The organism is Chlorobaculum sp. MV4-Y (genome assembly GCF_025244685.1).
Lineage (GTDB): Bacteria > Bacteroidota > Chlorobiia > Chlorobiales > Chlorobiaceae > Chlorobaculum.
Window position 1 is genome coordinate 2,073,168 of the sequence record NZ_CP104202.1, and the last position, 56,152, is coordinate 2,129,319.

A 56,152-nucleotide genomic window follows, 5' to 3' on the forward strand; every position below is an offset into this window, starting at 1 on the left:
CCGCATCCGGTGGGCCGGGTCCGCGCTCCACGCGCCATCAACGACCGTCCGAAACTCCTGGCCGCCCGTCATACCTCTTCCCGCTCTTGCGATGACTTCCGCCTGAAGAGCAGGAAGCGCAGCAAACCGAGCACCGCGCGGAAGGGCAGAAGCAGCGGATAGAGCACGAGACCACCGATCATGCCGTGCTTGGCGAAGAGCGTCATCGCCGCGACGCTTTTGCGGAGCTGCTTGCCGAGGTTCATCTCGCCGCTGGAGGAGGCCGAGACGCGATGCCAGATACGCGACGCGGGCTGGTACATGACGATGAGGCCTCGCTTGCGCACCTTGATCGACAGATCGACGTCCTCGCCATACATGCGGAAACGCTCGTCGAAACCGCCCACCGCCTCGAAGTCGTAAGACCGCATTCCGAGGCAGCACCCGGTGGCGTACCAGACCGGCTCCGGCGTATCGAAGCGCGGCCCGTCAGGCTGGCGAATGCCGGTGTGTTCGATCAGCCCGGTCGCTGAGTCGAGCACGCCACCCGCGTACCAGATGCGCTCCGGATTGTCCATGTAGAGAATTTTCGGCGCGGCGATACCCACCCACGGCTTTTGCAGTTCATCGAGCAGAGGCTGGAGAAAACCGGGATCGACGACGGTGTCGTTGTTCAGGAACACCACGCGGTCAAAGCCGCGCCTGCACAGCGAACGGAATGCCGCGTTGTTGCCAGCCGCGAAGCCGAGGTTGCGCCCAAGCTCGAGAATCTCGACCTTCGGAAACGCCTGGCGGACGAGAGCCACCGTGCCATCGGTAGAACCGTTGTCCGCCAGAATGACCGTGAACTCCGGCTGCCGCACCTTCACCAGAGAGGCGAGGCAGGCGAGGGTATCGGCTGCGCCGTTCCAGCTCAGCACGATGACCGCTGTTTTTTCACCATTCATGCCGATCTCCGACTGCACGTTTCCAGAAAAGCCGCAGCTTGCGAAGCGAATTCGCACCACGAATTGCGGCGGCGGAAGTCGTCGATGCCCTCCTTCAGCGGAAGGCACTCGCGTTCGCGGATAAAGTCGATAATCCCCTGAGCCAGTGCCTCGGCGCTCTCCTCGCGGACGAGCCAGCCGGTACGTCCGTGCTCGACCTGATCGCCGAGGCCACCGGTGTCGCAGGCGATCACCGGCACGGCGTGGCCGAGCGCGAGTGGCACGATGCCCGACTGCGTAGCTGAGCGGTAGGGCAGCACCACCGCATCGGCGGCGGCCATCAGCGTGGCGACCTCACCGGCGGGCACGTACCCTTCGCGGAATTCGACCGCGCCGCTGATTCCGAGCCGTCGGGCCTCTTCCCGAAAACACGACGAGCCGAGAATGAACTCCCCGGCCACGACAAGCCGCGCCGCCGAATCGCGTTGAAGCACAAGCGCCATCGCTTCCAGTAGTGTATCGAGTCCTTTGTATTCCCGGACGTAGCCGAAAAAGAGCAGCACCGGCGCATCCTCAGGCAATCCGATCGAACGCCGCGCGTCGGCTTTCGATGGCGCGGAGGTTTGCCGTTCGTAGAGCGGATGGAACAGGCGTAGCGTTTTCACCGCCGGAGCGAACGCCCGCAACTCCGACTCGACCGTTTGGGAGAGGGTAATGAATCCGTCGGATGACGAGACAAGCAAGCGCTTCAGCATCGATTCTCCCGGAATGGGTTCATGAGAGGTGAAGTTGTGGAGCAGCACGAAGGTTGGCAGTCCACTTACCCGGCGCATTAGCGCACAAAGCGGGGCGAGAACGCCACTCCAGTAAGCGATAAGCAGCACATCTGGCTTGGTATTGCGAAGTTTTCGAGCCGAAGAGAGCCAGCTCAGCGGATTCATGAGATCGAAGGTGAATGGTGAAGCGGGCACGTCAGATTCTCCAGGCTCTGTCGCCGTGCGACCTTTCATGACCCATCGCGGATACAGCCGCCGGAAAGGCACCGGCACCACCTCGCATCCCGCCGCTTCGAAGGTCCGGCACAACTCATCGCTGAATCGGGCGATTCCACCCTTGACCGGCGGAAACGGACTGAGCAACGCTATCTGCAAGGGCGTCAAGTGATCAGCTTCCGGATTGCTTTGGCTTTGATGCTACGCTTCGCCGAACCCCTGTTCGAAAAATTCGATAAGGTGCCTGGCCGCCTCTGCTTCGTCCTCGCCCTCCAGCTTGAGCACCATGCGCGACCCTTTGGGCGCGGCCAGGCTCATGACGCCGATGATCGACTTGGCGTTGATTTCCGAGCCATCCATCTCGATGAAAAAGTCCGACTTGAATCTGGAGGCGAGCTTGACAACCGCCGCCGCTGGCCGGGTGTGCAGACCCGCGCTGTTTCTGATAATCACTTCCTGGACAATCACTGGTACTAGCCGGTTAAATGGTTATGACTGGATTAGAGCTTGCTGGGCCTGGTTGGCCCCTTACAACATTTTGACCATGGCGATTTCGTCACATGCCATGAGTTTCGGGCAATTGGTGCAATCACGCCAGATTTTCTGGGGAAAATACTCCTTTTCGATCTCTTTGTACCCCATTCTCTTGAAAAATCCGGGATTCAGGGTCAGCACGAGCACCTCTTTGACTCCCTCTTCGCTCAGCACGGCCTCTGCCTTTTCTACCAGAAGACGCCCGATCCCCTTGCTCCGGAACTCTTCGAGCACGGCGAGCGAGCGGATTTCAGCAAGTTTCACCGTGTAAAACGCGATGGCGCAACATCCGATGACTTGGCCTTTGTAGTCGGCCACAAAAAAATCACGGATATGCTCGATAATATTCTCGACCGGGCGCTTGAGCATAATCCCCTCGCCCGCATAGCCCTCGGTGATTCGCGAAATGGCCGAAGCGTCGGCAAGACGCGCATTTCTAACGCAGGTATCAGTTACCGGCATGTTCAGAAGGCGACTGATTCTGGAGAGAGACCTGCCGCCACAGCTCATCCTTGAGCGCCTTGAGTCCCTGTCCCGCCACACTCGATATGGCGAGCACCTTAACCCCTTTTTCAAGCTCCGGCATGGCGAAACCCTCAGGCGCAATGTCCATCTTGGTGATCACCGCGAGTCTCGGCTTGGAGAGCAGCGAAGGGTCGAACTTTTCCAGCTCCTTCAGGAGCGTTGCGTACTCGGCGGCAATATCCTCCGTATTGGACGGAACCATGATGAGCAGCGTCTTGGTGCGCTCGATGTGTCGCAGGAACTGGATGCCCAGGCCGCGCCCCTCCGCCGCGCCTTCGATGATGCCTGGAATGTCGGCCATGACGAAGGATTTGTAATCCTCGTAGCGTACGATGCCGAGGTTCGGCACCAGCGTCGTGAACGGGTAGTCGGCGATTTTCGGTCGCGCCGCGCTGAGCACCGAAATCAGGGTCGATTTGCCTGCGTTGGGGAAACCAACGAGGCCGACGTCGGCCATCAGCTTCAGCTCCATTTCAAGCTCGAACTCCTCACCCGGCTCGCCGGGCTGTGCGAATCGTGGAGCCTGCCGGGTCGCCGTGGCGAAGTGCTGGTTGCCCCAACCGCCGCGTCCGCCTTTGGCGATCATCATCTCCTGACCGTCTTCGACCATGTCGCACATCACTTCGCCGGTCTCGGCGTTGCGCACCACCGTGCCGCACGGCACGCCGATGACGACATCCTTGCCATCCTTGCCGCTCTTGCGCGCGCCAAGTCCGTGGCCGCCGCGATCGGCGATATAGGATTTGCGGTACTTGAAGTCAAGCAGCGTGGCAAGCTGCTTGTTGGCGCGCAGATAGACGTGGCCGCCACGGCCGCCGTCACCGCCATCAGGCCCGCCCTTTGGCACGAACTTCTCTCTTCTGAAACTCACGCAACCCCGGCCGCCGTCGCCAGCTTTCACCGAGATTTTCGCACGATCGACAAACTTCACGCTTCCGTCCTTTTTGTAATAATCGCTATCGTTACCTATGTTACTCTCAATTTTAAACCAGACCGACCGATGCCCGCTTCAAGCAAATCCCGCAAGAGTGCCGCCCCGACCATCGAAGAGCTGATCCAGCGCCTCGAAGAGGTCACCCGGAACATCGAAAACCCGGACACCGGGCTTGAAAACTCCATCGCGCTTTACGAGGAGGGAATGTCGGTCGCCGAGGAGTGCCGCAAGCGCTTGCAGGAGACCCGCAAAAAGCTTGAAACGATCAACCCTGCCGAGCCCGCCGCCCAGCCGGAAAAGCCGACCAAGCCAGCCAAACCCGAGCAACCCAAACCCGCCGATCTGTTCGGCATGGAGAGCTGAGAGGTTCGGCTGTTGGCCTCTGTCATTCTGAACGAAGTGAAGAATCCAGTCTTTTCCGATGGCGCATAATCGACTGATCAGCGATACTTTCCGCGGCTTTTCTGGATTCTTCGCCCGACGTTGTCGGACTCAGAATGACAAACGAAAAACAACCTCAGAAAACTAAATTCACCCCTCCAGCATCGACTTGAGCATGTCGTTCACCACCTTCGGGTTTGCCTTGCCCTTCATCTTCTGCATGCACTGACCGACGAAGAAACCGAATAGCTGCGCTTTGCCGCTGCGGTACTGTTCGAGCTGCTTCTGGTTCGCGTCGAGAATCTCCCTGATAGCTGCCTCGATGGCTCCCTTGTCCGAAACCTGCGCCAGCCCCTCGCGCTCGACAATCGCTTCCGCCGTCGCTTCGTCCTCTTGCATGATCTCGAACACCTGCTTGGCGATGGTGTTGCTGATCGCGCCCGCATTGATGAGCTTGATCAGGCCGCCAAGACGCTCTGGCGAAATGGCGAACTCGTGAATATCGAGATACTTCTCCTTCAGCGTGCGCATCACCTCGCCCATCACCCAGTTCGATGAAGCCTTGGCGTCGCCCGACACGTTCACGGTCGCCTCGAAATAATCGGCGACTTCACGCTCCACGGTCAGCACGCCAGCGTCGTAGGCCGGAATGCCGAACTCGAAGACGAAACGCGCTGCGCGATCTTCCGGAAACTCCGGCAGCTCCTTGCGCATCCGGTGCATCATGCCGTCATCCACGAGCACCGGCACGAGGTCCGGATCGGGGAAATAGCGGTAGTCGTGGGCGTGCTCCTTGCCGCGCATCGAGCGGGTTTCAAGCTTGTCGGCGTCCCACAGGCGCGTCTCCTGCACGATCGTGCCGCCGCCCTCGATCACCTCGATGTGGCGCTTGGCTTCGTACTCGATGGCGCGCTCGACGTTGCGGAACGAGTTCATGTTCTTGATCTCTGTGCGGGTGCCGTACTCGGTCGCGCCCACCGGCCTGACCGACACGTTGGCGTCGCAGCGCAGGCTGCCCTCCTCCATGTTGCCGTCGGAGATGCCGAGGTATTTGACGATCTGGCGCAGCTTCTGCAGGTAGGCCGAGGCCTCCTTCGGCGTGCGCATGTCGGGGTAGCTCACGATCTCCAGCAGCGGCACGCCGCAGCGGTTCACGTCGATGTAGGTGTCGTCGCCGATGTCGTGGATCGACTTGCCCGCATCCTCCTCGATGTGGATTCGAACAAGGCGAATATCCTTGCGCCCCTCTTCGAGATCGATGTGGATCATCCCCTCCGAGCAGATCGGCTCCTCGTACTGCGAAATCTGGTAGCCCTTCGGAAGGTCGGGATAGAAGTAGTTTTTGCGCGCAAGAATCGAGTGGCGGGCGATGGTGCAGTTGGTGGCCAGGCCGAGCTTGACGGCGTCCTCGACCACGCGGGCGTTCAGCACCGGCAGCGCGCCGGGGAGTGCCAGGCAGACCGGACAGACGTTGGTGTTAGCCGATTTGCCGAACTTGGCGGAGCAGCCGCAGAATGCCTTGCTTTCGGTATTGAGCTGACAGTGGACCTCAAGGCCCACGACAATTTCATAGTTCATCAGAAAATGAGATAGTGATAAAAACCTTGTCGAATGCCGGTCGAATCACCGGTACTGCTCGAAAGTGAACTTCTGGCCACCGACGGTGAGTTCTCCCATCAACCCCGCGTTTGGCATGGCGAAAACGGCCACGCCGTTCGAGTAGTCGGTATTGGTCGCCATGCCTGCCCTGACGGCCACAACGGCAAACTGAGCGCTCAGCTCGTAATTGCCTTTGGTGAAGTCAGCAAGCGCCGCCCGGTCCTTGAAGAAAATGATCTCGGAAAATGATTGTCCGCCGAGCTGAGGCCCCACATTGAGCATCGTCACGGTCGAATGACCGATGGGTCGTCCCTGATCGAAAACCACCCCTTTGCCGTAGCCGCCACCGACGATCATGAAGCCGCCCTTGTAGATATCGGAAAAGACCGCATAACCATAAGCCCTTGAAAAGAAACGCTCAAGAGATGGATCGGCTTTCCTGAACTTCCCTATTGTCCGCTCGGCATTATTCTCTTTAGCCGGATCCCAGCCGGCGCGAGCCGTTCCAAAAAGCATTGTCACCGCCGCCAAAGCAATCAGCAGCGTCCGCATCAAATGTACTCTCTTCATCATGGCAACCGTTTTTTCGTTGGACAAATAAAATCAAACCGGCAAAAAGTTGCAACGCAACACCAGCTTGTAATGTACGATTTTCCAGCCTGAAAACCCGCCCCTTCACGGCGCGCAAAAAGCCGGAGAATCAATTGGTTGGACGCTGAACAGGCGCGAATCTTTCGGGCAGGATGCTTGTCGGACTTTTTCAAGGTCTGCTGTAGTCATCACGAGGAATGAGGCAACGTGGCAATCCACCTTGCTTTACGTTCGATGAAAGCGGTCTGGAGACTCCGAGATAACTATTTCCTGAAGAAATATTGATCGTCCGCCGAGCTATCCGACGCTCAAAGCTTTGCGATAGACTTTGAGATCACGGTCTGAAAAGCAGCAAAAGATCACCTCTTCGATGCCGGTCTCATCCGCGAGCGTTTCGCGCACGGTCGCCACGGCAATGGCGGCGACCAGCTCGATTGGATAGCCGTAAATGCCGGTGCTGATGGAGGGGAACGCGATGGAGCGGCAGTGGTTTTCGATGGCGAGTTTCAGCGATGCGGTAGCACGAGGCGATCTGTTTCGCTTCGCCGTGGCTGCCGCCGTTCCAGACCGGACCGACAGTGTGGATGACAAACTTCGCGGGCAGCCGGTAGCCCTTGGTGATCTTCGCATCGCCGGTTCGGCATCCTCCGAGTTCGCGGCACGCTTCGAGCAGCTCCAGCCCGGCGGCGTGGTGAATCGCTCCGTCAACGCCCCCGCCGCCCAGCAGCGACGAGTTCGCCGCATTCACGATGGCATCGACCGTCAGCGTCGTAATATCAGCGTTTATGGCTCGAATCAGAACTGGCGACTGCATGGTTTTGCCGTATTCATCCTGCCAGACAACAATTCTTAATTGTCAATTATCCATTGTCAACTGCCTCTTCCTTCACCTCTTCGAAATCGGCATCAACAACTCTCGGGATCGGCTCCGTCGAGTTTTGGGCGGCGTTTTTTTCCCATTCGAGGAATTCGTTGAGGTCTTGGTTGATCGAGGCGAGCACGGCGGTGAGTACGGCAGCATCGTCGAAGAAACCGACCAGCGGGAGAAAGTCGGCAAGCGCGTCAAACGGGTTGACGAAGTAGATGAGCGCGGCGACGGCCAGAATCACTGACTGCCAGGGCACGACCCGGTACTGGCGGTTGATATAGGCGCGAACAAGCCTGATGAGCGCCTGAAACTTGTCGGTCAGCTCGCCGAATGGCGATGAGCTGCTCGCGCTGCCAACCATGTGCAAAGCGGTGTCGATGACATTCCTGATTTTTTCAGGATCGCGCAGGGTCTGTTCGGCGACCTTGCGGGCGCGCTCGAAAATGCGGCATTCCTTTTTGCTTTTCATGCCGGAGTGGTGCGTATCATACAGGTTTGCGCCGCCGGAGGATCAGCGTTTGCCTGCCTTGAGTAATTTGCGTTTTTCCTCCGCCGTCAGGGAGTCGTAACCCCTGCTCGAAATCTTGTCGAGAATCCGGTCAATCTCGGCTTCGGAGGTATCGTCATCCTTGCCGCCGCCTTGCCAGAGAACCGGCCCTTTCGACTTTTTGGGAAGAGAGACGTTCCGGAACATCCGCTTGATCGTCCATTCATTCCGCCGGATCACGATGTAGATATAGCCGAAGAGCATGCCGCCAAGATGGGCGAAATGGGCGATATCGCTGCCGCTGCCCATCGTCCGGTTGCCAAGGCCCGAAATGAACTCGATCAGGGCGTATCCGGCCACGAAGTACTTGGTCTTGACCGGCAGAAGGAAGTAGAGGTAGATGTAACGGTCGGGAAACATCATGCCGAAGGCGAGCAGCACGCCGAAAATGGCTCCGGATGCGCCAATGGTCGGGTAGGGGCTGCCGTAGGTCGCCACCAGATTGATGAGCGCCGCGCCAATGCCACAGGTGAAATAGAAACTGACGAAGTTTCTGGTTCCCCAATAGTTTTCGATTTCAACTCCGAACATCCAGAGCGCGAACATATTGAAAAAGATGTGCGCGAAGCTGCCGTGCAAAAAGAGATAGGTGATGGGCTGCCAGAGGTGAAAAGAGTACCCGGCAGAATTGTTCGAGCCTATCGGCCAGAGTGCGCCGTAGGTGGTCAGGGCGGAGCCGAACACGCTGTTCTGGAAGAGGAACACAATCACATTGGTGATGATGATCGCCTTGATGGCCGGAGGCATCACCTGGAAGCCGCCGGGCGAGTATGGCTGGTCGTATCGGGTCATTCAGCAGAGTTTGCAATGAGGGCGCTTCTGGAAAACATGCTGACCGGTGTCGAGCCGTTTTTCAGAAGCGCCCATGATTGTTCATACGGTTCGGAAATCGCTTCCGTGACGATCAATGCACGTCAGGGCCTAATCGTTCAGGGCTGCGATGCCCGGAAGCTCCTTGCCTTCGAGGAATTCAAGGCTCGCGCCGCCGCCGGTCGAGACGTGCGTCACCTTGTCGGAGAGGCCCGCCTTGGCGATGGCTGCTGCCGAATCTCCGCCACCGATGATGGTAATCGCGCCATCGGCGGTTGCCTCGGCAAGCGCCTGGGCGACAGCGAAGGTGCCCCTGGCAAACTGGTCGATTTCAAACACACCCATCGGTCCGTTCCAGAGCACGGTCTTCGCGGCAAGAATTTCCTTGCTGTAGGTCTCGATGGTTGCCGGGCCGATGTCGAGGCCAATCATGCCTGCGGAAATGGCGTTGACCGGCTCGACACGAGAAGGCGCGTCGGCGGAAATCTCTCCGGCCACGACCACGTCTTCCGGAAGAAGCAGGCGAACGCCTTTCTCTTTGGCTTTTTCGAGCAGTGCCGTAGCAAGTTCGAGCTTGTTCTCCTCGACAAGCGAGTTGCCGACGTCGAGGCCCTGAGCCTTGAAGAAGGTGAAGACCATCGCGCCGCCGACAAGAACGGTATCGACTTTCTCGAAGAGGCTTTCGAGCACGTCGATCTTGCCTGAAATCTTGGCGCCGCCAAGAATGGCCACGAACGGACGCTGTGCATCGTTGAGCGCCGTGCCGAGGTAGCGCAGCTCTTTTTCGATGAGGTAACCCGCCACCGCAGTCTGCACGTAGTGGGTGATGCCCTCGGTCGAGGCGTGAGCGCGATGGGCCGTGCCGAATGCGTCGTTCACGTAAATTTCGCCCAGCGAAGCGAGCTCCCTGGCGAAGTCCGGATCGTTAGCCTCCTCTTCGGCATGGAAGCGGAGGTTTTCGAGCATGAGCACTTCGCCGTCCTGCAGGGCAAGCACCTGCTGCATCACCTCAGTGCCGATGCAGTCGCCAGCCATCGTCACGGGGCAGTCAAGCAGCTCGGAGAGGCGCTTTGCCGCTGGCGAAAGGGAGAATGCAGGATTGACCTTGCCTTTCGGTCTTCCAAGGTGCGACATCAGAATCAGCCTGCCGCCATTGTCGATGACTTTGCGGATTGAAGGCAGCGCCTCCACGATCCTTTTCTCGTCGGTGATGTTTCTGTCCTGGTCGAGCGGCACGTTGAAATCGACTCGCATCAAGACGCGTTTTCCCTGTAACGATATGTCAGACAATGTCTTTTTCTGCATTTCCCTGTAAGTTGGTTGACGAAATTAAAAGTGTTTGCCTGTGTGAATATACATAATATCCAACATCTGCGGCATACCCGGAGCGATTCGTCACGGCGTGCTGCCACTGGCGTTCTTTTGCTGCTCTTTTCTGGCGGCACGGTAGCGCTGGACGTTCCGGGCATGTTCGGCAAGCGTCGTGGCGAAAGTGTGGCCCCCTTGGCCAGTTGCGACGAAGTACAGGTAACCGGTCTGCGCCGGATTCAGCACCGCGCGAATCGACGCCGCTCCGGGATTGCAGATTGGCCCCGGCGGCAGTCCTGCGTTCCGGTAGGTGTTGTACGGCGAGTCGATAGCGAGATCCTTGTAGTAGAGTGGCCGACTCTCGCCCGGAATGGCGTATTGCACCGTGGGATCGGCCTGCAAGCGCATGTTTTTTTTCAGGCGGTTCAGATAGACGCTGGCGATGACCGGTTTTTCCTCATCAAGTGGCGTCTCGGCTTCGACAATCGATGCCAGTGTGAGCAGACGGGTTTCGTCGAGACCCGCCCTTTTTGCCTCCTGCTTCAGGCTGTCGGTGTAGAATGCCCGGAAGCGGCCCGTGAGAAAAGCGATCACCTCTTTGGGTGTGCTGGCCCAGGCGAAGTTGTACGTGCCGGGAAAAAGATAACCCTCGGTGCTCTCGCCTTTGATGCCCAGCGAGGCGAGCAGGCGCGGATCGCGTGAGGCGGCAATGAATGCGGTCGAGTCGATATCGAGGTTGGCGGCAATGATCCGTGCAATTCTGCTCTGTTCGACGCCATTCGGTATCATGAGCCGCACTTCGTCCTGCGGGCGTGAATGGAGATACCAGAGCAGACCAATGGTAGAGTGGCTCCCGGAGATGGAGTATCTGCCCGGCTTGATCTTGTGCAGCGGCGGGATCAGCGTTCCGGCGGCCAGCAGTGGCCAGCGGAAGCGAACCACCCCGGCTTCGTGCAGCTTTTCGACAATGCGGCGGAATCCTTCCCCCCGGTGGACAGCGATTTTGGCTGGCGCCTTCTGCGGCGACATAGAGTTGATGCCGGGGACAAACAAAAGCGTCACGACTACAGCCACAATGGCCAGCGAGATAACCCTCAGCGCCGTTGAACGAAGGGGGGATTTTCTGGGAGGCATCAAGGTTTATGACTTATTGGGAGGAATGGTTCTGCTGACCATCCTTGCACTCCTGCTGGAAGAGGCGCGATTCATTGAGAATGGAGTGGTAGATTCTTTCGAGCGCCTGGCTCATCGCGGGTGAATCGGTATGAGTAAGGACGTTGATGAGCACCTCTTTCTCACGCTCCGGCTGAAGCACGGTCTCTCCCATCCTCGATTTTACGGAGCTGATATTTCCGGCGAACTGCAAACGCTGGCACAGGAGGGCAGCTACCTGCCGGTCGATCTCGTCGATTTTGCCTCTCCATTCTTCAAGCTCCCGCCAGTGATCATTGTTCATTGCACGGCTTTCGGACATGATACGGTCGTCGGTTAAAGGGGGTCGGTTAAACGATTAACCCCGTAGTATAACAAATTGTCTCAAGAAACAGAGGCAGATTATCGCCTTCACCGCTTTCCGGCGAAGAGCCGGAGCCAGTAATCGACCTCCTTGTCGGAGAGCGGCCCCGAAGCGCTTTTGTTCATCCCAGCGCCGTGCCGTTGCCCTTTTTGGCGCCCGTTTTCATCGATAGCGATGCCCATTGCTCCCAGTTCATCGATAAAGGTTTCCGAGTCGATGCACCTGGCGCCATACGCCGTCGAATACCGCTGAATCTCCCGGTCGGAGCTGACGACGAGCGTCATGGTGGCGCGCACGCCCAGCGAACGGACATGATCAATAATCCACCGGTCAGCCGATGTGACGGTGCCGCTGAAGGTAACGTCGACGGCTCCGGTCAAGGTCAATGGTTTCGGCCCACTGCCGCCATCATAAACCAGAATGACATGCCGCCGGGCTTTCTGCCGGTACCGGGCAAGCATCGCTTCGAGCCGTTCCCGCAGATCAGCCATCGACGCTCCAGCCCCGGCTTTTCCGAGCTTGTGAATCAGATTGTATCCGTCAACGACGGTCTCCCGGTAACTCGATGACATGATTCTTTCGATGTTTTTTGCTCTCCGAAAGCAGAAAATATCGCCTCCTGCTGACAGGCAGGATACGTCGAAAAAAGCAATCAGCCCGCGAACTCAAGGGAAAAACGCCATAAAACGGCTTACACAACATGTTCTGTCGGATTAAAAAGAAAACACTGCATGATCGATGCAAACACAAGCTCGTCACGTTGTTTGAGGCCGGGCCGAAAACGATTCTCCATGCTGTTGAGCATTCACTCTTCAGGCAAGAGGACAACATCTCCAGCGACTGTTTCCAGGCATCAGAGGTTACACCATTGATCCTTGTGAGGCATTCCGCTCCGTTTGGATGCTCGACTCGATCCGGAGATCGACCATCCTATCAAGCTCCCGAGCAAAGATGGAAAAAGACGGGATATCGCTCTCACTCACAGCCGTAATCCTTGACCTGCCAGTAGGGCGAAGAGGTGATGAAGGATCGGTCCAGTAACAGATTCATCTGGCGGCTGTCGCCGTGACTGATGGGGTGCGTCATCGGCAATGGCTGATTTTCTCTTGCTCGTCAGGCGCTGTCTCCCGAAAGTAAAAGAAAATGGAGTGATTGGCGTATAAACATCCGGGCGTTCGGACGAAGCGGCATCACTCGCCCTTGAAGCTACCGGAAACGTCAGGCTCGAGATAATCGACCGAATCAAGCCTGCTGACGGTTCCGCCGGGATCGACTTCGTCGGAGCGCGAGAAGAGACCGGGGCGTTCCGGCACGCCGCTTTCGCTCTTGCCATCCTGCTTTTTACGTGAAGCCTTGAGATGGCACCGGTAAAAAAACGGAGAATCCTCTGCTCCTTTCATAACGCTAACGTTTTTTGAACAAGGCTAAAAACTTATAGTCCCGAAAACCATCAATATCCCGCGGACCTCTGCTCCATCCGCATTGCGCACGAACCGGACACAATGCCTCCCGGCGGGATCGTTCCTGACGTCTCGATGCATCTGAAAACTGGCCACGCACTCCATTTCTCAGGAAAAAATCGGTCATGGGGAATTTTTTCTTATTCAGAGCCTTATTTTCAGGTATGGTGTCCTTCGATGTACTTCAAGGTCAATCCATTGCTTCACATAACCAACCACATACACCGCCATGAGCGCTCACATCTATAAGAAACTCGAAATCGTCGGTTCCTCGGCCACCAGCATCGAAGAAGCGGTGAACAACGCCGTTGTCAAAGCCGCTGAAACCATCAGGAACATCCGCTGGGTCGAGCTGGTCGAAACCCGCTGCCACGTCGAGAACCAGAAAATTGCCTACTGGCAGGTCACCTGCAAGATAGGTTTCACCCTCGACGAAAACTGATCCACGCAAGGGAATTACACTACATGTAAAGAGAGACTGCCCGGGCGTCATTGCCAAGGCAGTCTTTCTGCGTTTATGCCATCGTCACACAACGATTAACATTCTTTACGGAGCGGGAGACTCCACCTTCGTTCTATTTTACCGATCAATACCTCCTCACAACATGTGCGTCAAGCCCAGAGCCCAGTTGGTCTGGCTGTGCGAAATCACCGTCTGGTCGCCATTGGTGGCTTTGACCTCGGGAGCCCAGCTGAACGCGGCAGAAACGCTGGTGGCGTCGTTCACGCGATAGCCGAAACCACAGGTGTAGTGATTGGTCGTAATAGCCGGGAAGAGCGGATTGAGATACTCGTCCGGCACCGGATTGGTCGAAAAGCTGGCACCAGCCCGCAGCGCGAGTTTATCGGTGGCCTTGTACTGCACGCCGACCGACCAGATCGTCTGATCCTTCCACTCCTGCGTCATCTTCACGTTGAGATTCTGTCCGGCGAATCCAGGGTTCGAGTCGTCGGCGATGAAGGTCATCTCGAATTTGTCCATGACCGTTGACCAGTCGATGAGTTTCACATCGCCGGCAATCATCCATTTATCAGAAGGATTGAGCGCGATACCAGCAGCAAAGGTTGCCGGCCACTCGAAGTTGCGCACCTTGATTTTGCCGGTAAGCGATTGAGTTATCAGACCGCCAGCAATATCTCCGGCAAACGAAACCGTCGCCTTGTCGGTCTCCAGATCAGAGAGGCGCGTCTGGGTGTGATAGCTCGCGCCGATGGTGACCACTTTGCTGAACTGATGCGTAAAACCGAATTTCAAGCCGGTACCAAACCCCTTGGCTTGACCTATCCAGGGAGAGTTATTCGAAAAATCGAACCGGGCGTAATTGACATCGGAAAACCCGCCAAGTGCGCTAAGCAGCGAACCGCTGACGGAACCGCCATTGCCTGCCATCATACCTGCCAGGTGCTGGCCGTCCATGTCCATCTGCAAGTCCATGCTGGCGATCACCACGTCGAACGATGCGCCAACAGTCGTCTTGCCGGTCAGATGGTAGACCACCGGAAACATGATGCGCCCCACTCCGACCTCGCTCCGGATGTCCTTGCCGCTCATGGGAACCAAGTCGCCATTCATTGATCTGCCCATTCCGAACAGAGGAGAGTCATCTCCATAGTCAGTACCCATGCCGCCTTGGGCAAGCATCGCGACACCATAACTGAGCCTGCCGTCCCGGCGCATGTAGGACATCGAGGGCATGAAGAAAGAGGTCGCATCCGACCTGTCGGTAACGCCGTTGTTGTCCAGCTTGATGTGCGGATGCAATCCTCTCAAGCCAAAACTGACGTTTGATGTCCCCTCCTGCATAAATCCGAGAGTGGCCGGATTATTCATAACCGCTGAATTACCTATGTCATAGGCTGAACCGGCGCCCCCCATCGCCATCGATTTCGGGCCGTACCCTTCGAGGTTCATGCCATTGGTCGCAAAAGCGGACGAGGCTCCGAGAAGCACAAGAAAAGCCAAAGCCGAACATGCAGTTTTTCGAATCATAATGTCTGAGCTGAAGTTAGAAGCTTACGGCCAACTCAATCCACACAACATCTGGCAACCCGAAGGAGGCGGGCAAGCGCCGAATGATCATGGCAGATTGAGGAATAGCCGGGTTGATTATATCCGGAGCGCTGCTCGCTCCGGGACACCTGTTTGGCCCATTGCGATTCAGCGAACCGGAATGCGCTCGATTCTATTGCCGCGACTCGCGCGTAAGCAACCGAGTCTGTGGACGGATGAAAAACTGCATAACCGGATTTGCGCCGGAAAAAATGAAAAGCGAAACAACCTGATCAGCGAAGCGAAGCTGGTCGGAGAGCCAGCATCTCCCGTTTTCCTGCTCGCCCAAATATTGCCTGAGGGGAAAAATACAGGGGTAAATGAAAACGGAAACGAGAAAAACCCAGCCAAATCAATATATAACCAAATCAATATATGATAACATTACCAAAAAGCAATACCTAAAAAATCAGGGCGCAATCCAATAAAAAAAGCGGGCATCGCTGCCCGCTTTTGGAGTGTCAGTGAAACTGCGCCGATTCTCAGTGCTCGGCGGTATAGCGCTCGGGGGCCAGCTCCCAGTGCTCGGGAGACATCCAGAGCGTCGAAAGCAACAGCTCCCGGATGTGCGTGAACTCTTTCGGAAGCCTGTCGTAAAGCTTTTCAAGCAGCTCTTCGTGCGAAAAAAGCTCCTGCTTCCAAGCTTCGCGATCCACCGACATGAGCTTTGAAAATTTGTCTCTTGTGAATCCGTCCAGACCCCGCCAGTCGAGCGATTCATATCTCGGCATCCAGCCGAGCGGGCTTTCCACTGCGCCGGAACGTCCGTGCACGCGCCCCATCATCCACTTGAGCACACGCATGTTGTCGCTGAATCCGGGCCAGAGAAACTTGCCGTTCTCGTCCTTGCGGAACCAGTTCACGATGAAAATCCTCGGCGGATCGGAGAGCGTTCGCCCGACATGGAGCCAATGGTTGAAGTAGTCACCCATGTGGTAGCCGCAGAAGGGCAGCATGGCGAAAGGGTCGCGGCGCACGTCGCCCACCTTGCCCGCTGCGGCGGCGGTCTTCTCCGAGCCCATCGTCGCAGCCATGTAAACGCCGTAATACCAGTTTGAGGACTGATAGACCAGGGGGATGGTGTCACCCCGGCGTCCGCCGAAAATGAAGGCCGAAATCGGCACACCTTCCGGATTTTCCCATTCGGGGTCGATCACCGGGCACTGGCTGGCAGGAGCGGTGAAGCGGGCGTTCGGATGCGCCGCCGATCTGCCGCAGTCGGGAACCCAGGGTTTGCCCTGCCAGTCGAAGAGAAAGTCTGGCGGCGTATCGGTCATGCCCTCCCACCAGACATCGCCGTCATTGGTCAACGCCACGTTGGTGAAAATGCAGTTGGCGTGCAGCGTGGCCATTGCGTTCGGATTGCTTTTGTCCGAGGTGCCCGGAGCCACGCCAAAAAAGCCGTACTCCGGATTGATGGCGTGGAGGCGCCCATCCTTGCCCTGCTTGATCCAGGCGATGTCGTCGCCGACGGTGGTGATCTTCCACCCCTCCATTTCGCCCGGCGGAATGATCATCGCGAAGTTGGTCTTGCCGCAGGCGCTGGGGAATGCCGCCGCCACATAATCTTTTTCACCCTCCGGCGACTCGACGCCGAGAATGAGCATGTGCTCGGCGAGCCACCCCTCGTCACGCGCCATCGACGAGGCAATGCGCAAGGCGAAGCACTTTTTGCCGAGTAGCGCGTTGCCGCCGTAGCCGCTGCCGAAGGAGACGATGGAGCGCTCCTCCGGGAAGTGGACGATGTATTTGGTGTCGTTGCAGGGCCACGGAACATCCTGCTGACCCGGTTCGAGCGGCGCGCCGACCGAGTGCAGGCAGGGCACGAACTCCGCCTCCTCGCCGAGCAGCTCCAGCACCTGACGGCCCATCCGCGTCATGATCCGCATGTTGGTAACGACGTAGGGCGAGTCGGTGATTTCCACGCCGATGTGCGCAATGTGCGAGCCGAGCGGCCCCATGCTGAACGGTATAACATACATGGTGCGCCCCTTCATACAGCCTGCGAAGAGCTTGTTGAGCGTCGTCTTCATCTCCTTTGGCGCAACCCAGTTGTTGGTCGGCCCGGCATCCTGGCGGCGGATGCTGCAAATGAAGGTTCGATCCTCGACCCTGGCCACATCGCTGGGGTCGGAACGGCAGAGGTAGCTGTTCGGACGCTTCTCTTCCGACAGTTTGATGAAAGTGCCACTTTCGACCATCTCTCCGCACAAGCGGTTGTACTCCTCTTCCGAACCGTCACACCAGTAAACCGAATCCGGAGTGCACAGTTCAGCGATCTCCCTGACCCACTGGAGAAGTTTCAGGTTCTTTGCGTAAGACGGAGCGTTGAGTTCTATGGATTGCATAATTGACTGATAAGCGATTATTGAGTGATGCAGGGCACAAACAGGACGCCCCGGCAGGCCATTCCCCCGGGGCATCTGAAATCAGGAGTCTTGAACATCTGTGGACATCTTAAGACGTGCAACACAGCGGAATACCTGCGTGATCATTTTTTTACCGCCTTGGCTTTCAGCGCCGTACTGACGAGCTGCTCGAACGCGGCTTTGCTTCTTGGGCCGACAATCACGCCGGTCAGCTTTCCGGATGCATCCACGACAAAGGTAGTCGGGATTCCGGTAATACCGCCATCGATGTAACCGTTGAAGGCTCTGATCAGAGCAGGAGTGGCCATCATCACCGGCCAGGTCATGCCGTTGCTTTTCATGAAGTTCTTCACCGAAGGTTCCTGTTCGTTGACCGCGATACCGACAAAAGTGAAGCCCTTGGACTCCCACGCTTTCTGAACCTGCACCATATCGGGAATTTCAGACCGGCAGGGCGGACACCAGGTAGCGAAAAAGTTGACGATGTAAGCCGTGCCCTTGAGGGAGGCCGATGAGAAGGGCTTACCATCCACGGTCACGCCTGAAAATGAAGGAGCCGGTATCGGTGCGGCGTCAGCTTGTCCGGAAAAGGTAAACGATGCGGCGAAAACCATGAGCGCGGCCATAAAGACAGCAAAGGAGGAGGTGATTCTTTTCATGTCGGTTCTTTTGGTTACGGTAATCCTGAGCGAATTAATGATCATGCACAACAAATAGTTCTGACACAGAATATAGGAATCCTTGCGTTATGCCTCTTGATACGCCCCTGATATTTCTTTGTGTTTTGAGAACAAATAAGCTATATTTCTTCTCGAATTTTCTTGCCCGCAGGCAAGAAAAGCCGTATCAAGCCACCTTAGCTCAGTTGGTAGAGCAACTGTTTCGTAAATAGTAGGTCGTGGGTTCAAGTCCCTCAGGTGGCTCGCTTATGCCGAGAACCCGAGCCGGGTAACCGGAACAGAGCCTGAAAACCGGAACAGAGCCTGAGTAAAAGAGTCTCGTGATTCCGGCGCCAAACGTTTGATTGCAACCAAAATTCCATACTGTCACCATGCAAGAAGGTAAGATTTCCCAGATCATCGGCCCTGTCGTTGACGTTGATTTCGCTGAAGGCCAACTGCCATCTATTCTCGACGCCCTCACTGTCACCCGTCAGGACGGCTCGAAACTGGTACTCGAAATCCAGCAGCACCTTGGTGAAGAGCGCGTCCGCGCTATCGCCATGGAAGGCACCGACGGCCTGGTCAGGGGCATGAGCGCCGTCAACACCGGCAAGCCGATCCAGGTACCGGTAGGCGGAGAGGTGCTCGGCAGAATGCTGAACGTTGTCGGCGATCCCATCGACGGCAAAGGCGCTGTTCCTGCGAAGAAAACCTACTCGATCCACCGCACCGCCCCCAAATTCGACGAGCTTTCGACCAAAGCCGAGATGTTCGAAACCGGCATCAAGGTTATCGACCTTCTGGAGCCTTACTCTCGCGGCGGCAAGACCGGTTTGTTCGGCGGCGCAGGCGTCGGTAAAACCGTGCTCATCATGGAGCTGATCAACAATATCGCCAAGCAGCAGTCGGGTTACTCCGTGTTTGCCGGCGTCGGCGAGCGCACCCGTGAAGGAAACGACCTCTGGCACGAGATGATGGAGTCGGGCGTTATCGACAAGACCGCGCTTGTCTTCGGCCAGATGAACGAGCCTCCAGGAGCACGCGCACGCGTCGCCCTGACCGGCCTCAGCATCGCCGAGTACTTCCGTGATGAAGAGGGCCGTGACGTGCTGCTCTTCATTGACAACATTTTCCGATTCACCCAGGCAGGTTCCGAGGTGTCTGCGCTTCTTGGCCGTATGCCGAGCGCCGTGGGCTACCAGCCAACCCTCAGCACCGAGATGGGTGAGCTTCAGGACAGAATCACCTCTACCAAGAAAGGTTCGGTAACCTCCGTGCAGGCCATCTACGTCCCTGCCGATGACCTTACCGACCCGGCTCCGGCCACCGCATTCACCCACCTCGACGCCACGACCGTGCTCTCACGTCAGATTGCCGAGCTTGGCATCTACCCGGCTGTGGATCCGCTCGACTCGACCTCTCGAATCCTCGATCCGAACGTCGTCGGTGACGATCACTACAACACTGCGCAGGCTGTGAAGCAGATTCTCCAGCGCTACAAAGACCTTCAGGACATCATCGCCATTCTCGGCATGGACGAGCTGAGCGACGATGACAAACTCGTGGTTGCCCGCGCCCGCAAGGTGCAGCGCTTCCTGTCGCAGCCCTTCTTCGTTGCCGAGGCCTTCACCGGTCTTGCCGGCAAGTACGTCAAGCTCGAAGACACCATCAAGGGCTTCAAGGAGATCATCGATGGCCGTCACGACAACCTACCGGAAGCTGCCTTCTACCTGGTCGGCACTATCGAAGAGGCTGTCGCCAAAGCTAAAACGCTCTAAACCAACGGCAAGACATGGCAAGTTCAGACAAAGCCTTTACACTCGATATCGTCACGCCGCAGAAGCTCTTCTTTTCGGGAGAGATCAACAGCGTCATCGCTCCGGGCCTGAACGGATTGTTTCAGGTGCTGAAAGGGCACGCACCTCTGCTCGCCGCGCTCAAAAGCGGCAAGGTCAGGATTTCTCTTGCTGACCGCTCCGAGGACTCTTTTCAGATTGCCGGCGGATTTTTTGAAGTGAGTGGCAACAAGGCAATTCTGCTGACCGAGGACGTCTCCTGACTCCCGGAAGCATAAAAAGATTAAAAACATCAGCAGTACCTACCCGTGCTGCTGGTGTTTTTTGCTTTCATGAAAATTCTGATCCCCAAAGCCCTTCGCAGGGGAGAGGTCATCGGCCTGATCTCACCATCTTCGACCTGCGCTGAGCCTGAAAAAATCGACCGTGCCGTCACCTACCTTGAGCGCAGCGGCTACAGGGTCAGAACCTCCCGTTATCTGAACCGTGCGGAGCACGATCCGGCCCACACCGACCAGTACAAGCTGCATGACCTTCACCAGATGTTCGCCGACCGCGACGTCCGGGCCATCTTCTGCCTCCGGGGCGGAGCCGGAGCCACTCGCTTGCTCGATCGCATCAACTACTCCCTGATTGCGGCCAATCCGAAAATCCTTGTCGGCTATTCCGATATCACGGCACTCTCTCTGGCCGTGTTCAGAAAAACCGGTCTCGTCAACTTTTCCGGCCCCATGGCCGCTACCGAACTTTTCGCGCCCAGCAGCTACACTGAAGAACATTTCTGGGGAATGCTGACCGATCCGGGTTACTCGAAGCACCTCACCAATTTCAGCGAACACGCGATCAGTTGCATCAGCCCCGGCGCCGTCACCGGAAGGCTTATTGGAGGCAACCTGTCGGTGCTCTCCTCGCTGGTTGGCACGCCCTACCTGCCATTGTTCAGCGGGAGCATTCTATTCACTGAAGATGTCAACGAACCGGCCTACCGGATAGACCGGATGCTCTCTCACCTCTTCAATGCCGGTCTGGCGCAGAAGTGCCGGGGCCTCATGTTCGGTCAGTTCAGCAAGAGCCCCTCTGACGAAAACCGCGATTACCGCTTCGACAAGATTTTCACCTATTACACGAACCGGATGCACGAAGGGGCGCCGGTAATGACCGGCCTCTCCTATGGCCACATCCGGGAGCTGATGACCCTGCCGATTGGTGCCCGATGCCGTCTGGAAATTTCACCGGAACGATTCGCGTTCGGGGCTGTGGATGCGCCCGTCTCATGCTGAAGCCGGGCTTGCTGAAAAGCCTTCTGCACTATAAATTACCGTTTACTTTTCAGACAAACCGATACCCATCATCATGATCCGGTTGACCGCAGGCAACAATTCCGATACCAGAACAGAAGAGCTTGTCGCCGATGTCGATACCCTCGACTCCTGGCGCGTGGTGCTCTTCAACGATGACGATCACACCTTCGACGAGGTGATCTTCCAGATCATCAAAGCCGTTCGCTGTCCGCGAGCCATTGCCGAAAAGCACACCTGGGAGGTGCACACCAAAGGTCGTTCGATCGTCTATGCCGGTGAAATGTTCAACTGCATCCGCGTCAGCGCCATCCTCGAAGAGATCGCCCTGAAGACCGAGATTCAGACGGGATGACGCTCTCGTGACGCGCCCGTGTCTTGGACTGAGGAGTCACACCTCTCCGCTTTTTTCAAACCCCATCCCCTGTTTATCATCCAGTTCGGCACCGCTATCCAGCCCATTGCTGACCTACGTTCACGAAGAACCTCGCAATGTTACTGCTCTTCATCGCCATGCTGGCCCGCAGAAAACGCCCCGAGTAATTCGGGGCGTTAACGGCCTGATTGACGCAAAGAGAGATAATGAGGCAATAGCTGCACCTTGACGAAAGCTATCTTCCGAACTGCTGCCTTACCTCTTCCGCAGTGCGTTCGTCTGCGGGGGTAATCAGGATTCCAGGCGGAACCGTTTCGTACATCTCCCTGAATTTTTTCACGCAATCTGCCGAGGCAAAGTAGATTTCATCGATGAATTCAAGGTCGATCTTCTCGACATGATCCTGCGCACCGTGCACGTAAACGGCGAGCGGCGTCACCTCGTTGCCGCCTTCGCGAAGCTGCGCGGCCGCCAGCTCATCAACATGCTCCGCGCCCGGCAGGAGAATGCGCTGGCCCGTCAGCCCCTGATCGCGCAGCATCTCGCCGATACTGGTCGGCGTTTCCGCTTCGAGTCGGCAATCGGCAATGATGCCGTGTTCCTGAAGCTCCGTGGCCGCCGAGCGGTTCGAGGCGCAGATGGTCAAATGCGCCAGATGGCGGACGTCGCGGCCATGCTCGAAGAGATATTTGAAAAAGTAGCGCACGGCGAAGCGGTTCTGGAAGAAGAGCACCGAGAACTGGTCGATCCCCTCGATGCTGGCTTTCACCGCGCCGAGGTCAGCGCCCGCCACCTGCTGGCATGGAAAGGGCACGGTGATGTAGTCGGCTGGCGTATATTTTTTCGGTGCGTCGCCGGTCATGAGCACCTTCTTCTTGCGCGAATACCAGTTCTGCTCGATGAACTGGCTGATGTTGTCGCCGATGATGAGCAGCGCCGGAGAGTAAACCGCCCGCTCGCGCTTGCGGAACTCGTCGAGCGTGCCGGTGAAAATCTTCTGGTTGTAGCGCGTGGCGTTCTGCACCACGGCCACCATCGTACTGCCACTCCGCCCCTTGGCCGCCACCGCGTCGAGCACGTCATGCACCGACGAGGCGACCATGTAATAAACAATCGTGTCGGTATCGGGCGCCTGAATCTGGCTGATCGGGTGGCCGGTGCAGAAGGCCACCGATGAGGAGACCTTGCGCATGGTCAGCGGAATCTCGGTGTAGGCGCTCGCGCCGTGCGCCGCCGTAATGCCGGGAATGATCTCGTAATCGATACCATGCTGGCGCAGCGTGTCGATCTCCTCGCCACCCCGCCCGAAGATGAACGGGTCGCCGCCCTTCAGTCGCACGACCGTGCGGCCTAAAAGCGCGTGACGCACAATCTCCTGATTGATCTCCTCCTGCTCGAAATGGTGGCTGTCTTTGCGCTTGCCGGTGTAGATCTTCTCGGCCTTGTAGGGTTCGAGCATCTGGGGAAGCACCAGGTCGTCGAAGAGGATCACGTCCGCCTCGCGCAGCGCCCGGTCAGCCTTGAGCGTGAGCAGCTCCGGATCGCCCGGCCCCGCGCCCGCGATATAGACATAGCCTCTCTTTGCCGCGGCCTGCGGCTCTGTATGGATTGAATCGGTCATAGCGGATACTTCCTTGCGAAATTACTGATTGTCTTCCGGCCAGGTTTCGTTGACGAACTCGCGAAGCCGGTTGCGCCACTCCACGGACTTTTTGACGTTCTGGCCGTTCGAGGAGACGGCGACGCTCATCTCGCCTTTTTTTGATGATGGCCGGGGAGATAAAGCCGGATAGTTCCCGGTTATCCACCACGTTCACCAAGATGCCCCGCGCCTCAGCGTCATCCCGCACACGGCGGTTGACCGCCTCGACGTTCGTGCTGGCATAGACCAGAAACGCGCCATCGAGATCGGAGGAGTCGTACTCTTTATAGATTTCCGTAAACCCCTTGCCCTTGAGTTCGTCGATGATCTCCGGAGAGACGATGGTGATGTCCCGGGTATACTTCTCGATGGTCTGAATCTTGTGCTGGGCAATTTTGCCGCCGCCCACGAACAGAATCTTCTTGTTGTCTACCCGGATGTTGAGCGGCAGAAACACTTTCATAGATGCGTCCATTTTGACCATAAACAACGGCCCCGGCGCAGGTTCAGTTCCCGCGCCGGGGCCAGTGAAGAGATACGGTGGCGTCCGTTTTACAACGACTTCACGCCGGATACAGCAGGCTCACTCCTGCGTCTTGACAGCGATGGCGGTCTTGAGCAGCATGGTCAGGACAAGCAGGCCGATGGCCCAGATGCCGAGCGTGACCGAAATTTCAGTGGCGGTCGGCATGTAGTCCACAATCGCTTCGAGCGGCGTCGGTACGAATCCGCCGAAGACGAGACCCATGCCCTTGTCGATCCAGATGGAGACCACCAGACCGATGCAGGCCGCGATGAGCGCGCCGTTCTTGCGGCGAAGCGGCGGCGAAAGCAGCATGCCCACCGAGATGATGCCGGTGATCAGCGAGAACCACATCCAGGGCACGAGCGGCGCGTGGCCTTCGAGTCCAAAGAAAAGGTACTGCAAGCTGTGCTTGTGCGCAGGAATGTTGCTGTAGAAGGCCGTGAAGAACTCGGTGCCGAGAAAGAAAAGGTTAGCCAGCCCGGCGTAGGAGCTGAGCACGGCGAGCTTCAGGCGCGCCTCCTGACCGGCGTCGAACTTGGCGACCTTTTTGAGGATGAAAGTGAGCAGAATCAGAATGGCCGTACCGGCGGCGAAGGCCGAGGCGAGAAAGCGGGGCGCGAGCACTGCAGTGAGCCAGAGATGGCGACCCGGCAGACCGGCGAAGAGAAAGGCCGTGACGGTGTGGATGCTGAAGGCCCACGGAATCGAGATGTAGATCAATGCCTTCACCCACGGCGCGGGAGCCACGCCCTTGCGTTCAGCGCCGAGCACCGCCCAGCCGCTGATGAGGTTCAGGAAGAGGTAGCCGTTGAGCACCATCACGTCCCAGAACACCATCGAGTGGGGAGAGGGATAGAGCAGCACATTGAGCACGCGGTCGGGGCGGCCCATGTCGGCGAGGATGAACAACATGCACATGAGCGCTGCCGAAACGGCGAGGAACTCGCCGACGATGACGATTTTGGAAAATGCCTTCTGGTTGTGCAGGTAGTAAGGCAGCACCAGCATCACCGCCGAGGCGGCCACACCGACCAGAAAGGTGAACTGGGCGATATAGACGCCCCAGCTTATGTCACGGCCCATGCCGGTGACGCCGAGACCGATGGTCATCTGGCGGGCGTACGCCGACACTCCAAGCCCGATGACAACGAGCAGGATGGCTACCCATGTCCAGTAGCCGCGGCCTCCTTTGAGCGCTTTCTCGATCATGGCTTATGGTTAGATGATGTAAAAGACTGACGGCAGCGTGCCGAGTTCCGGCTTGCGCTGCATGGTTTCGTTTGCGGCGAGCAGCTCGCGAATCTCCGAATCGGGCTTGTTCAGGTCGCCGAAGATGAGCGCCTTTTCGGGACACGAATCGACGCAGGCCGGAAGCTCGTTCTTGACGAGCCGCTCCGAGCAGAAGTTGCACTTCTCGACAACGCCGCGCATTCGCGTCGGATAGGTGTTGCTCAGCTCCTTGATATTCGGACGCGGATCCAGCCAGTTGAAGCTGCGCGATCCGTACGGACAGGCGGCCATGCAGAAGCGGCAGCCGATGCAGCGATGGTAGTCGATCGACACAATGCCGTCCCAGCGCTTGAAGGTCGCTTCGGTCGGGCACGCCTTGGTGCAGGGCGGCTCGGAGCAGTGGTTGCAGAGCGTCAGTACCTTGCGCTCCAGCACGTCGGGATTCTGAAACTGCTTGCTGGCGGATGGGAAAGCATTTTCATAGCCGCTCTTCCATATCCACTTGACCTCGTTCTTCGTATGGCCGAAATCCGGCACGTTGTGGTCATGGTGGCACCGGACGATGCACTCGGTGCAGTTGCCGAGACACTTGCGTGTATCGACCAGCATTCCCCAGCGAACCTTGCCCGGCACGGGCTTGTCGGTAAAATTCGACATATCGGTCTGTTCGAGCGCGAACGCCGGGAACAGACCCGCGGCGGCGCCAAGGCCGGCAAGAGCGCCAAGCCCTGCCTTCTTCAGAAATTCTCTGCGATTTTGACTCATTGCGGCACCTCCATCGGCGACAAGTGACAGTTCCAGCATGTCGGCTTGACATTGGCATACTCGTGACACATAAAACAGAACATTGGATTTGAACCGTGGCATCCGAGACAAGTGTTGAGACTTTTGTCGAAGTGCTCTCCCTCTGGATTGACGAAGGTGCGGTTCCCTTCGCGCACCGAGTCATGACGCCACTTGTTGAGAATCTGCATGTGGTGCGCCCGCATGTAGTCGGTCGGCAGGATGCACTTCGAGCTGTCCACCGGCGCGCCTTTGGCGGGCAGCGCTACGGCAGGCGAGGCGGCATCGGCGGCGATTGCCGGATGCGAGCCGTGATGACTGGCCTGGATGAAGAACCATGCCGCCACGAAGACGGTCAAACCTGCGGCGAGGGCGACCAGAAACTGACTGAACTTATTCATCGTCGTCATCCTCCTCGAATCCGGCCATAGGGTTCTCTCTCAGGTCTTCGGTTCTTTTCTTTTCTCCATCCATGATGAGGGCGTTGCCAACCAGCTCGTGCAGGCCGTAGACCGTTACGCCCGGATTCCAGTAGCGCATCAGCGCCGGAAGGCTCGCGCGGTCGATGGCGCAGATGGTAACCAGCGAATCGACCTTGTGCTTCTCGCGCACGTGCGCTACGGCGCTCGCTCTCGGAAAGCCGCCTCTCATGCGGGTGTCCATGAACTCCTCGGCGTTCAGGCCGCTGCCCGATCCGCAGCAGAAGGTCTGCTCCCTGATGGTGTTCTCGGGCATTTCGTGGAAAACGTTGCACACCTTGTTGAGCACATAGCGGGGCTCCTCGAACATGCCCATGCCGCGAGCCACATTGCACGAATCGTGGAAGGTGGCGCGAAGATGGTCGTTGCGTTTCGGATCGAGCTTGAGCTTGCCGTGCTTGATGAGGTCAGCCGTAAACTCGACGATATGCACCATCTTGGTGGCCTTCGCGTTGGTGAACTTCGTGCCGGTGATTGGCGAAACCGGCTCCTTGAGGAAATCGGCCGGACCGTTCATGGTGTTCATGTACTGATGCACCACGCGCCACATGTGGCCGCACTCGCCGCCGAGAATCCATTTCACCCCGAGGCGCTTGGCCTCGTGGTACATCTTGGCGTTGATCTTCTTCATCATCTCGTTCGAGGTGAACATACCGAAGTTTCCCCCCTCCGAAGCGTAGGTGCTGATGGTGTAGTCGAGGCCGATGTGATGGAACAGCAGCAGATAGCCCATCATCGTGTAGACGCCGGGATCGCCGAACACGTCGCCCGACGGCGTGATGAAGAGAATCTCCGCCCCCTTGCGGTTGAAGGTGGGATTGACCCGCACCCCGGTGAGGTCTTCGATGTCGTCCACCATCGACATGATGTTCTGCTTGAAGGTGTGCGGCTCGATGCCGAGATGGTTGCCCGTGCGGTTGCAGTTGGCCACCGGCGCGAGAATCCAGTTGTTGTTCACGCCGATCAGGTTGAGCAGCTCGCGCACCATCATGGTGATCTCGGCGGTATCGATACCCATCGGGCAGAAAACCGAACAGCGGCGGCACTCGGTACACTGATGGAAATACATGTGCCACTCTTTGATCACATCCTGTGTGAGCGTTCTCGATCCCGAAAAGTTCTTCAGAATCTTCGCGAAGGTGGTGAAGTCGTTGCGATAGACCGAACGGACAAGCTCGGCGCGCAGCACCGGCATGTTCTTCGGATCGCCAGTGCCGAGGAAAAAGTGGCACTTGTCGGCGCAGGCACCGCAGCGTACGCAGCTATCCATAAACACCTTGAACGAGCGGAACCGCTTCAGGCGATCCTTCATGCCGTCGCGGATGGTCTTCTCCCATCCTGCGGGAAGCTGCCAGTCCTTGTCGGTGGCAGCCCATTTCCTGGGATTGGCGAAGTGCAGCTCATCGAGCACTTCCGGCTTGGCAGGAAAACACCAGTTGCCGTCACGGAACTCCACCGGCAGGTCCCACCAATCCTTGCCAGCCAGATCCCCCTTGAGGAGGCGCGGCTTCTTTTGTTCGAACTCTTTTTTGAGTTCGTCCGGTTTGAGGGCGTATTTATTGGACATAATTGATTATTGCTTTTCGACCGGAAGACCTGCCTTCTTCATTTTTTCGCGGAACTCGTCCTCGTATTCGGCATAGGTCCTGAACTTGATGTCGGGATTCCAGGGGTTGACATGACGCCTGGCGCGGCTGTTGTTCGGCAGGTTGCGCGTCGGGCTGAGGAAAATGCCGCCCATGTGCACCAGCTTGCTGAACGGAATGTAGGCGAGCAGCACGCAGACCAGGAACAGGTGAACGTAGAACAGCGCGCCGATCGGCTCGGGCGCGTCGAAACCGAAGTGAGCCAGCGTAATGGCCAACGCTTTGACCGGCATAACGTTGACTTTGGTCACGTAGCGCATGCTGATGCCGACAATGGCGATAGCGCCGAACAGGAACAGCGGGAAATAGTCTGTTGAAAGAGACAGAATCCGCATCTTTTCGTCCGACAGGCGGCGCAGCACCAGGAATGTGATAGCAGCAAGCGCTATGGCGTCTGTGATGTAGAATGCCGGCACGGTCACATCGAGAAAGCGATCCGCAGTTTCAAGCAGCTCGATCGGCAAGGGCAGGGTATCAAGGAAAAAGCGCGCGTGGCGGATGACGATGATGAGCATCGACCAGTGGAACGCGAGGCCGCCAAGCCAGAGCCATTTGTACGAACCATAGACGAGCTTCGGGCCGCCATACAGCTCGGCCTTGGTGTTGCGGAACAGCGACCGGAACAGGAAGACTTCGGAGAGCACCCGCATCGCAGCCATGAAGGGATTCGACGGGCTTTCCAGTGGGTTGGTCTTGACCCAGTCGAGCGACTGCTCCTGACCGCAGGTGGTCGGAATATTGAAGGGAACCGGCCTCCGTATCCAGTCCACCAGCCGGAAAAGCATACCGAGCACGAGAATGGCCGCAGCAGCATAAGGGATAACGATGGCGAAAACGTAGTCGAGCTTGCCGAAGGTGATGCCGATATAGGGAATCAGCGCCAGCACGATCACCGCAATCAGCGGTTTCAGCACTTTCTTCATGCTTCAGCCCTCCTGAGCGCCATGTGCATTTTCCGGCGGCCCTCGTCATATTTGATCTGGCAGATAGTCTCCCGGTGCTTCATGTAGCTGTCAAAAGCTTGCAGGGTAAGCTCTTCGAGACGATCGCGGCACGGATGATCGCATTCGACCGGAAGCTCTTCGATCATCCCCTTAAGCATAAACAAAATCGACAGGGATTTTGATGGTGGAATATCCTGGACGGCAAGAATCCGGGTAATACGCATGATCGGCTCGGCAGCCTGCATGGCGCGATCCGTCACGGCATCGAGCAGAGCATCCAGCTCCTCGGCAATCGCCGCAGCGACCAGTGAACCGTGGCTCATTCCGCCAGGCAGCATTGCCACGACCGATGAGGTCCAGCGCTCGAGCAGGGCTTTCCGGTTCTCTTTAACTATCTGTTCCCACGCTCTCGTCATAAGATTGCAGAATAAGAGGTTGTTACATTCAAAAACAGTCCGCCAGCCGGCAAAAGACCGGCGTACTTGAAGCGCTTCCCGAAAACGAGGTCAGGCACATTTGGCCATGAAGGCATCGTAAACCGGACGCCAGGTCTTGGCCTCAGCCTCGAACGGTATTTCGAGATACTGGCAAAGGTATAACGCGTCATAAGCTCCGCAGATATCGCCTTTTTTCAGCGCTTCGAGCGCCTTCTTGCCAGCGGCGGCGGTATCCTCGCCCGTCAGACGGGCCTGACGCCAGTAGTTGATTGCCTCATCACGATACACGGCGTTCCGGGGCAAAGCCTCGGCAGCTTTCAGGTTGCTGACCTCGACCTGGCGATTGCCAAAGGCAACCGGCCAACCGGTGTCCTGCCAGTGCGAAGAGGTTTCGATGGCCTTCTCGACCATCTGGATCATATCGTCCATCATAGTGTTTCGGTCTTTTCAGGTTACGAATCCAGCCATCTCACAGTCCGTCGCCCATGCCCATCTGGATGTAACCGCAGGGGCAGACCAGAGAGCAGAGGTGGCAGCCGACGCATTTCGAGTAATCGGTGTAGACTTTTTCGCCTGCCGGGTTGTCGCGGAAGCGGGTGATGGCCTCCTGCGGGCAGAACGAGACGCACTGCTTGCAGTCGAAGCAGAACCCGCAGCTCATGCAGCGCTTCGATTCCGTGAGCGCCTGTTCGTGCGTCAAGGCTTCGAGCAGTTCGTCGTGGTTGCCTACCACCACCTCCGGCTCGATGCTCGTGCGTTTGGCCTGCGGGGTGTGCAGAAAGTAGAGCAGGTCCTGCTTGTGCGGTTTGGTGATCTCGCGGTACGGCGTCTCGGGCATCGGTTCGCCTTTCAGGAAGGCGTCGATGGCGTAGGCGGCTTTGCGGCCGTGGCCGACTGCCGTGGTGATGAGATCGACCTTCAGGGCGTCGCCGCCGCCGAAGAGTTTGTCGCGTCCGGGGATGCGGAAGTTGCGGTCAACCTTGAGCCACGGGCCGCTCGCCGCGCTGCCGAGACCCGACAGGTCGGTCGCCTGGCCGATGGCTGCAACCACCATGTCCGCTTCGATCTCGAAGGTTTCGCCATTGGGCTTGTAGCGCAGGAACGGGATCGGTGAGTTCCAGCCTTCCTCGCCTTTTTCTTTTTTGACCATCTTCGTGCAGCGCAGGCCGGTGACGCCCGACGCTCCGCCGAGCACCGCTGTCGTGCCGGTGAGGAAGTGCATCGTCGTGCCCTCTCTGTTCGCGTCGTCGAATTCGTTCTCGAAGCAGGCCATCTCTTCGCGCGGTACGCCGGAGATGATGGTGGCTTGCGAGCCGAGACGCAGCGCAAGTCTGGCGACGTCCATGGCGACGTTACCGTCGCCGATGACCACTACCTTCTTGCCAACCGGGATGTCGTCGCCCAGCACTTCGTAGCTTTTCAGAAAGTCGATGGCGTTGGTGGCACCGGGCGTGCCGTCGAAGCCGGGCACGGGCAGACCTCTTCCCTTCTGCGCACCGACGGCGATGAAGACCGCGTCGTAGTCAGCTTCGAGCTGTTCGAGGGTGATGTCTTTGCCGATGGTGACCCCCATCTTCGTCTCGACGCCGAGCTCGATGATACGGCCGATTTCGGCTTCGAGCACCTTGCGATCCACGCGGTAGCCCATGATGCCGTAGAGCACCATGCCGCCGAGCTTTTCGTTGGCGTCGTAGATGGTGACGGCGTGGCCTTTGCGGCGAAGCTGGTAGGCTGCCGACAGGCCTGCCGGGCCGCCGCCGATGATGGCAACGCGTTTGCCGGTGTCAGCGCCGGGGCCTTTGAGTTTCAGATTATGTTCGATGCCATAGTTGCCGAGCACCTGCTCGATGGCGTTGATGGCTACGCTTTCGTCGTGCACGCCGCGATTGCATTTGCTCTGGCACGGGTGCGGGCAGATGCGGCCCATCACCGCCGGGAACGGGTTGGTGTCGGTCGCCGTTTCCCAGGCCGATTTCAGCGGGTCGTCCGACGGATCGGTGCCGTTCAGATACCGGTTGATGGCCCGGATGTCTTCGCCTGCCGGGCACTCGGCGGTGCACGGCGGCGTCTGCTTGACGTAGATCGGGCATTTATGGCTGTGATCCCCGAAGGCGACGATCTTGTCGGTCCCTGTCAGTTCGCTGAAGGCAGGAAAGACATACTCTGTCGCAAAATCGAGAATCGGGTTTGATTCTGCATTCATGAGGTTGCTCCTTTGCTTTTCAGCTTAAAAACGGATGTGCGCCGACTGGTTGAAGGTGGTTCGGGCGTGACGGTAGCTGTCGATCATGTTGTCGTCGAACTTGAGGCCGGTCTCTTCGAAGAACCGTTTCCAGCCGATCCGGTTGATCCATTCGCCGATGCGCTCCCACGGACGGCCTCCGGCTTTGTAGGCCGTCAGGATGCGGCCAACCACGTCGGTCACTTCCGGCCAGCGTGGCGGGTTGTTCGGCAGGTTGTGCGCGACGAGGCTCATCGTCGAGGGCTTGCTTCGGGCGTTGCTGTTTTTGCCGCCGACCCAGACGGCGAACTTGGAGTGCTCGGGGTGGTTGATCTCCATGGCCGGGCAGGCGCCGAAGCACGCGCCGCAGCAGATGCACTTGGCTTCGTCAACCATGAGCGTCTTTTTGCCGTCGACGACCGTCGGGCGGATGGCTGCAACCGGGCAGCGGGCGACCGCTTTGGGAAGCTCGCAGGTCTTGACGAGGTGGTCGTGGTTGATGCGCGGCGGGCGGGTGTGCTTGACGACGACCGCGATGTCGGCCTGGCCGCCGCAGTTGATCGAGCAGCACGAAGTCGAAAGACGCACCTTGTTGGGCATCTGCATGTCCTTGAATTCGTTGTAAACCGTGTCCATCATCGACTTCACCACGCCCGAGGCGTCGGTGGCCGGAATGTCGCAGTGCAGCCAGCCCTGGGTGTGCGAGACCGCCGAGACGCACATGCCGGTGCCGCCGACCGGAAAGCCGAGCGATTCGAGTTCCTGGATCATCGGTTCGATGTTGCCCTCGTTCGGCGTCAGGAATTCGACGTTGTTGCGCACCGTGAAGCGAAGGAAGCCGTCGCTGTATTTGTCGGCGATGTCGCAGAGCTGGCGCACCTTGTCGACGGTGTCCTGGCGAGGCGTGCCCGCGCGGACGGTCCAGATGATGTCACCGCTCTCGGCTACGTGCTTCAAGACGCCCGGCTTCGGAATTTCATGGTATTTCCACTTGCCGTAGTTTTTCCTGACCACCGGATGCAGCGCCTCTTCGTAGGTGTGCGGACCCGACTCTATGGTCTTCCAGGTTCTTTCCTGACTGCTCATGCTCGTTCCTGTAGGTTGATGCGCACCGGCTCCTTTCGCGGGAGCCGGTACGGCTGAGTTTGTGCTGTTGTTTCGTAGCGTCTCTGGTGCTGTCCAGAAAGGCGGCTCTCAGTACTTGGCTTTGAAATACGGGTTGTCCCTCGGGCGCGAGATCTGGTTGATGTCGTACTCGATGCCGACGCCGTCGAGGAACTGTTTCAGACCCACGCGCTCAATGGTTTCGCCGATGCGCTCGTGGTCGAGGCCGGCGTCGTCCCACCAGTCGATGATCTCTTCGATCAGTTCGATGAAGGCTTCACGGTCTTCGTCCGTCTCCATCTTCATGAACGGCACGATGAGCGAGCCCATGTTGACACCGACTTTCAGCGTGTTCTTGCCGCCCATCAAAAGCGCGATGCCCTTTTCCTTGCCGGGCGAGAGCGCTTTGGACATGGCGTTGATGCAGTGCATGCAGCGCACGCAGTCGCGCGTCGAGATGTCGATGTCGCCGTCCTGCAGCCGGATCGCTTTGGTCGGGCAGTGGTTGATGACGTTGTTGACCAGAGCATCGACGCCCTTTTCGGCGATCCACGCTTTCACCTCGTCGTGGTCGATCTGGATCGCGTCACGCCACGTGCCAATGACGGCCAGGTCGGAGCGCATGATGGCGTTGGTGCAGTCGTTCGGGCAGGCGGAGAATTTGAATTTCAGCTTGTAGTTCCATTCGGGGCGGTGCACCTGCGGAGAGAAGTGTTTGAGCGCGTCGAGGTGCAGCTTGAGGTTGTCGTAGCAGGCGTTGTCGCAGCGGCCTGGCCCGATGCACGACACGCCGGTGCGCATGCCGGCGCCTGCGCCGCCGAGATCCCACCCCTTCTGGTTCAGCTCGTCGAAGCACGCCTGCACCTTGTCCTGCTCGATGCCCTGCAGCATGATGTCGCCCGTCTGACCGTGCAGGGTGATGATGCCGCTGCCGTATTTCTCCCAGATGTCGCACAGTTCGCGCAACATCGCCGTGTTGTAGTGCAGGCCCGGAGCCGGCTGGATGCGCATCGTGTGGAATTCGGCCGCTTCGGGGAACTTGTCTTTAATCATCGAGTAGCGCGTGATGATGCCGGCGCCGTAGCCGTCCACCGTGACGAGACCGCCTTTCCAGTAGCCCATCTTCGTTTTGTAGGAATATTCGAGCTGGTCCAGCACGCCACGAAGCATCGGCTTCTCTGTCCGCTCCGCAAGCTCCTTGAAGCCCGAGATGAAGCTCGGCCACGGTCCGCTTTCAAGCTGGTCGAGCATCGGCGTTTCGTTCAGGAACTTGCCGTTGACCGATGATCCGCACCCGCCGCAATGGCACGACTCGTTCACAGCGCTGTCGTTAGCACTCATGTTGCCTCCTTTGGTTCTCAGATACTTTGGTGACCGGCGCACGCTCCGGTGCGCCCGTCAATTTCGTTGTGGGTTTGCATCAAGCGCCGCGACTCAGACGCAGCCGGTCGGCTTGGGAAGGCCGGCAATCTTGCAGGCCTGCAACGCCGGGCCTTTCGGGAACATCGCGTACAGGAACTCTGAGGCCTCTTTCTTATCCATCCCCTTCTCGGTGGCTACCGCCTTGGTCAGCACCTTCACGGCTGGCGCAATCTGGTACTCCTTGTAGTAGTTCCTCAGAAACTTCACCAGATCCCAGTGCCCCTCTTCCATCGTGATATCCTCACCTTCAGCGATCTTTACCGCTACCTCTTCCGTCCAGTCATCCAGATTCACCAAATAACCGTTCTCGTCCGTCTCGACGCTCATGCCATTGACTTCAATTGCCATAATGATTCTCCTTTAAAGTGAGATATAATGTTGAAAATGAGTGTAGACGACGGTCATGTATCGCGCCCCGCCAGCCCACAAGCAATATCGATATGCAGTTATGTAGTTAACATAATCATTTCAATTTTTCAACAGATCAGGACGTTTTCTTTGTTCGGCCTGTTCGGCCATAAACAGTCTGACAGAAAGCTGCGAATCCGATGACAGCACTCAATCAGAAAGCCCGGAATTCACAAGGAGTGATATTTGAAAAAACGGAAGGAATTTTCAGGTGGTCGACTACGGTGCCCTTTAAACCACTGAACGATGTAGTTAGCAAAATATCATGAATGAATCAAGCTTTCCGAAAAAATTAGGCCTCCGGCAAAAGGGTAATTTCAGTCTCTCTCCAGCCATCCCTGCTCCTTGAATTTCAACGCAAGCCCGACAAAACGCTCCGCCCATCCGGGGTTTGCCACCGCATGGAAATGGGCGTACGAAGCGAACAGGTTCCGGTAAAGCAAACCATCCTCGCACCCGGTCAGCCCGAAGCCTTTCGCCACATCGAACTGGCAGGCGAGATCAACATTACCAGCCGCTGGTTTTGAATAGTGAAACTCATGCGCCCTGACCCGCTCGCCCACCGAAAACCATCCAGAACCGGCGCGGCTTTCGAGTTCCAGATAGCCGCACCCGGCGGGCTTTCGCTGATAGACGATATCAATCGGAAGCACGCCCGCGAGAGGCCATTGCCTACCCTCCCACGTCGCACTGCGGCACAAGTAGATCAGTCCGCCGCACTCGGCCCACGCGGGCATTCCCGCCTCGATCCGCTCGCGCACGTCGCGCAGGAGAACGGCATTGGCACTCAATTCACGGAAAAAAGATTCCGGAAAACCGCCACCGAGATACAGGCCATCGATCTCTGGAAGTGAATCCGTTTTAAACGTATCGATGAACACCAACTCCGTCCCGGCCTCACGCAGGGCATCGAGGTTGTCGGGGTAGTAAAAGCAGAACGCGGCGTTTCGAAAAACCCCGATTTTTGCTGTCGGGCTTTTCTTCGGAACTGAAACTTCGGCTGTATCCAGTACCGGCAACGGCGAGGCACGGTCAAAAAGCTTGCGGATAGCATCAACATCGCAGTGGCGCTCGACCTGCTGCGCGGCGATGCGGATGAACGCTTCGGCATCAGAAGCCTCGCCGACGGTCACGAGACCGAGATGGCGTTCGGGCAGCATCAGCGACGAGTCAGCGGGAATCGCGCCAAGCACCGGCACATTGCAGAAGGTTTCGATAGCCGTGCGCTGCTTGGACTCCTGCCGCGCGCTGGCGACATGGTTCAGGATCACCCCGGAGATGTTGACCTTCGGCGGCATCGCCTTAAGACCGAGCACCTGCGCGGCCACGCCACGATTCATCCGGCGGCTGTCGATCACGAGCAATACTGGCGCGTCGAGCAGCGCGGCCAGCCCGGCGGTGCTGTCCGAACCGGCCATTTCCATGCCGTCATGCAGCCCGTGGTTGCCCTCGATCAGGGCGATGCTTCCCGGCCTCTGGGCGCAGGCCCGGACGAAAGTGCTGCGGCAGGCCGCTTCGCCCATCATCCAAGTGTCGAGATTGTAGCACTCGCCGCCGCTCGCGACGCGGTGCCACATCGGATCGATATAGTCCGGCCCTTTCTTGAAGCTCACCAAGGGCAGTCCCTTTTCAGCCAGAAGCCGAAGCAAGCCCAAGCTCACCGTGGTCTTACCGGCACTCTTCCACGAAGCCGAAATCACGAGCCTCGGAATCGAAATCAAAGCCAAATCAGCAACTCCTTACCTGGTCGGCAGGTTTAATAGAATCATTTTTTCTTGACTCTGCTCCACAGAACAAAGTCATGCCCTACAATGCAGAAGCTATTTATAAGCTATTAAGCAGCAAATTTAAATAACAATGTCCTGAAACGACTATACGCAAACAAAAAGCAAAAACACCAATCAAGTCAGATGCACGTTTATACGCAAATCTGCACAAATGCCCACAGAGCAATCATCAACGAAATCTTGCCGTTAAGACAGCATCCCGTTTTCTCACAAACACCTCACGTCCTCACTCGGCACGTTAAATCCCCTTCATTTGTTATATTTGCGGTTTGTACGCCGGCCCTTGGGTGGGTGACTCCGAATTTTTCAAACTCTCAGATCAAACGATGAGCAATTCCGATCAGTCGCGGGTGCAGATGCAGAGTCTGTCGCCCGATAAAGTGATGAGCAAGCTGGTTTCGCTGGCCAAGCGGCGCGGCTTCATTTTTCCGTCGTCGGAGATTTACGGCGGCCTGTCGTCGTGCTTCGATTACGGCCCGCTCGGTAGCGAGATGAAAAAGAATATCAAGGATTTGTGGTGGAACGCGATGACGCGCCGCCATCAGAATATCGTGGGGATCGACGCGTCGATCATGATGAATCCGACCGTTTGGGAGGCTTCGGGCCATGTGGCGAGCTTCAACGATCCGCTGATCGACGACAAGACCACCAAGCGCCGCTACCGCGCCGATCACCTGATCGAGAACCATATCGAGAAGCTTCACCGCGAGGGCAAAGAGGCCGAGGCGGCTGCCATCAAGGTGGCATACGAGGCCGCGGAGGGCACCGAAGATCCGAACCGAACACTGTACAATATCATTATCGAATCGGGCATCAAGGCTCCCGATACCGGCTCGGCGGACTGGACGGAGGTGCGCCAGTTCAACCTGATGTTCCAGTGCAACATGGGCGCGATCGCCGGTTCTGGCGGCGTGGTCTATCTGCGCCCTGAGACGGCGCAGGGCATTTTCGTGAACTTCCACAACGTCCGCGAGGCGGCGCGCATGAAGGTGCCGTTCGGCATCGCGCAGATCGGTAAGGCGTTCCGCAATGAAATCGTCAAGGGCAACTTCATCTTCCGCATGGTGGAGTTCGAGCAGATGGAGATGCAGTATTTCGTCAAGCCCGGCACGCAGCTCAAAGCGTTCGAGGCGTGGCGCGAGGAGCGCTTCCGCTGGTACTCCGAAACGCTCGGCATGACGAAGGAAAAGCTGCACTGGTACAAGCACGACAAGCTGGCCCACTACGCCGACCTGGCCTACGACATCAAGTTCGAGTTTCCGTTCGGCACTGAGGAGATCGAGGGCATCCACTCGCGCACCGATTTCGACCTGACCCAGCATCAGCAGTACTCCGGCAAGAGCATGGAGTATATCGACCAGACCACCAACGAGCGCTACATCCCTTACGTCGTCGAGACCTCGTCGGGCTGCGACCGCACCTTCCTGGCGCTCCTGTCGGACGCCTATCAGGAGGACGTGGTCGATGGCGAGCCGCGTGTGATGCTCAAGCTCGCGCCGAAGGTTGCGCCGGTGAAGGCCGCCGTGCTGCCGCTGATGAAGAAAGGCGAGATGGGTGAAAAAGCCGCCCAGCTCTGCCGCGATCTGTCGGAGCACTTCATGGTGCAGTACGACGACGCCGCGTCGATCGGCAAGCGCTACCGCCGTCAGGACGAGATCGGTACGCCGTTCTGCTTCACGGTCGATCACGACACGCTGGAGAACGGAACCATCACCGTGCGCTACCGCGACACGGCCGCGCAGGAGCGGCTTGACATGTCGAAAGCCGCTGAGTTCCTGGCGACCAAACTGATTTAAGAGCTCAAAAAAAAGATTGGGCTAAAGCCCTGAATTATTTTTTGATCCATGACCCCGGACTAAAGTCCGGGGCAATTATCAAGAGCCTTATCTGGACTAACAAGTCGAAGAAATGTTATACGATGTCGCAATCATAGGAGGAGGCCCGTCAGGCGCTGCCGCCGCTGAGATTCTGGCCAAGGCTGGCCACTCGACCATCCTCATCGAACGCAATCTTGCCAACGTCAAGCCGTGCGGAGGCGCGATTCCACTCGGCCTGATCGAGGAGTTCCAGATTCCCGACGAGCTGGTCGAGAAGAAGCTCACCCGCATGAGCGTGCGCTCACCCAAGGGCGAGACCATCTTCATGCACATGCCGAATGGCTACGTCGGCATGGTGCGCCGCGAGCGCTTCGATCGCTACCTTCGCGAAAAGGCGCAGAAGGCTGGCGCGGAACTGGTCGAGGCGCTGGTAAAAAAGATCGACCGCTCGGTTGACCGCTTCACGATCCATCTCTTCAACAAGGAGGGCCAGGAGCTGCCGCCGGTTGAGGCTTCTTACGTTATCGGCGCGGACGGCGCAAACTCCAAAACCGCCGACGAGCTTGGCTTTCCGCCGAACGACCTGAAGGTGATCGCCATGCAGCAGCGTTTCCGCTACTGCGACGAGCTGAAGCCCTACGAGGAGCTGGTGGAGATCTGGTTCGACGGCGAGGTCTCCCCCGATTTCTACGGCTGGATCTTCCCGAAAATCGACCACATCGCCATCGGCACCGGCACCGAGGAGCATCGCCACGACATCAAGCAGTTGCAGCACCGCTTCGTCGAGAAAATCGGCATCACCGAAAAGCCTTACCTCAACGAGGCCGCGAAGATTCCGATGAAGCCGCGCCGCTCCTTTACGCAGGAGCGCGCCATTCTCGTCGGCGACGCTGCGGGCCTGGTGACCCCGGCCAACGGCGAGGGCATCTTTTTTGCCATGCGCTCCGGCAAGCTCGGCGCTCTGGCGATGATCGAACGCATCCGCAACAAAACGCCGCTCTCGTCGTACGAAAAGGAGTTCCGCAAGCTTTACTCGCCTATCTTCTTCGGCCTGCAGGTGCTCCAGTCGGTCTACTACAAGAGCGACCGCCTGCGCGAGAGCTTCGTGGCGATCTGCCGCGACAAGGATGTGCAGGGCATCACCTTCGACTCGTACCTCTACAAAAAAATGGTGCCCGCGCCGTGGAGCGTGCAGATGAAGATCATGGCCAAAAACGTCTATCATTTGGCGAAGGGGTCGTAATGCTGCTCTCTCCACTGAACTGGCTGATCCATCTCTCCTCGTCGCTTGAATGGGGCGTGGCGCTCGTCATGCTCTACCGCTACGGGCAATTCATCGGGCGGAAAGACGTGCGGCGTTTTGCGCTCTTCATGCTGCCGCACTGGATCGGGAGCTGGTTCGTACTCCTCTACCACCTTTCGGGCGACGCCATCATGCGGCTCCTCGAACTCTCCGAGGTGATCAATCTGGTAGGCAGCATCGCGCTGCTCTACGCGACCCTGAAGATTCTGAAGGGGGACGAGAAGCGGGAAGCAAAACCTGCAAAAGCCTGGATGGGCTCGCTCTTCGGCGGCGTGATGCTGGTGGCTGGAGGTTCGACACCCTACTCGTTCATGATGGGCAGCTCCTGGTTCGACGCCGTTTTGCAGGTGTCGAGCATCGTCTATCTGACCTTTCTGGTGCTGCTGCTGAAGGTGCGAAAAAAAGACCCCGAGGTGTTCTCGGGGCTGACGGTGGCGGGATTCTGGTTCGTGCTGGTCTTCATTTCGGTGACGGTCGTCTGCATGTACATCGCCATACATGTGCTTGGCTACCAGTCGCTTTCGCACGACGACCTCCTGCACGGCTTTGCCGAGAGCCTTTTGAGCGTCAGCAACCTGATGATCGTCATCGGCATCCACAAAAAGCGAAAGCTCGCCGAACAGCGACTCAGGGGTTGAGCTTCTTCGCGCCTACGGCTTGAGCAGCTTCTGGTAGCGTTCCGGATCGGCGAGCAGCGCAAACGCTTTTGCGGCGACAGAATCATCCTCAACCGACTTGCGCAGCGCCGCCCGCTCGTCGTAATGACGCATGATTTCCCGCCGAAGTGCAGCGGTGATACGAAGTGAATCCCGCGAGATGTTCCGCCGGGTCAATGCTGCGAGCGCCTTGTCGAGAGCGTCAAGCTGGCCGGCAAGTGCCTTGTCCGCCCCACCCTCCTTCTGAACAAGCTGTTTCATACTGTCGAGCTTTTTTTGCGCATCCGACCGGAAGGCAAAATCCTCTTTTTCAAGAAAGCGGCTAAACTCCTCGTACACCGGTTCGGCGGACAAGCGCTGCAACGGAAATTCCGGATGTTTTCGGTGAAAACGAGATGCATATCTGAAAAACAGCCCCGATTTTTCCAGCGAGCTCTGATATTCAGAGAGAGAGTCGGCCTTGACAGTCACATCCGGACGGATACCGCCGCCGCCGTAAACCTTGCGCTTATTGCTGGTGTAGTAGACTTTCGTGGAGTCGGCATCGCCGTTGGAGAGCAGCACTTTGCGGGCCGACTTCTCACGGGGTGTCGGCTTCTGGATGAGACGGCCCGAAGGCGTATAATATTTGGCCGTCGTCAGTTTGAGAATGTGGTCATAAGGCAGGTTGATGATCGACTGTACCAGCCCCTTGCCAAAAGAGTTTTCACCGAGAATAACGCCGCGATCAAGCTCCTGAATGGCGCCCGACACGATTTCCGAAGCCGAGGCGCTGTCGCCGTCGATCATCACCACCAGAGGAAGCTTTGACTCCTGGGGATCGGTTTTGGTGACATAGACCTGCTCGCTGTCGGCGGCCCGGCCTCTGGTGGAAACGATCCGGCTGTTTTTTTCGACAAAGAGACCCGCCACGTCGACCGCCGAGGTGAGCAACCCACCTGGATTGCCTCGAAGATCCAGAACGATGCCGTTCAGCGTGACCCGGTTTTTCGCGGCCTCTTGCCGGATCGCCCGGATCGCCGCGCTCAGTTCTTCCCTTGAATGTTCACTGAAACTGTTCATCTGCACATAACCCGACGAACCGAACAGGCCGAAAAAAGGCACGGAACTGACCCTGACCTCGCCTCTCACAAGGGAAATGACCGTCAACGGCCCCTGGCCGTCTCTTTTGATCGAAAGCCTGATGTTCGTTCCGGGAGAGCCTTTAATCGTGCTCCTGACTTCATCGATAGGCTTCTTGCTCACCTTGGCACCATCGATGGCGATGATCTGGTCGCCGACCTTTAACCCCGCTTTCGCAGCGGGCTGGCCGTCGATAACCGAGATAATGAAAAGATCGCCGGAAAAAATGCCGAGGGTAACGCCGATGCCGGCATACTGACCGCTGGTGATCTCGTCGAGCTCGCCGGACTGCTCCTCATCGAGAAGTGCCGTGTACGGATCAAGCTGGCCAAGCATCCCGTCGATCCCCGAATACATGAACTCACTCACATCGATAGGATCAACATAGTTTTGCGACACATTCTTGTACACATCCCCGAGAAGATCAATGCTTCTGGTGATGGAAAAGAAATCTTCGTTCGGCTTGGCAGCCGGAACGGCAAACAGTGGCTGCGCGCAGATCAGCGTGATGGCAGAGGAGATCGTCGCAACGCGCCGCCACCTGCGGCCAAAATCACGGCAAAGACCGGAGTAGCGCTGAGTTGTGAACCAGCTCATCTGAGCGCGCTTTCGAGAGCTATGGCGCTGTCGGTGCGCTCGTCGCGGTACTTGACGATCAGCGGCGTGTAGATCGACAGGCCGTGTTCGGCGGCGAACTCGCCCTTCACCTGGCGGGAACCGGCGACAACGACCGCGCCTTCGGGAATGACGAGCGGCCCGTCGGTGCTCTTGCGCAGCACCGTTCCGTTGACCAGATCGTAGACCGGCGTGGAGCCGTTAAGGATGACGCCAGTACCGATCACGGCGCGCTTCTTGACGATGGTGCCTTCGTAGATGCCGCAGTTGCCGCCAACCATCACCTCGTCCTCGACGATGACCGGCATCGCACCAACCGGTTCGAGCACGCCGCCAATCTGCACGGCAGCGGAAAGGTGCACCTTCTTGCCGATCTGGGCGCAGCTACCGACCAGCGCGTGCGAGTCGATCATCGAGCCTTCATCGACGTAACCGCCGACGTTGACGTACGATGGCGGCATCATTACTACCGACGGAGCCAGATACGCGCCATCGCGCACCGACGAGCCGCCGGGCACGATGCGGACGCCCTCTGCCGAGGTGAACTCTCGAAGCGGGTAAGTATCCTTGTCGATGAAGGAGAAGCTGCCGAGCTTACCGAGATCGACATGGCTTTCAAGCAGCACGCCGAGCCTCATACCGACGAGGATGCCCTGCTTGACCCACTGGTTAACCATCCATCCGTCACCCGAAGGTTCGGCTGCACGAATTTTGCCCTCATTGAGCAGGACCTTGAATTCGGCAAACACCGACTTGACCTGAGCATCGGCCTTGAGCTGATCGGCGCTCAGTGAAGAAAATGCAATTATCTGCTCCTTGATCTGCTGATACTGTTCCATTGGGCTGTGGTTCTCTTTTTCAGTTAAACTCGGCGGTGATGTCAGCACCCGTCTTCCGGTTGTAGAAGCGGAAATCGTCGCTGCGCAGGCTTTCGTCGGACTTGATCCTGACGAAAACCAGATGTTGCAGGAACCACTTCATCTCGGTTTTCATATCGCTGTTGCGCATCGGTTCGAGCACGGTCGGACTGACATGCAGGTCGAGCTGCTGGAACGGCACCTTCTGCTGAAGCGCAAACTTGCGGAGCCAGCGTTCGACCTGGTTAATGGTGGTAAAGCGCGCCTGCACCACGCCGGTGCCGCCGCAGGCGGGGCACTGGTCACCCATGCGCTGCATGAGGCTCGGGCGGATGCGCTCGCGGGTGATCTGCATGATACCAAAGTCGGAAAGCGGCAGAATGTTTGACTTGGCGCGGTCGTTACGCAGCTCGGTTTTCATGGCATCGTAGACCTTTTTGGAGTTTTTCGCATCGATCATGTCGATGAAGTCCACCACGATGATGCCACCAATGTCGCGCAGCCTGAGCTGGCGCACGACCTCGCGGGCAGCCTCGAGGTTGGTCTTGAGTGAGTTCTCCTCCTGTTCGCGCTTGGCGGCGTAACGCCCGCTGTTGACGTCCACAACCACCATCGCCTCGGTGTGCTCGATGATGATGTAGCCTCCCGACTTGAGCCACACCTTGCGCGAAAAGATCGACTCCACATCCTTGGCGATGCCGTAACCCTCGAAAAGCGGCAGCTTGCCCTCGTAGAGCGAAACGTTCTTGACCATGTCGGGCGCAGCCCACTGGATATAGTTGAGCGTCTCGGTATAAATCGATTTCGAGTTGGCCACGATTTCGGTCACATCCGTGGTGAGCGAATCACGCAGCACGCTCGAAATGATGGTATCCTCCTTGAAGATGAGCTGCGGAGGCTGGGCATCCTGCAACTTCTCCTCGATCTGCGTCCACTTGGCGAGAAGCTTTTCGAGATCCTGCTTCAGGAGTGATTCATCCTGATCTTCGGCCACCGTGCGGATGATCGCGCCGAAACCTTCGGGCAGCATCGAGCGGACGAGCTTTTTGAGGCGACCCCGCTCCTTGCGCGACACCACGCGGCGCGAAACGGCAATCTGACCGCCGCCGAAGGGAAGCAGCACCATGAAGCGTCCAGCAATGGTGATATCGGAGGTGAGGCGCGAACCCTTGGTACCGATCGGCTCCTTGATGACCTGCACCAGAATCGAGTCGTTGGTCTTGAGCTTCTGGGCGATCATCTGGGTGTAGGACTGACGCCGCTCGGCGGCGTCACCGGACGACTGTTGCCGCTGCTCGCTCTTCTGCTGTCCGGTCGGCCGGGCCGCCTCCCGCTGCGGCGCGGGCGCTGCGGCGTTATCATCGCCTTCGTTTTCATCATCATCCTCGTCGCCGCCGTTCTCGTCATCCTCGTCATCCTCGACGAGTGCGCGGTAATCTTCGCTGGTGGTGCCAACGTCCGAAAAGTGGAGGAAGCCGTCGGACTTCTGACCAATATCGACGAAGGCCGCCTTCAGTCCCTCAACCACCTTGTGCACCCGGCCCAGATAAATATCGCCGATGCTTCTCATACTTTCGGGGCGCTCGATAATCAACTCAGCAAGCCGCCCCTCCTCGACGAGCGCAACCTGGATTTCATCTCCGGTCTTGTTCATCAGGAGCTGTTTCTTCACATTCTTCTTCATGCAATAACTCACGGTTATGGACGGCCCGACCCACAAAGCGACCTGCCGGGCTTACAGAAAACCTGGCCTGCCGGGGGAAGGCGCCCTCTGATAAATTCTTTCCGGTTTGCTCAAGTCAGCAGCGAACCGCTCTTTTCAAAAAAGATTTGTTTATAAATATAACACTTCACGTCTTGGTACGTTGCCCATTCAGAGAACATTTTTGTCGGGTTCCCGGATTTTCGCACCTTGAAGAAGAGTCTGCCGCTAACCATGACCCCCACCATGCTTTCAACCGACTTTGAATCCCCGCTCTGGAAAAGCCTGTCGCAGGTCTGCGGCATCGACGAGGCGGGACGCGGGCCACTGGCCGGGCCGGTGGTTGCGGCGGCGGTGGTGTTTCCGCGCCATTACCAGCCATCGGGCATTCTCGCAAAGCTCGATGACTCGAAAAAACTGACCCCCGAGCTGCGCAAGGCACTCGCACCAGCCATTCGGGAGGCCGCAGAAAGTTGGGCGGTAGCTGCAGTGGATGCGGAGACCATCGACCGGATCAACATCTTGCAGGCCACGATGCTCGCAATGAATCTCGCGGTCGACTCACTCGACTCAACGCCGGAGTTCCTGATGGTGGACGGTAACCGCTTCAGACCCGTGCTGCCGATTCCGTACCAGACCGTCGTCAAGGGCGACTCGAAGGTCTTCTCTATCGCTGCCGCCTCTGTGCTGGCCAAGACCCACCGTGATGAGCTGATGGCCGCCTGCGCTTCAGAGTTCCCGGAGTACGGCTTCGAGGTTCATTTCGGCTACCCGACCGCCCGGCACGTGGAGGCGATTGCCCGGCATGGCCGCTGCGCCATTCACCGCAAAAGCTTCAAGCTTCGCAAACTGGGAGAAAAGTAAGGAACTGCCGTCATGAATGCACCTCAATGGCTCGGCGCTGAAGGAGAAAAAATTGCCGCAAGACATCTGGCCGCAAAAGGCTACCGCATTGTCGCCCGCAACTACCGATTTCATCGCAACGAGATCGACATCATCGCCTTCGATGGCGAGGTACTCTGCTTCGTTGAGGTTAAAACCAGGGCAACGCTGGGCAAAGGTCATCCAGCCGAATCGGTAACGACGGGCAAGCAGAAAGAGATCGCGCGCGCCGCCGCCGGCTATCTGGCGAGCCTCGACAACCCCTGGATCACCTGCCGTTTCGACGTCATCGCCGTGCTCGCGCTCAGCATCGACGAGCGCTCTATCCGGAAGTACGAGATCGAACACATCAAGGCCGCCTTCATGATTGGTGACAAGGGCTGAAATAGCATATCAGCGGATTTTTTTATCTTTCAGATCAAAGTTTTTACTGATTCATCACGCACGACGATCCCATGCAAGAAACCGATATCCAGACCGCGCAGAACGCTTCAACCGAATATGGCGCCACCAATATTCAGGTGCTCGACGGTATCGAGCATGTCCGCAAACGTCCGGCCATGTACATCGGCGACATTCACAGCCGCGGCTTGCACCATCTGGTTTACGAAATCGTTGACAACTCCATCGACGAAACGCTCGCCGGCTACAACGACTACATCCATGTGGCGATGAACCCGGACGGCTCGGTGACGGTTACCGACCACGGTCGAGGCATTCCGGTCGATATTCATCCGGTCAAGAAGAAGTCGGCGCTCGAACTGGTCATGACGGTCATCGGCGCGGGCGGCAAGTTCGACAAGGGAGCCTACAAGGTCTCCGGCGGCTTGCACGGCGTGGGCGCCTCAGTGGTCAACGCCCTGTCGGAGTGGTGCGAGGTGGAGGTTTACCGCAATGGCAAGATTTTCCGGCAGACCTACCGGCGCGGCGTGCCGCAGGGCGATGTCGCGGAGGTTGGCACGACTGACCAGCGCGGCACGAAGGTTACCTTCAAACCTGACCACGAAATCTTCAAGATCACCGAGTTCCGCAAGGATATCATTCTCGACCGCATGAGGGAGCTGGCGTTCCTGAACAGCAACCTGCGCATCATCGTGCAGGACGCCGAGGGCAACGAAGAGACCTTCCACTACGAAGGCGGCCTGAAAGAGTTCGTGCGTTTCACCGACTCGAACCGCCTGAGCCTGCTCAAGGAACCGATCTTCCTTTCAGGTGAGCGCGATGCGACGATGGTCGAGATCGCCTTGCAGTACAATGACTCCTATCAGGAGAACGTCTTCAGCTACGTCAACAACATCAACACGCACGAGGGCGGTACGCACGTCACCGGCTTCCGCAAGGCACTGACCCGCACGCTCAATGCCTACGCGCAGAAGAATGACCTGCTGAAGAACGTCAAGATCACCTTGACCGGCGACGACTTCAAGGAGGGACTGACGGCGGTCATTTCGGTCAAGGTGCCCGAACCGCAGTTCGAGGGGCAGACCAAGACCAAGCTCGGCAACTCCGAAACGCAAAGCATCGTCGAGACCATCGTCAACGAGCAGCTTGCCGAGTTCGCCGAAAGCAATCCAGGCACGCTGAAGCTCATCATCGAAAAGGTGAAGGGCGCTGCTATTTCGCGCGAGGCGGCCCGCAAGGCCAAGGAGCTGACCCGCCGCAAGTCGGTGCTCGAAAGCTCGGGACTGCCCGGCAAGCTGGCCGACTGCTCGATCAATGATCCTGACCACTGCGAGCTGTACATCGTCGAGGGTGACTCGGCAGGCGGCAGCGCCAAGCAGGGCCGCGACCGCAGCTTCCAGGCGATCTTGCCGCTGAAGGGTAAAATCCTGAACGTCGAAAAGGCGCGGCTGCACAAGATGCTCGAAAACGAGGAGATCAAGACGATCATCCTCGCGCTCGGCACCAGCATTGGCGAGGAGGAGTTCTCGCCCGAAAAACTGCGCTACGGCAAGATCATCATCATGACTGACGCCGACGTTGACGGCGCGCACATCCGCACGCTTTTGCTGACCTTCTTCTTCCGCTACATGCGTTCGCTCATCGAGGCGGGCAAGGTGTTCATCGCCCAGCCGCCACTCTATCTCGTGAAGTCAGGCCGAGAGCAGCAGTACGCATGGGACGAGGACGAGCGGGCAAGTATTACCGAGCAGATGAAAAAGCTTCAGAAAGGCAAAGCCAACGTCTCCATCCAGCGCTACAAAGGTCTCGGTGAAATGAACCCCGAGCAGCTCTGGAGCACCACGATGGACCCGGATCACCGATCACTGTTGCAGGTAACGGTGGAAAACGCCATGGAGGCCGACCAGGTCTTTTCAACCCTCATGGGTGACAAGGTCGAACCCCGCCGAGACTTTATCGAGAAGAATGCCCGTTATGTCAGACGCTTAGATGTCTGACATAACCTGCACTACCACCTCTTTTTTCAGCTTCTCTATCCAGGCGTTGAAAAGCTCCTGACTCTTCCGATTCATGGCAAGCTCTTCGATCCGGGCAAAATCGTGCTCTGGAGTCAGGACGTGCGCGGGTTCCCTTGAATTGAGCATAAACAGGGCATAGAACGGCGCACCCTTCTCCGGCTCGATCTTCTCGGGCTGACTGATAGCTCCCTTGTTTTTCAATCCGGCAATGATTTTCTGAAGATCGGGTCTGAGCGATGGAACCTCGATATCCGGACTCCCTGAGCCGGATGTGATCAGCCCGCCATTCGTCGCCGAGACAGGATCGTCGGAATACTTTTTAGCCATTTCGGCGAATGTTGCCTTACCGAAAAGAATATCCTCCCTGATGGATTTCAGCAGCGCAATGGTTGCGGGAATATCCGTTTTGCTCTGATCGAACAGAGCGAGAATATGCCTGGCGTGAATGCGATTGCCATTCTTTTCGATCAGCTGAATGATATGATAGCCAAAACGGGTTTCGACAATGCCAGAAATCTGCCCCGGTTTGAGCGCGGATGCCGCGTCCTCGAAACTCTGGACCAGCTCACCTTTCCGGGTGAAGCCCAGGTCACCCCCTTTTTCCCTTGAGCCCGGATCGTCGGAATATTCACGGGCAAGGGTAGCAAAGCTTCCCCCCGCTTCAAGCTGCTGCTGAACCGCCTTGATTTTATCGAGTGCAGCCTGCTTTGCGGCTTCAGAGACGACAGGCATTTTGATGATCTGTGAAACAGAAACCGTCTCAGGCGCTTCGGGCAACTTCCCCTTTTCCTGATTGTAGAAGGCCATCGTCTCATCGTACGAAACCTTCACCTCGCGGAAGTGTTTCCTCCGGAAAGCCTCGATCATCTGCTGATCCCTGATGTCGTCGCGAATATTCTGCTTCAGGCGATTAACCGGCAGGCCGAATCGCGACTCCATCGCCTGCACTGATGGGAAGCCAGCGCGAAGCGAATTGTAACGCACGGCTGCCTGCTCTTCGACGCTCTTCTCATCGACCTTGACCGTATCGATCTTCGCCTTGGTCAGGATGATTTTCTGGGTAACCATATTCTCCAGAATTTTCTTCCTGAGCTGGGGATCGTTTTTAGCATCGGGATACTGAAGACGCAACATCAACTCCTGCTCGTTGACATCCGAAGCGAGAATGATTTCGTTACCCACAATAGCCACGATTCGGTCAAGGCCAGTCGATGCGGCGGCATCGGCAAAACCGTTCATGACGATCATCAAGGCGGCAAGCACAGCAAACAATACTTTTTTCATAAAGCTCAGGAGTTTTCTGGTGGGGACAGGTTCCGTGACGTAACCGGGAAACACTTGTCCATCGTGATGATCCGGCACAACGACGCAATCCGTTCGCCGGAAACCCTTGACCTCGCAGCCAAGCGAGCCGCAAGGGTCAATTAAGCTGCAACATACAGAGAATCTCCTTTACGGGCAAGAGGCGGCTCAGGTACCCGGAATAGGAAACAGGGATTTCAGGATTTCTCCCCGGCAGAAAAAACCGGGGAGAATGGCGGGAACGCGAGATCAGGCGCCACGGAACTTGATGGGGTTTTTGGAACGGGCCTGCCAGTCGAAAACGATTGGCGCAGCGACAAAGATCGACGAGTAGGTACCGACCAGGATGCCGGCAAACATGGCGAAGGCGAAGCTGCGGATGGCCGGACCGGCGAAGATGAAGAGCACAATCACCGAAAGCATGGTCGTGCCGGAGGTGATGATGGTGCGGGAGAGCGTCTGGTTCATGCTCTCGTTGAAAATCCGCTCGTAATCGGATGGCTTCTGGCCGCGCAGGCGCTCACGGATTCGGTCATAAACGACAACCGTGTCGGTGATCGAGTAACCGGCAATGGTCAGGAATGCCGCGATGATACTCTGATCGACTTCGAGCGGCATGAAATCGAACAGGCCGCCCAAAAGGCTGAACAGACCGAGCACAGTCAAGACATCGTGAAAAATGGCCGCGACGCCCGCCGTGGCGAACTTGAACTCGAAACGCACACTCAAGTAGAGCAGAATGCCGACCAGCGCCGCCGCCAGCGCTTTGATGGCCGACATTTTCATGTCGGAGGCGATGCTCGGGCCGACCGCCTCGACGCTCAGAATCTGCGCGGGATTGCCCGGCAGGCGCGAAGCGAGCGAATTTGAAATCAGGGTCTTGAGTTTGGAGGTGTCCCCCTGAAAATCGGTTTTGAGAAGAAATGAGCGGTCCAGGCCATATTGCTTGACCAAACCACTCACCCCGGCGTCTCGCATGATCGAGCGCACCGCACCGACATCGACCGTCTTTTCAAAACGGATGACCACCTCCGAACCACCCTTGAAATCAATGCCATAGTTCAGCCCCCTGACGAACAGGGAGACCATGCCGGCAATGAGCAGTATGGACGAAATGACATAGGCGATCTTGCGATGCTTGATGAAATTGAAACTGGTTTTCTGAAAAATGCGCATTGCAGTGTCTTGTAATTATCCGAAACTCTTTTCATTCATGAACTTGCTGTCCATCAACAGGTCGAACAGCACCCTGGTCACCACGATCGCCGTAAAGAGACTCGCGGCAGTACCGATCATGAGGGTAACAGCAAAGCCCTGGATCGGGCCAACACCATAAATATAGAGCAGAAAAGCGGCGGCGAGCGTCGTGACGTGAGAGTCGAGAATCGATGAAAACGCACGGTTGTACCCGGCATCGATAGCCATGCGAAGGCTTTTGCCCTCGGCCAACTCCTCGCGGACACGCTCGTAAATCAGCACGTTGGCATCAACGGCCATGCCCATCGTCAGCACGATACCGGCAATACCGGGCAAGGTCAGTGCGGCGCCAAAGCCAGCAAGCACCGAGATGACGACCAGAATGTTGAGCACCAGTGCCAGATCAGCGGCGATACCCGCTTTGTTATAATAGACGATCATGAAGATAGCGACCGCCGTGAAGCCCCATATCAGAGAAAAGAGACCGGCCCGGATGTAGTCGGCACCAAGCGACGGGCCGACGGTGCGCTCTTCGAGGATCCGCACCGGCGCGGGCAGCGCGCCAGCCTTCAGGATGATTGCGAGGTCTTTAGCCTCATTGAGGCTGCCGATGCCGTTGATCACCGAATTGCCGCTCGGAATCCTCGACTGCACAACCGGAGCGCTGTACACGGCACCGTCGAGCACGATGGCGATCTGCTTGCCTATGTTGGCCCCGGTGATGCGCGCCCACTTGGACGTGCCCTCGTCATTCATCGACATCAGCACCTCTGGCTGATTCTCCTGGGCGCTGAAGGTCGCCTTCGCCTCGGTAATCACGCCACCCGTCAGTTCGGGAGTTTTCTGGACAAGATAGATCGGAAAGTATTTTTCGCCCTTGGCCGTCTGCTCGGGTTTTGCCGCCAGCAGCAACTGGGTATCCTGCGGTAAAAGGGCCACCACATCAGGCCGGTTCAGCACCGCCGTGACCTGATCGCGGGCATACTCAGGAGTGAACACCTGCCCGTTCGGCATCATGCCGATCACATCCGAAAGCTTTTTGACACCAGCGGCGGCAGGCTGGGGAGCGGCGGCAACCGGCGTTGCTGCCACCGATGAGTCGGCAGGCGAGGTGGCTATAGTTACGGAATCGGCGGTCGCCGGGGCAACGGAAGCCGCAGGTGCCGCAGGAGCGACGAGCGGCGCACCGCTGACGCGCTGAATGGCGCGGAGCAGCGTTTCGGGATCCTTGACCAGTTTGAACTCCAGCTTCGCCGTGCCCATCAGAAGCTTGCGAACTCTCGCCTCGTCGGTAACGCCCGACAGTTCAATAACCAGCCGCTGCGAACCCTGCGTCTGGATCACCGGTTCGGCCACTCCATACTGGTCGATACGGTTGCGAATGATCTCCTTCGCCCTGACGAGCGCATCTTTAGCCTCGCCGTTCAGCTTGTTAACGATATCCTGATCGGAATCACGCATGTCATAGAAGTAACGGCTGAGCTTGATATTCTCCTTTTTGAACCCGGCAGCCACAAGCTCGACGACATTGGCATTGGGCTGGTCGGCGGCTTCCTTCTTGACGGTGTCTATCACGCGGGTGAAAGTGGCATCCTTGTTCCATGCCTTCTGTTCGATCAGATCGAGAATATCGACCTCCATCACCAGGTGCATACCGCCCCTGAGGTCGAGGCCGAGCTTCAGGCTTTTGTCTTTGGCCTGTTCGATCGCCTCGCGATTATCGATGGCGAACTTAAGGCTGTCTTCAGCTGAACGGAAACTCTTGAGTTTTTGTGTCAGGGCATAGTCACGGTAGGTCGGCCAGATCGACCAAACCGATACCAGCGCGACCACGGCAATGAGAATGAGTTTAAAGCGGTTGTTTTTCATGAAAAAGGCCGTTACGCTCGTTTGATAAAGAAAAGCCAATATAAAGAACGGGTACTGGATTAACAATCGAGGTTCCGTAGCGTAAAAAGGCTGCGGGCAATCGAGCTGACCGGCAAAATATGCATCGACAAGCCTTTCATTACCCTCCGCTTCTCTGGCGAGAAGAACAATGTTCTGGCTCAGCTTACCGAGCCAAACAACACATAGTGAGGACTGTGATAAGGCCTACAGCGTGAAGCCGATATTCTTCTCCTTCTCCGCAAAGAGTTTGGCGGTGAGGAATTCACGGTTCATTCGGGCGATGTTGGCGATGGAGATTTCTTTGGGACATTCGGCCTGGCAGGCGTAGGTGTTGCTGCAGTTGCCGAAGCCGAGAGCGTCCATGGCGGCGACCATCTGCTGCACGCGGCGCGAGGCTTCGATGCGGCCTTGGGGCAAGAGAGCGAGGTGGGAGACTTTTGCACCAACGAAAAGCATTGGTGAGGCGTTGGGACAGGCGGCGACGCAGGCTCCGCAGCCGATGCAGGCGGCGGCGTCAAACGCTTCGTCGGCGTCGTGCTTGGGCACGGGAATAGTGTTGGCATCGGGCAGACCTCCGGAGTTGATCGAGATGTAGCCGCCCGCCTGGATGATTTTGTCGAGGGCGCTGCGGTCGACAATCAGGTCTTTGACCACCGGAAACGCGCCGCTTCGCCACGGTTCGACGCAGATCGTCTCGCCGCTCCGGAAAGCGCGCATGTGCAACTGGCAGGTGGTGGTGCCTTTCAGCGGGCCGTGAGGACGGCCGTTGATGTAGAGGCCGCAGGCTCCACAAATTCCTTCGCGGCAGTCGTGATCGAACGACACCGGGGCTTCGCCTTTACTGATAAGCTGCTGGTTGAGCTGGTCGAGCATTTCGAGAAACGAGCTGTCGGGCGAAATATCATCGACCTCGTAGCTGACCATCCGGCCTTTGTCGTCGGCGTTTTTCTGCCGCCAGATTTTGAGAGTGAACTTCATGATCGACGGTTATTTGTAGGATCGTTGCGATGGCGTCACCGTCTCGAAGCGAAGCTCTTCGCGGTGCATCTCCGGCTCGTCATCGCCCCCCTTGTACTCCCAGGCGGCGACGTAGGAGAACTCATCATCGTTGCGCAGCGCTTCGTGGTCGGGGGTCTGGTACTCCTCGCGGAAGTGGCCGCCACACGACTCCTTGCGGTGCAGGGCGTCGCGCACCATGAGGTCGCCGAGTTCGATGAAATCCTCGACGCGCCACGCCTTTTCCAGTTCAGGATTGTACTCCTTCAGCCCGCCCGGAATCTTCACACCAGCAGCGAACTCCGCCTTCAGTTCTTCGATCAGGCCGAGCGCTCTTTTCAGCCCCGCCTCGTTGCGTGACATGCCGCAGTACTCCCACATGATTTTGCCGAGCTTGCGGTGGAGGTGATCGACAGACTCCTTGCCGTTGCTCTTTTTGAGCCGGTCGAGCCGGTCGGTTACGTCGCGGGCGGCAAGGTGAAACTCCGGCAGGGTGGTCGGGATGGGCGGCGTATTGATCTCGTGCGAGAGGTAGCCCGATATGGTGTAGGGCAGCACGAAGTAGCCGTCGGCGAGGCCCTGCATGAGCGCCGAGGCGCCGAGACGATTTGCTCCGTGGTCGGAGAAGTTGCACTCGCCGATCGAGTAGAGGCCAGGCACGGTGGTCATCAGCTCGTAGTCCACCCACAAACCGCCCATCGTGTAGTGCACCGCCGGATAGATCATCATCGGCATGCGGTACGGGTTGTCATCGACGATGCGCTGGTACATCTGGAACAGGTTGCCATAGCGGGCGGAAATTTCGGTGCGGCCCAGCCGCTCGATTGCGTCGGCAAAGTCCAGATAGACCGCCAGCCCGGTCGAGCCGACGCCGTAGCCCGCGTCGCAGCGCTCCTTGGCCGCCCGCGAGGCGACGTCGCGTGGCACGAGGTTGCCGAAGGCCGGGTAGCGCCGTTCGAGGTAGTAGTCGCGCTTCGACTCGTGAATCTGCTCCGGGCGCAGCTTCTTCTGGCGGATCAGCTCGGCGTCTGACTTTTCCTTCGGAACCCAGATGCGTCCGTCGTTGCGAAGGCTCTCGCTCATCAGCGTCAGCTTGGACTGGAATTCGCCGTGCACCGGAATGCAGGTGGGGTGAATCTGCGTGAAGCAGGGGTTGGCGAAGAGTGCCCCCTTTTTGTACGCACTCCACGCCGGCGTGACGTTCGAGCCCATCGCGTTGGTCGAAAGGTAGAAGACGTTGCCGTAGCCGCCCGTGGCAAGCACCACGGCATGCGCCGAGTGGCGTTCGATTTCGCCGGTGACGAGATTCCGCGCGATGATACCCCGCGCCTTGCCATCGACGACGACGATGTCGAGCACGTCGCGGCGACTGTAGAGCTTCACGCGCCCCTCGGCGATCTGGCGGCTCAACGCGCTGTACGCGCCGATGAGCAGTTGCTGGCCGGTCTGTCCCCGCGCGTAAAAGGTGCGCGACACCTGCGCTCCGCCGAAGGAGCGGTTAGCGAGCAGGCCTCCGTACTCGCGCGCGAAGGGCACCCCCTGCGCCACGCAGAGGTCGATGATCTCCGGGCTGATCGAGGCGAGCCGGTAAACGTTCGATTCGCGTGACCGGTAGTCGCCCCCCTTGATGGTGTCGTAGAAAAGCCGGAAGACGTTATCGCCGTCGTTCTGGTAATTTTTCGCGGCGTTGATGCCCCCCTGCGCGGCGATGCTGTGCGCCCGGCGCGGGGTGTCCTGGTAGCAGAACGACTTGACGTTGTAGCCGAGCTGGCCGAGCGTGGCAGCCGCCGAAGCGCCCGCAAGCCCCGTGCCGACCACGATGATATCGAGCTTGCGCTTGTTGTTCGGGCTGACCAGCTTGCTGCCAGCCTTGTAGGCGTCCCACTGCTCCGGGAGCGGCACGTCCGGTGCGTTGGCTTTCAGTTGTATCATCGGCGACTGGTCTCCATGCGGCGCGGCGTTAGTTGAACAGGGTGAAGCGGAGCGGAATCGCCATGAACCCGCCCGCGATGACGATGGCGTAAACGGTGCTCACCGCCTTGATGACTGCGGCGTGCCGCGAATGGTTCAGGCCGAGCGTCTGGATGGCAGCCTGAAGCGCGTGGTTCAGGTGAAATCCGAGAAAAACAAACGCGACCATGTAGATAGACGAAGCGGCCTGGTCGGTGAACAGCACCACCGCGCGGCGATAAAAATCGTGCCGCTCGATGCCCGGCGGCGGTGCAACGATGCCAAGCTTGATGAAATAGAAATCGATGAAGTGGAGCGCGAGGAAGATCAGCACCACCACGCCGCTGTGCAGCATGTACTTCGAGAACGGCGAAGTTTCAGAGCGGCTTGCGTGACGGTAACGAATCGGACGCGCGCTGCGGTTCCGGATGCTCACAATCACTCCGAAAGCGATGTGCAGCGCAAAGCCACCGAAGAGCGCAAGCTCGAAAATCCTGATCACCGGATAGCTGCTCATGAAGCCCGCCGCCGCCGAAAAGGATTTGCCACCATCATCGACCAGCAGCAGCATGTTGATGCCGAGATGCACCGCGAGGAACACGAGCAGAAATACTCCAGCCAGCGCCATAAGCACCTTGCTGGTAATGGATGAGAGTGTTCTCTGTCCGGTGGTGTCCATAACTCGTGAACTTTCAGTGACAGGATACAGGTCGCACAACCTGTGAAACGTTTGCCGAAAGCTAACGCCATCTGATCGAAATGACAAACCCGATCGTCTATTTGGTATCGAATGAAGAAATTACGGCAACGGCCCGAACGGGGCAGGCCTCAGCGTCAGAGATAGGTAGCGGTAGAGCAGAAAGGAAAAATGCGTGACCGTCGAGCCGGTCGAGTGCGGTGAGATTTTCGATGAGGATAAGTCCCGCGCCGAGCAGGCAGCGGTGCACCGGCAACGCCTCGGAGCCTGGCTCGTCGAACGAAGGCGCGTCGATGCCGATGCCTTTCAGCCCGACTCCGCAGAGCCACGACGCCGCGTCCTCCGAAAGCACCGGATAGTCGCGGTCGTACTTCGCCGTCCCCCAGAACCAGCTCCAGCCGGAATGAAGCAGGAGGAACTGCGCCTGCTCGATTGTTGCGCGATGGAGCAGCAGTTGCTCGAGCGAAACGGGTTCGCTCTGAGGATTCCGAAGATCGAGCAACGCGCCTTTTCCGATGAAGCGATCCACCGGCAAGCAGTCGAGCGTGGCCTCGCCTTCGAGAAGGTGCGCCGGAGCGTCGAGGTGCGTCCCGGTG

Annotated in this window: 54 protein-coding genes, 1 tRNA gene and 2 pseudogenes (2 of these 57 only partly in view); 14 read left to right on the forward strand and 43 right to left on the reverse strand. The window is 57.9% G+C overall.

Going from position 1 to position 56,152, the window contains the following annotated elements; all coding sequences use genetic code 11:
* The 6 genes in view from NY406_RS10290 to obgE are tightly spaced (at most 60 nt apart) and all read right to left on the reverse strand, a layout consistent with a single transcriptional unit that may run on beyond the window.
* On the reverse strand, positions 1–72 hold the 5' end (the start) of the coding sequence (locus tag NY406_RS10290) for a class I SAM-dependent methyltransferase (protein ID WP_260534164.1). 507 nt of this gene lie to the left of the window's left edge; only the first 72 of its 579 coding nucleotides appear in the window; its start codon is at positions 70–72; its stop codon lies off the left edge, out of view.
* Positions 69–926, reverse strand: coding sequence for a glycosyltransferase family 2 protein (locus tag NY406_RS10295; protein ID WP_260534166.1), 858 nt, complete (start codon positions 924–926; stop codon positions 69–71). The genes NY406_RS10290 and NY406_RS10295 overlap by 4 nt, the downstream gene beginning before the upstream one ends.
* On the reverse strand, positions 923–2,056 hold the full coding sequence (locus NY406_RS10300) for a glycosyltransferase family 4 protein (RefSeq protein ID WP_260534167.1): 1,134 nt from the start codon (positions 2,054–2,056) through the stop codon (positions 923–925). The genes NY406_RS10295 and NY406_RS10300 overlap by 4 nt, the downstream gene beginning before the upstream one ends.
* 42 nt (positions 2,057–2,098) lie before the next feature.
* Positions 2,099–2,365, reverse strand: a complete 267-nt coding sequence (locus NY406_RS10305) for an HPr family phosphocarrier protein (RefSeq protein WP_260534168.1) — start codon at positions 2,363–2,365, stop codon at positions 2,099–2,101.
* Positions 2,366–2,425: 60 nt separating this feature from the next.
* Positions 2,426–2,893 (reverse strand): N-acetyltransferase, encoded by a 468-nt coding sequence (locus NY406_RS10310; RefSeq protein ID WP_260534170.1) that lies wholly within the window; start codon positions 2,891–2,893, stop codon positions 2,426–2,428.
* A complete protein-coding gene (gene obgE, locus NY406_RS10315; protein ID WP_260534172.1) occupies positions 2,880–3,887 on the reverse strand; it encodes a GTPase ObgE in 1,008 nt (335 codons plus the stop codon). The genes NY406_RS10310 and obgE overlap by 14 nt, the downstream gene beginning before the upstream one ends.
* Positions 3,888–3,956: 69 nt before the next feature.
* Here obgE and xseB point away from each other — a divergent pair, with 69 nt between their 5' ends.
* Positions 3,957–4,253, forward strand: coding sequence for an exodeoxyribonuclease VII small subunit (gene xseB, locus NY406_RS10320; RefSeq protein ID WP_260534173.1), 297 nt, complete (start codon positions 3,957–3,959; stop codon positions 4,251–4,253).
* A 168-nt stretch (positions 4,254–4,421) separates the two neighbouring features.
* Here xseB and gatB read toward each other — a convergent pair whose 3' ends face one another.
* From gatB to NY406_RS10375, 10 genes and pseudogenes are all read right to left on the reverse strand, one after another.
* Positions 4,422–5,849: an Asp-tRNA(Asn)/Glu-tRNA(Gln) amidotransferase subunit GatB gene (gene gatB / locus NY406_RS10325; RefSeq protein WP_260534175.1), complete on the reverse strand. Its 1,428-nt coding sequence runs from the start codon at positions 5,847–5,849 to the stop codon at positions 4,422–4,424.
* A 45-nt stretch (positions 5,850–5,894) separates the two neighbouring features.
* Positions 5,895–6,443 (reverse strand): hypothetical protein, encoded by a 549-nt coding sequence (locus tag NY406_RS10330; RefSeq protein WP_260534177.1) that lies wholly within the window; start codon positions 6,441–6,443, stop codon positions 5,895–5,897.
* Between the two features lie 315 nt (positions 6,444–6,758).
* Positions 6,759–7,275, reverse strand: a pseudogene (locus NY406_RS11345) (O-acetyl-ADP-ribose deacetylase).
* A gap of 46 nt (positions 7,276–7,321) precedes the next feature.
* Positions 7,322–7,798 (reverse strand): YkvA family protein, encoded by a 477-nt coding sequence (locus NY406_RS10345; protein WP_260534179.1) that lies wholly within the window; start codon positions 7,796–7,798, stop codon positions 7,322–7,324.
* 42 nt (positions 7,799–7,840) lie between these two features.
* Complete coding sequence (locus NY406_RS10350) at positions 7,841–8,668, reverse strand: rhomboid family intramembrane serine protease (RefSeq protein ID WP_260534181.1); 828 nt, start codon at positions 8,666–8,668, stop codon at positions 7,841–7,843.
* 129 nt (positions 8,669–8,797) lie between these two features.
* Complete coding sequence (locus tag NY406_RS10355) at positions 8,798–9,991, reverse strand: phosphoglycerate kinase (RefSeq protein WP_260534183.1); 1,194 nt, start codon at positions 9,989–9,991, stop codon at positions 8,798–8,800.
* A 90-nt stretch (positions 9,992–10,081) separates the two neighbouring features.
* Complete coding sequence (mltG, locus tag NY406_RS10360; protein ID WP_260534185.1) at positions 10,082–11,128, reverse strand: endolytic transglycosylase MltG; 1,047 nt, start codon at positions 11,126–11,128, stop codon at positions 10,082–10,084.
* A gap of 13 nt (positions 11,129–11,141) precedes the next feature.
* A complete protein-coding gene (locus tag NY406_RS10365) occupies positions 11,142–11,468 on the reverse strand; it encodes a chorismate mutase (protein WP_260534187.1) in 327 nt (108 codons plus the stop codon).
* An 89-nt stretch (positions 11,469–11,557) separates the two neighbouring features.
* On the reverse strand, positions 11,558–12,082 hold the full coding sequence (locus NY406_RS10370; RefSeq protein ID WP_260534189.1) for an NYN domain-containing protein: 525 nt from the start codon (positions 12,080–12,082) through the stop codon (positions 11,558–11,560).
* A 618-nt stretch (positions 12,083–12,700) separates the two neighbouring features.
* The gene (locus NY406_RS10375; RefSeq protein WP_260534191.1) at positions 12,701–12,910 is read right to left on the reverse strand and encodes a hypothetical protein; all 210 of its coding nucleotides are present in this window, start codon (positions 12,908–12,910) and stop codon (positions 12,701–12,703) included.
* A gap of 289 nt (positions 12,911–13,199) precedes the next feature.
* On the opposite strand from NY406_RS10375, the gene NY406_RS10380 reads away from it, so the two are divergent.
* Positions 13,200–13,412 carry a dodecin gene (locus NY406_RS10380; RefSeq protein WP_260534193.1) on the forward strand — a complete coding sequence of 71 codons (213 nt, stop codon included), beginning with the start codon at positions 13,200–13,202 and terminating at the stop codon, positions 13,410–13,412.
* A 156-nt stretch (positions 13,413–13,568) separates the two neighbouring features.
* Here the strand turns inward: NY406_RS10380 and NY406_RS10385 are convergent, their stop codons facing one another.
* Positions 13,569–14,960 carry an OmpP1/FadL family transporter gene (locus tag NY406_RS10385; protein WP_260534195.1) on the reverse strand — a complete coding sequence of 464 codons (1,392 nt, stop codon included), beginning with the start codon at positions 14,958–14,960 and terminating at the stop codon, positions 13,569–13,571.
* A 1-nt stretch (position 14,961) separates the two neighbouring features.
* On the opposite strand from NY406_RS10385, the gene NY406_RS10390 reads away from it, so the two are divergent.
* Positions 14,962–15,399, forward strand: a complete 438-nt coding sequence (locus NY406_RS10390; protein ID WP_260534197.1) for a hypothetical protein — start codon at positions 14,962–14,964, stop codon at positions 15,397–15,399.
* Between the two features lie 103 nt (positions 15,400–15,502).
* Here the strand turns inward: NY406_RS10390 and NY406_RS10395 are convergent, their stop codons facing one another.
* A complete protein-coding gene (locus NY406_RS10395; RefSeq protein WP_260534199.1) occupies positions 15,503–17,368 on the reverse strand; it encodes a phosphoenolpyruvate carboxykinase (GTP) in 1,866 nt (621 codons plus the stop codon).
* 143 nt (positions 17,369–17,511) lie between these two features.
* Positions 17,512–18,048, reverse strand: coding sequence for a TlpA family protein disulfide reductase (locus tag NY406_RS10400; RefSeq protein WP_260534201.1), 537 nt, complete (start codon positions 18,046–18,048; stop codon positions 17,512–17,514).
* A gap of 191 nt (positions 18,049–18,239) precedes the next feature.
* On the opposite strand from NY406_RS10400, the gene NY406_RS10405 reads away from it, so the two are divergent.
* The 5 genes from NY406_RS10405 to NY406_RS10425 all read left to right on the forward strand — a co-directional run bounded on the left by NY406_RS10405 (position 18,240) and on the right by NY406_RS10425 (position 21,500).
* Positions 18,240–18,312, forward strand: a tRNA-Thr gene (locus NY406_RS10405).
* Between the two features lie 128 nt (positions 18,313–18,440).
* Positions 18,441–19,829 carry a F0F1 ATP synthase subunit beta gene (gene atpD / locus NY406_RS10410; protein ID WP_260534203.1) on the forward strand — a complete coding sequence of 463 codons (1,389 nt, stop codon included), beginning with the start codon at positions 18,441–18,443 and terminating at the stop codon, positions 19,827–19,829.
* A gap of 14 nt (positions 19,830–19,843) precedes the next feature.
* Entirely contained in the window at positions 19,844–20,110 is a 267-nt protein-coding gene (atpC, locus tag NY406_RS10415; RefSeq protein WP_260534205.1) for an ATP synthase F1 subunit epsilon, read from the forward strand.
* Positions 20,111–20,179: 69 nt separating this feature from the next.
* Positions 20,180–21,127 carry an LD-carboxypeptidase gene (locus NY406_RS10420; protein WP_260534207.1) on the forward strand — a complete coding sequence of 316 codons (948 nt, stop codon included), beginning with the start codon at positions 20,180–20,182 and terminating at the stop codon, positions 21,125–21,127.
* 73 nt (positions 21,128–21,200) lie between these two features.
* Positions 21,201–21,500, forward strand: a complete 300-nt coding sequence (locus tag NY406_RS10425; protein ID WP_260534209.1) for an ATP-dependent Clp protease adaptor ClpS — start codon at positions 21,201–21,203, stop codon at positions 21,498–21,500.
* Positions 21,501–21,756: 256 nt separating this feature from the next.
* Here the strand turns inward: NY406_RS10425 and cobA are convergent, their stop codons facing one another.
* The 14 genes and pseudogenes from cobA to NY406_RS10495 all read right to left on the reverse strand — a co-directional run bounded on the left by cobA (position 21,757) and on the right by NY406_RS10495 (position 36,090).
* Positions 21,757–23,142 (reverse strand): uroporphyrinogen-III C-methyltransferase, encoded by a 1,386-nt coding sequence (gene cobA, locus NY406_RS10430; protein ID WP_260534211.1) that lies wholly within the window; start codon positions 23,140–23,142, stop codon positions 21,757–21,759.
* 21 nt (positions 23,143–23,163) lie between these two features.
* Positions 23,164–23,626: pseudogene (locus NY406_RS10435) on the reverse strand (bifunctional precorrin-2 dehydrogenase/sirohydrochlorin ferrochelatase).
* Positions 23,627–23,746: 120 nt separating this feature from the next.
* Positions 23,747–24,898 carry a sulfate reduction electron transfer complex DsrMKJOP subunit DsrP gene (gene dsrP, locus NY406_RS10440; protein ID WP_260534213.1) on the reverse strand — a complete coding sequence of 384 codons (1,152 nt, stop codon included), beginning with the start codon at positions 24,896–24,898 and terminating at the stop codon, positions 23,747–23,749.
* Positions 24,899–24,907: 9 nt separating this feature from the next.
* Complete coding sequence (gene dsrO / locus NY406_RS10445) at positions 24,908–25,684, reverse strand: sulfate reduction electron transfer complex DsrMKJOP subunit DsrO (protein WP_260534214.1); 777 nt, start codon at positions 25,682–25,684, stop codon at positions 24,908–24,910.
* Positions 25,681–26,103 (reverse strand): sulfate reduction electron transfer complex DsrMKJOP subunit DsrJ, encoded by a 423-nt coding sequence (gene dsrJ, locus NY406_RS10450; RefSeq protein WP_260534216.1) that lies wholly within the window; start codon positions 26,101–26,103, stop codon positions 25,681–25,683. Before dsrJ ends, dsrO begins: the two co-directional genes overlap by 4 nt.
* Positions 26,096–27,748, reverse strand: a complete 1,653-nt coding sequence (gene dsrK, locus NY406_RS10455) for a sulfate reduction electron transfer complex DsrMKJOP subunit DsrK (protein WP_260534218.1) — start codon at positions 27,746–27,748, stop codon at positions 26,096–26,098. The genes dsrJ and dsrK overlap by 8 nt, the downstream gene beginning before the upstream one ends.
* 6 nt (positions 27,749–27,754) lie before the next feature.
* A complete protein-coding gene (gene dsrM, locus NY406_RS10460) occupies positions 27,755–28,750 on the reverse strand; it encodes a sulfate reduction electron transfer complex DsrMKJOP subunit DsrM (RefSeq protein WP_260534220.1) in 996 nt (331 codons plus the stop codon).
* The gene (locus tag NY406_RS10465; protein WP_260534222.1) at positions 28,747–29,187 is read right to left on the reverse strand and encodes an RsbRD N-terminal domain-containing protein; all 441 of its coding nucleotides are present in this window, start codon (positions 29,185–29,187) and stop codon (positions 28,747–28,749) included. The genes dsrM and NY406_RS10465 overlap by 4 nt, the downstream gene beginning before the upstream one ends.
* Positions 29,188–29,277: 90 nt before the next feature.
* A complete protein-coding gene (locus NY406_RS10470; RefSeq protein WP_260534224.1) occupies positions 29,278–29,640 on the reverse strand; it encodes a hypothetical protein in 363 nt (120 codons plus the stop codon).
* Positions 29,641–29,677: 37 nt separating this feature from the next.
* A complete protein-coding gene (locus NY406_RS10475) occupies positions 29,678–31,411 on the reverse strand; it encodes an NAD(P)-binding protein (protein ID WP_260533124.1) in 1,734 nt (577 codons plus the stop codon).
* A gap of 24 nt (positions 31,412–31,435) precedes the next feature.
* A complete protein-coding gene (gene dsrB, locus NY406_RS10480) occupies positions 31,436–32,515 on the reverse strand; it encodes a dissimilatory-type sulfite reductase subunit beta (RefSeq protein ID WP_260533126.1) in 1,080 nt (359 codons plus the stop codon).
* Between the two features lie 108 nt (positions 32,516–32,623).
* Positions 32,624–33,874, reverse strand: coding sequence for a dissimilatory-type sulfite reductase subunit alpha (gene dsrA, locus NY406_RS10485; RefSeq protein WP_260533128.1), 1,251 nt, complete (start codon positions 33,872–33,874; stop codon positions 32,624–32,626).
* A 93-nt stretch (positions 33,875–33,967) separates the two neighbouring features.
* Positions 33,968–34,303, reverse strand: coding sequence for a TusE/DsrC/DsvC family sulfur relay protein (locus NY406_RS10490; RefSeq protein ID WP_260533130.1), 336 nt, complete (start codon positions 34,301–34,303; stop codon positions 33,968–33,970).
* A gap of 377 nt (positions 34,304–34,680) precedes the next feature.
* Positions 34,681–36,090 (reverse strand): cobyrinate a,c-diamide synthase, encoded by a 1,410-nt coding sequence (locus tag NY406_RS10495; RefSeq protein WP_260534226.1) that lies wholly within the window; start codon positions 36,088–36,090, stop codon positions 34,681–34,683.
* A 386-nt stretch (positions 36,091–36,476) separates the two neighbouring features.
* Here NY406_RS10495 and NY406_RS10500 point away from each other — a divergent pair, with 386 nt between their 5' ends.
* From NY406_RS10500 to NY406_RS10510, 3 genes are all read left to right on the forward strand, one after another.
* Positions 36,477–37,946: a glycine--tRNA ligase gene (locus tag NY406_RS10500; RefSeq protein ID WP_260534228.1), complete on the forward strand. Its 1,470-nt coding sequence runs from the start codon at positions 36,477–36,479 to the stop codon at positions 37,944–37,946.
* A gap of 112 nt (positions 37,947–38,058) precedes the next feature.
* Positions 38,059–39,210: a geranylgeranyl diphosphate reductase gene (locus NY406_RS10505; protein WP_260534230.1), complete on the forward strand. Its 1,152-nt coding sequence runs from the start codon at positions 38,059–38,061 to the stop codon at positions 39,208–39,210.
* Complete coding sequence (locus NY406_RS10510; RefSeq protein WP_260534232.1) at positions 39,210–39,908, forward strand: DUF3593 domain-containing protein; 699 nt, start codon at positions 39,210–39,212, stop codon at positions 39,906–39,908. The genes NY406_RS10505 and NY406_RS10510 overlap by 1 nt, the downstream gene beginning before the upstream one ends.
* Before the next feature lie 12 nt (positions 39,909–39,920).
* On the opposite strand, the gene NY406_RS10515 is transcribed toward NY406_RS10510, so the two are convergent.
* From NY406_RS10515 to NY406_RS10525, 3 genes are read right to left on the reverse strand one after another with little or no spacing between them, the layout of a single operon-like run.
* A complete protein-coding gene (locus tag NY406_RS10515) occupies positions 39,921–41,645 on the reverse strand; it encodes a S41 family peptidase (RefSeq protein ID WP_260534234.1) in 1,725 nt (574 codons plus the stop codon).
* Complete coding sequence (locus tag NY406_RS10520) at positions 41,642–42,502, reverse strand: 2,3,4,5-tetrahydropyridine-2,6-dicarboxylate N-succinyltransferase (RefSeq protein ID WP_260534236.1); 861 nt, start codon at positions 42,500–42,502, stop codon at positions 41,642–41,644. Before NY406_RS10520 ends, NY406_RS10515 begins: the two co-directional genes overlap by 4 nt.
* A gap of 19 nt (positions 42,503–42,521) precedes the next feature.
* Entirely contained in the window at positions 42,522–44,204 is a 1,683-nt protein-coding gene (locus NY406_RS10525; protein WP_260534237.1) for an Rne/Rng family ribonuclease, read from the reverse strand.
* A 264-nt stretch (positions 44,205–44,468) separates the two neighbouring features.
* Here NY406_RS10525 and NY406_RS10530 point away from each other — a divergent pair, with 264 nt between their 5' ends.
* From NY406_RS10530 to gyrB, 3 genes are all read left to right on the forward strand, one after another.
* On the forward strand, positions 44,469–45,086 hold the full coding sequence (locus NY406_RS10530; protein WP_260534238.1) for a ribonuclease HII: 618 nt from the start codon (positions 44,469–44,471) through the stop codon (positions 45,084–45,086).
* Between the two features lie 12 nt (positions 45,087–45,098).
* On the forward strand, positions 45,099–45,488 hold the full coding sequence (locus NY406_RS10535; protein WP_260534239.1) for a YraN family protein: 390 nt from the start codon (positions 45,099–45,101) through the stop codon (positions 45,486–45,488).
* Positions 45,489–45,559: 71 nt separating this feature from the next.
* Positions 45,560–47,503, forward strand: a complete 1,944-nt coding sequence (gene gyrB, locus NY406_RS10540) for a DNA topoisomerase (ATP-hydrolyzing) subunit B (protein ID WP_260534241.1) — start codon at positions 45,560–45,562, stop codon at positions 47,501–47,503.
* Here the strand turns inward: gyrB and NY406_RS10545 are convergent.
* From NY406_RS10545 to NY406_RS10575, 7 genes are all read right to left on the reverse strand, one after another.
* Positions 47,492–48,808, reverse strand: coding sequence for a peptidylprolyl isomerase (locus NY406_RS10545; RefSeq protein ID WP_260534243.1), 1,317 nt, complete (start codon positions 48,806–48,808; stop codon positions 47,492–47,494). The two genes, gyrB and NY406_RS10545, sit on opposite strands and share 12 nt — an antisense overlap.
* A 267-nt stretch (positions 48,809–49,075) precedes the next feature.
* Positions 49,076–50,002 carry a protein translocase subunit SecF gene (gene secF / locus NY406_RS10550; RefSeq protein WP_260534245.1) on the reverse strand — a complete coding sequence of 309 codons (927 nt, stop codon included), beginning with the start codon at positions 50,000–50,002 and terminating at the stop codon, positions 49,076–49,078.
* 15 nt (positions 50,003–50,017) lie between these two features.
* Complete coding sequence (gene secD, locus NY406_RS10555) at positions 50,018–51,892, reverse strand: protein translocase subunit SecD (RefSeq protein WP_260534246.1); 1,875 nt, start codon at positions 51,890–51,892, stop codon at positions 50,018–50,020.
* Positions 51,893–52,117: 225 nt separating this feature from the next.
* Positions 52,118–52,891, reverse strand: coding sequence for a succinate dehydrogenase/fumarate reductase iron-sulfur subunit (locus tag NY406_RS10560; protein WP_260534248.1), 774 nt, complete (start codon positions 52,889–52,891; stop codon positions 52,118–52,120).
* A gap of 9 nt (positions 52,892–52,900) precedes the next feature.
* The gene (locus NY406_RS10565) at positions 52,901–54,841 is read right to left on the reverse strand and encodes a fumarate reductase/succinate dehydrogenase flavoprotein subunit (protein ID WP_260534250.1); all 1,941 of its coding nucleotides are present in this window, start codon (positions 54,839–54,841) and stop codon (positions 52,901–52,903) included.
* Positions 54,842–54,869: 28 nt separating this feature from the next.
* On the reverse strand, positions 54,870–55,538 hold the full coding sequence (locus NY406_RS10570) for a succinate dehydrogenase (RefSeq protein WP_260534252.1): 669 nt from the start codon (positions 55,536–55,538) through the stop codon (positions 54,870–54,872).
* Between the two features lie 97 nt (positions 55,539–55,635).
* On the reverse strand, positions 55,636–56,152 hold the 3' portion of the coding sequence (locus tag NY406_RS10575) for a cyclase family protein (RefSeq protein WP_260534254.1). 137 nt of this gene lie beyond the right edge of the window; only the last 517 of its 654 coding nucleotides appear in the window; the start codon falls outside the window, past its right edge; it ends in the stop codon at positions 55,636–55,638.

What these genes read in the sequence shown, in the direction of transcription:
- NY406_RS10295 (WP_260534166.1), bottom strand. Translation starts at nt 926, where the DNA reads ATGAATGGTGAAAAAACAGCGGTCATCGTGCTGAGCTGGAACGGCGCA.
- NY406_RS10310 (WP_260534170.1), bottom strand. Translation starts at nt 2,893, where the DNA reads ATGCCGGTAACTGATACCTGCGTTAGAAATGCGCGTCTTGCCGACGCT.
- xseB (WP_260534173.1), top strand. Translation starts at nt 3,957, where the DNA reads ATGCCCGCTTCAAGCAAATCCCGCAAGAGTGCCGCCCCGACCATCGAA.
- gatB (WP_260534175.1), bottom strand. Translation starts at nt 5,849, where the DNA reads ATGAACTATGAAATTGTCGTGGGCCTTGAGGTCCACTGTCAGCTCAAT.
- NY406_RS10330 (WP_260534177.1), bottom strand. Translation starts at nt 6,443, where the DNA reads ATGATGAAGAGAGTACATTTGATGCGGACGCTGCTGATTGCTTTGGCG.
- NY406_RS10345 (WP_260534179.1), bottom strand. Translation starts at nt 7,798, where the DNA reads ATGAAAAGCAAAAAGGAATGCCGCATTTTCGAGCGCGCCCGCAAGGTC.
- NY406_RS10350 (WP_260534181.1), bottom strand. Translation starts at nt 8,668, where the DNA reads ATGACCCGATACGACCAGCCATACTCGCCCGGCGGCTTCCAGGTGATG.
- NY406_RS10355 (WP_260534183.1), bottom strand. Translation starts at nt 9,991, where the DNA reads ATGCAGAAAAAGACATTGTCTGACATATCGTTACAGGGAAAACGCGTC.
- mltG (WP_260534185.1), bottom strand. Translation starts at nt 11,128, where the DNA reads ATGCCTCCCAGAAAATCCCCCCTTCGTTCAACGGCGCTGAGGGTTATC.
- NY406_RS10365 (WP_260534187.1), bottom strand. Translation starts at nt 11,468, where the DNA reads ATGTCCGAAAGCCGTGCAATGAACAATGATCACTGGCGGGAGCTTGAA.
- NY406_RS10370 (WP_260534189.1), bottom strand. Translation starts at nt 12,082, where the DNA reads ATGTCATCGAGTTACCGGGAGACCGTCGTTGACGGATACAATCTGATT.
- NY406_RS10375 (WP_260534191.1), bottom strand. Translation starts at nt 12,910, where the DNA reads ATGAAAGGAGCAGAGGATTCTCCGTTTTTTTACCGGTGCCATCTCAAG.
- NY406_RS10380 (WP_260534193.1), top strand. Translation starts at nt 13,200, where the DNA reads ATGAGCGCTCACATCTATAAGAAACTCGAAATCGTCGGTTCCTCGGCC.
- NY406_RS10385 (WP_260534195.1), bottom strand. Translation starts at nt 14,960, where the DNA reads ATGATTCGAAAAACTGCATGTTCGGCTTTGGCTTTTCTTGTGCTTCTC.
- NY406_RS10390 (WP_260534197.1), top strand. Translation starts at nt 14,962, where the DNA reads ATGTCTGAGCTGAAGTTAGAAGCTTACGGCCAACTCAATCCACACAAC.
- NY406_RS10395 (WP_260534199.1), bottom strand. Translation starts at nt 17,368, where the DNA reads ATGCAATCCATAGAACTCAACGCTCCGTCTTACGCAAAGAACCTGAAA.
- NY406_RS10400 (WP_260534201.1), bottom strand. Translation starts at nt 18,048, where the DNA reads ATGAAAAGAATCACCTCCTCCTTTGCTGTCTTTATGGCCGCGCTCATG.
- atpD (WP_260534203.1), top strand. Translation starts at nt 18,441, where the DNA reads ATGCAAGAAGGTAAGATTTCCCAGATCATCGGCCCTGTCGTTGACGTT.
- atpC (WP_260534205.1), top strand. Translation starts at nt 19,844, where the DNA reads ATGGCAAGTTCAGACAAAGCCTTTACACTCGATATCGTCACGCCGCAG.
- NY406_RS10420 (WP_260534207.1), top strand. Translation starts at nt 20,180, where the DNA reads ATGAAAATTCTGATCCCCAAAGCCCTTCGCAGGGGAGAGGTCATCGGC.
- NY406_RS10425 (WP_260534209.1), top strand. Translation starts at nt 21,201, where the DNA reads ATGATCCGGTTGACCGCAGGCAACAATTCCGATACCAGAACAGAAGAG.
- cobA (WP_260534211.1), bottom strand. Translation starts at nt 23,142, where the DNA reads ATGACCGATTCAATCCATACAGAGCCGCAGGCCGCGGCAAAGAGAGGC.
- dsrP (WP_260534213.1), bottom strand. Translation starts at nt 24,898, where the DNA reads ATGATCGAGAAAGCGCTCAAAGGAGGCCGCGGCTACTGGACATGGGTA.
- dsrO (WP_260534214.1), bottom strand. Translation starts at nt 25,684, where the DNA reads ATGAGTCAAAATCGCAGAGAATTTCTGAAGAAGGCAGGGCTTGGCGCT.
- dsrJ (WP_260534216.1), bottom strand. Translation starts at nt 26,103, where the DNA reads ATGAATAAGTTCAGTCAGTTTCTGGTCGCCCTCGCCGCAGGTTTGACC.
- dsrK (WP_260534218.1), bottom strand. Translation starts at nt 27,748, where the DNA reads ATGTCCAATAAATACGCCCTCAAACCGGACGAACTCAAAAAAGAGTTC.
- dsrM (WP_260534220.1), bottom strand. Translation starts at nt 28,750, where the DNA reads ATGAAGAAAGTGCTGAAACCGCTGATTGCGGTGATCGTGCTGGCGCTG.
- NY406_RS10465 (WP_260534222.1), bottom strand. Translation starts at nt 29,187, where the DNA reads ATGACGAGAGCGTGGGAACAGATAGTTAAAGAGAACCGGAAAGCCCTG.
- NY406_RS10470 (WP_260534224.1), bottom strand. Translation starts at nt 29,640, where the DNA reads ATGATGGACGATATGATCCAGATGGTCGAGAAGGCCATCGAAACCTCT.
- NY406_RS10475 (WP_260533124.1), bottom strand. Translation starts at nt 31,411, where the DNA reads ATGAATGCAGAATCAAACCCGATTCTCGATTTTGCGACAGAGTATGTC.
- dsrB (WP_260533126.1), bottom strand. Translation starts at nt 32,515, where the DNA reads ATGAGCAGTCAGGAAAGAACCTGGAAGACCATAGAGTCGGGTCCGCAC.
- dsrA (WP_260533128.1), bottom strand. Translation starts at nt 33,874, where the DNA reads ATGAGTGCTAACGACAGCGCTGTGAACGAGTCGTGCCATTGCGGCGGG.
- NY406_RS10490 (WP_260533130.1), bottom strand. Translation starts at nt 34,303, where the DNA reads ATGGCAATTGAAGTCAATGGCATGAGCGTCGAGACGGACGAGAACGGT.
- NY406_RS10500 (WP_260534228.1), top strand. Translation starts at nt 36,477, where the DNA reads ATGAGCAATTCCGATCAGTCGCGGGTGCAGATGCAGAGTCTGTCGCCC.
- NY406_RS10505 (WP_260534230.1), top strand. Translation starts at nt 38,059, where the DNA reads ATGTTATACGATGTCGCAATCATAGGAGGAGGCCCGTCAGGCGCTGCC.
- NY406_RS10510 (WP_260534232.1), top strand. Translation starts at nt 39,210, where the DNA reads ATGCTGCTCTCTCCACTGAACTGGCTGATCCATCTCTCCTCGTCGCTT.
- NY406_RS10515 (WP_260534234.1), bottom strand. Translation starts at nt 41,645, where the DNA reads ATGAGCTGGTTCACAACTCAGCGCTACTCCGGTCTTTGCCGTGATTTT.
- NY406_RS10520 (WP_260534236.1), bottom strand. Translation starts at nt 42,502, where the DNA reads ATGGAACAGTATCAGCAGATCAAGGAGCAGATAATTGCATTTTCTTCA.
- NY406_RS10525 (WP_260534237.1), bottom strand. Translation starts at nt 44,204, where the DNA reads ATGAAGAAGAATGTGAAGAAACAGCTCCTGATGAACAAGACCGGAGAT.
- NY406_RS10530 (WP_260534238.1), top strand. Translation starts at nt 44,469, where the DNA reads ATGCTTTCAACCGACTTTGAATCCCCGCTCTGGAAAAGCCTGTCGCAG.
- NY406_RS10535 (WP_260534239.1), top strand. Translation starts at nt 45,099, where the DNA reads ATGAATGCACCTCAATGGCTCGGCGCTGAAGGAGAAAAAATTGCCGCA.
- gyrB (WP_260534241.1), top strand. Translation starts at nt 45,560, where the DNA reads ATGCAAGAAACCGATATCCAGACCGCGCAGAACGCTTCAACCGAATAT.
- NY406_RS10545 (WP_260534243.1), bottom strand. Translation starts at nt 48,808, where the DNA reads ATGAAAAAAGTATTGTTTGCTGTGCTTGCCGCCTTGATGATCGTCATG.
- secF (WP_260534245.1), bottom strand. Translation starts at nt 50,002, where the DNA reads ATGCGCATTTTTCAGAAAACCAGTTTCAATTTCATCAAGCATCGCAAG.
- secD (WP_260534246.1), bottom strand. Translation starts at nt 51,892, where the DNA reads ATGAAAAACAACCGCTTTAAACTCATTCTCATTGCCGTGGTCGCGCTG.
- NY406_RS10560 (WP_260534248.1), bottom strand. Translation starts at nt 52,891, where the DNA reads ATGAAGTTCACTCTCAAAATCTGGCGGCAGAAAAACGCCGACGACAAA.
- NY406_RS10565 (WP_260534250.1), bottom strand. Translation starts at nt 54,841, where the DNA reads ATGATACAACTGAAAGCCAACGCACCGGACGTGCCGCTCCCGGAGCAG.
- NY406_RS10570 (WP_260534252.1), bottom strand. Translation starts at nt 55,538, where the DNA reads ATGGACACCACCGGACAGAGAACACTCTCATCCATTACCAGCAAGGTG.